The organism is Gemmatirosa kalamazoonensis, assembly GCF_000522985.1.
Lineage (GTDB): Bacteria > Gemmatimonadota > Gemmatimonadetes > Gemmatimonadales > Gemmatimonadaceae > Gemmatirosa > Gemmatirosa kalamazoonensis.
In genome coordinates this window covers 3,959,739-4,016,884 of the sequence record NZ_CP007128.1, presented here as the reverse complement: position 1 = coordinate 4,016,884, position 57,146 = coordinate 3,959,739, and the positions used below count along the sequence as shown (strand labels likewise).

54 protein-coding genes and 4 tRNA genes (2 of these 58 cut by a window edge) are annotated in these 57,146 nt (G+C 72.7%); 50 read left to right on the top strand and 8 right to left on the bottom strand.

The features are described 5' to 3' along the window. A protein-coding gene (locus J421_RS17530) for a hypothetical protein (protein ID WP_025412476.1) crosses the window boundary here: on the top strand, nt 1-881 show its 3' portion. 754 nt of this gene lie to the left of the window's left edge; 881 of the gene's 1,635 nt are visible here — the last part of the coding sequence; its start codon lies off the left edge, out of view; it ends in the stop codon at nt 879-881. 12 nt (nt 882-893) lie between these two features. Here J421_RS17530 and J421_RS17525 read toward each other — a convergent pair whose 3' ends face one another. The 4 genes from J421_RS17525 to J421_RS17510 form a co-directional block, all read right to left on the bottom strand. Continuing rightward, on the bottom strand, nt 894-3,500 hold the full coding sequence (locus tag J421_RS17525; protein WP_025412475.1) for an SLBB domain-containing protein: 2,607 nt from the start codon (nt 3,498-3,500) through the stop codon (nt 894-896). Between the two features lie 41 nt (nt 3,501-3,541). After that, a tRNA-Val gene (locus tag J421_RS17520) sits at nt 3,542-3,615 on the bottom strand. A gap of 80 nt (nt 3,616-3,695) precedes the next feature. Beyond that, a tRNA-Ile gene (locus tag J421_RS17515) sits at nt 3,696-3,767 on the bottom strand. A gap of 4 nt (nt 3,768-3,771) precedes the next feature. Next, nucleotides 3,772-4,782: a bifunctional heptose 7-phosphate kinase/heptose 1-phosphate adenyltransferase gene (locus tag J421_RS17510; protein ID WP_104022755.1), complete on the bottom strand. Its 1,011-nt coding sequence runs from the start codon at nt 4,780-4,782 to the stop codon at nt 3,772-3,774. 168 nt (nt 4,783-4,950) lie between these two features. On the opposite strand from J421_RS17510, the gene J421_RS17505 reads away from it, so the two are divergent. From J421_RS17505 to rsmA, 26 genes are all read left to right on the top strand, one after another. After that, nucleotides 4,951-5,742 carry an MlaE family ABC transporter permease gene (locus J421_RS17505; protein WP_104022754.1) on the top strand — a complete coding sequence of 264 codons (792 nt, stop codon included), beginning with the start codon at nt 4,951-4,953 and terminating at the stop codon, nt 5,740-5,742. Beyond that, a complete protein-coding gene (locus J421_RS17500) occupies nt 5,739-6,671 on the top strand; it encodes an ABC transporter ATP-binding protein (RefSeq protein WP_104022753.1) in 933 nt (310 codons plus the stop codon). The genes J421_RS17505 and J421_RS17500 overlap by 4 nt, the downstream gene beginning before the upstream one ends. A 21-nt stretch (nt 6,672-6,692) precedes the next feature. Then, nucleotides 6,693-7,670 carry an MlaD family protein gene (locus tag J421_RS17495; RefSeq protein WP_104022752.1) on the top strand — a complete coding sequence of 326 codons (978 nt, stop codon included), beginning with the start codon at nt 6,693-6,695 and terminating at the stop codon, nt 7,668-7,670. 86 nt (nt 7,671-7,756) lie between these two features. Beyond that, the gene (locus J421_RS17490; protein ID WP_025412470.1) at nt 7,757-8,743 is read left to right on the top strand and encodes an asparaginase; all 987 of its coding nucleotides are present in this window, start codon (nt 7,757-7,759) and stop codon (nt 8,741-8,743) included. Next, nucleotides 8,740-9,465, top strand: a complete 726-nt coding sequence (locus J421_RS17485) for a carboxymuconolactone decarboxylase family protein (RefSeq protein ID WP_025412469.1) — start codon at nt 8,740-8,742, stop codon at nt 9,463-9,465. The genes J421_RS17490 and J421_RS17485 overlap by 4 nt, the downstream gene beginning before the upstream one ends. A 6-nt stretch (nt 9,466-9,471) precedes the next feature. After that, the gene (gene obgE, locus J421_RS17480) at nt 9,472-10,491 is read left to right on the top strand and encodes a GTPase ObgE (RefSeq protein ID WP_025412468.1); all 1,020 of its coding nucleotides are present in this window, start codon (nt 9,472-9,474) and stop codon (nt 10,489-10,491) included. 5 nt (nt 10,492-10,496) lie between these two features. Further along, nucleotides 10,497-11,633 (top strand): DNA-processing protein DprA, encoded by a 1,137-nt coding sequence (gene dprA, locus J421_RS17475; RefSeq protein ID WP_025412467.1) that lies wholly within the window; start codon nt 10,497-10,499, stop codon nt 11,631-11,633. Nucleotides 11,634-11,667: 34 nt separating this feature from the next. Then, the gene (gene hemW / locus J421_RS17470) at nt 11,668-12,816 is read left to right on the top strand and encodes a radical SAM family heme chaperone HemW (RefSeq protein ID WP_025412466.1); all 1,149 of its coding nucleotides are present in this window, start codon (nt 11,668-11,670) and stop codon (nt 12,814-12,816) included. A 13-nt stretch (nt 12,817-12,829) separates the two neighbouring features. After that, nucleotides 12,830-13,888, top strand: a complete 1,059-nt coding sequence (gene hrcA / locus J421_RS17465) for a heat-inducible transcriptional repressor HrcA (RefSeq protein ID WP_025412465.1) — start codon at nt 12,830-12,832, stop codon at nt 13,886-13,888. Between the two features lie 156 nt (nt 13,889-14,044). Further along, nucleotides 14,045-15,199, top strand: a complete 1,155-nt coding sequence (gene dnaJ / locus J421_RS17460) for a molecular chaperone DnaJ (protein WP_025412464.1) — start codon at nt 14,045-14,047, stop codon at nt 15,197-15,199. Then, the gene (locus J421_RS17455) at nt 15,196-16,035 is read left to right on the top strand and encodes a 50S ribosomal protein L11 methyltransferase (protein WP_025412463.1); all 840 of its coding nucleotides are present in this window, start codon (nt 15,196-15,198) and stop codon (nt 16,033-16,035) included. Before dnaJ ends, J421_RS17455 begins: the two co-directional genes overlap by 4 nt. Continuing rightward, nucleotides 16,032-16,817 (top strand): RsmE family RNA methyltransferase, encoded by a 786-nt coding sequence (locus J421_RS17450; protein WP_148306372.1) that lies wholly within the window; start codon nt 16,032-16,034, stop codon nt 16,815-16,817. The genes J421_RS17455 and J421_RS17450 overlap by 4 nt, the downstream gene beginning before the upstream one ends. Then, on the top strand, nt 16,814-17,155 hold the full coding sequence (locus tag J421_RS17445; protein WP_025412461.1) for a histidine triad nucleotide-binding protein: 342 nt from the start codon (nt 16,814-16,816) through the stop codon (nt 17,153-17,155). The genes J421_RS17450 and J421_RS17445 overlap by 4 nt, the downstream gene beginning before the upstream one ends. A gap of 16 nt (nt 17,156-17,171) precedes the next feature. Beyond that, a complete protein-coding gene (locus J421_RS17440) occupies nt 17,172-17,621 on the top strand; it encodes a GatB/YqeY domain-containing protein (protein ID WP_025412460.1) in 450 nt (149 codons plus the stop codon). Between the two features lie 84 nt (nt 17,622-17,705). After that, nucleotides 17,706-20,120 (top strand): endonuclease MutS2, encoded by a 2,415-nt coding sequence (locus J421_RS17435; protein WP_025412459.1) that lies wholly within the window; start codon nt 17,706-17,708, stop codon nt 20,118-20,120. Next, on the top strand, nt 20,117-22,063 hold the full coding sequence (dnaG, locus tag J421_RS17430) for a DNA primase (protein WP_025412458.1): 1,947 nt from the start codon (nt 20,117-20,119) through the stop codon (nt 22,061-22,063). The genes J421_RS17435 and dnaG overlap by 4 nt, the downstream gene beginning before the upstream one ends. A gap of 37 nt (nt 22,064-22,100) precedes the next feature. Beyond that, complete coding sequence (locus J421_RS17425; protein ID WP_025412457.1) at nt 22,101-22,805, top strand: zinc ribbon domain-containing protein; 705 nt, start codon at nt 22,101-22,103, stop codon at nt 22,803-22,805. A 99-nt stretch (nt 22,806-22,904) separates the two neighbouring features. Beyond that, nucleotides 22,905-24,437 (top strand): single-stranded-DNA-specific exonuclease RecJ, encoded by a 1,533-nt coding sequence (gene recJ, locus J421_RS17420; protein ID WP_158508825.1) that lies wholly within the window; start codon nt 22,905-22,907, stop codon nt 24,435-24,437. Further along, entirely contained in the window at nt 24,323-24,664 is a 342-nt protein-coding gene (locus tag J421_RS33460; RefSeq protein WP_236646321.1) for a hypothetical protein, read from the top strand. The genes recJ and J421_RS33460 overlap by 115 nt, the downstream gene beginning before the upstream one ends. A gap of 4 nt (nt 24,665-24,668) precedes the next feature. After that, nucleotides 24,669-25,190 (top strand): 16S rRNA (guanine(966)-N(2))-methyltransferase RsmD, encoded by a 522-nt coding sequence (gene rsmD / locus J421_RS17410; protein ID WP_025412456.1) that lies wholly within the window; start codon nt 24,669-24,671, stop codon nt 25,188-25,190. Continuing rightward, nucleotides 25,190-25,666 carry a pantetheine-phosphate adenylyltransferase gene (coaD, locus tag J421_RS17405; RefSeq protein ID WP_025412455.1) on the top strand — a complete coding sequence of 159 codons (477 nt, stop codon included), beginning with the start codon at nt 25,190-25,192 and terminating at the stop codon, nt 25,664-25,666. The genes rsmD and coaD overlap by 1 nt, the downstream gene beginning before the upstream one ends. Continuing rightward, a complete protein-coding gene (locus J421_RS17400; RefSeq protein WP_025412454.1) occupies nt 25,663-26,679 on the top strand; it encodes a phosphate acyltransferase in 1,017 nt (338 codons plus the stop codon). The genes coaD and J421_RS17400 overlap by 4 nt, the downstream gene beginning before the upstream one ends. 34 nt (nt 26,680-26,713) lie before the next feature. Continuing rightward, nucleotides 26,714-27,046, top strand: coding sequence for an STAS domain-containing protein (locus J421_RS17395; protein ID WP_025412453.1), 333 nt, complete (start codon nt 26,714-26,716; stop codon nt 27,044-27,046). Between the two features lie 38 nt (nt 27,047-27,084). Next, nucleotides 27,085-27,576: an ATP-binding protein gene (locus J421_RS17390; protein WP_025412452.1), complete on the top strand. Its 492-nt coding sequence runs from the start codon at nt 27,085-27,087 to the stop codon at nt 27,574-27,576. Between the two features lie 2 nt (nt 27,577-27,578). Then, nucleotides 27,579-29,198 (top strand): PP2C family protein-serine/threonine phosphatase, encoded by a 1,620-nt coding sequence (locus tag J421_RS17385; RefSeq protein WP_025412451.1) that lies wholly within the window; start codon nt 27,579-27,581, stop codon nt 29,196-29,198. Continuing rightward, nucleotides 29,195-30,016, top strand: coding sequence for a 16S rRNA (adenine(1518)-N(6)/adenine(1519)-N(6))-dimethyltransferase RsmA (rsmA, locus tag J421_RS17380; RefSeq protein ID WP_025412450.1), 822 nt, complete (start codon nt 29,195-29,197; stop codon nt 30,014-30,016). The genes J421_RS17385 and rsmA overlap by 4 nt, the downstream gene beginning before the upstream one ends. Here the strand turns inward: rsmA and J421_RS17375 are convergent. Further along, nucleotides 30,013-30,639 (bottom strand): redox-sensing transcriptional repressor Rex, encoded by a 627-nt coding sequence (locus J421_RS17375; RefSeq protein ID WP_025412449.1) that lies wholly within the window; start codon nt 30,637-30,639, stop codon nt 30,013-30,015. The genes rsmA and J421_RS17375 overlap by 4 nt on opposite strands. Before the next feature lie 268 nt (nt 30,640-30,907). Between J421_RS17375 and J421_RS17370 the strand changes: the two genes are divergently transcribed. The 17 genes from J421_RS17370 to recN all read left to right on the top strand — a co-directional run bounded on the left by J421_RS17370 (nt 30,908) and on the right by recN (nt 48,358). After that, complete coding sequence (locus J421_RS17370; RefSeq protein WP_025412448.1) at nt 30,908-32,002, top strand: 3'-5' exonuclease; 1,095 nt, start codon at nt 30,908-30,910, stop codon at nt 32,000-32,002. Beyond that, nucleotides 31,999-32,943, top strand: coding sequence for an MBL fold metallo-hydrolase (locus J421_RS17365; RefSeq protein ID WP_025412447.1), 945 nt, complete (start codon nt 31,999-32,001; stop codon nt 32,941-32,943). Before J421_RS17370 ends, J421_RS17365 begins: the two co-directional genes overlap by 4 nt. A gap of 228 nt (nt 32,944-33,171) precedes the next feature. Continuing rightward, a complete protein-coding gene (gene infC, locus J421_RS17360) occupies nt 33,172-33,717 on the top strand; it encodes a translation initiation factor IF-3 (RefSeq protein WP_201773033.1) in 546 nt (181 codons plus the stop codon). A 16-nt stretch (nt 33,718-33,733) separates the two neighbouring features. Beyond that, nucleotides 33,734-33,931 carry a 50S ribosomal protein L35 gene (gene rpmI / locus J421_RS17355; protein WP_025412445.1) on the top strand — a complete coding sequence of 66 codons (198 nt, stop codon included), beginning with the start codon at nt 33,734-33,736 and terminating at the stop codon, nt 33,929-33,931. Nucleotides 33,932-33,947: 16 nt separating this feature from the next. Continuing rightward, on the top strand, nt 33,948-34,322 hold the full coding sequence (gene rplT / locus J421_RS17350; RefSeq protein ID WP_025412444.1) for a 50S ribosomal protein L20: 375 nt from the start codon (nt 33,948-33,950) through the stop codon (nt 34,320-34,322). A gap of 85 nt (nt 34,323-34,407) precedes the next feature. Next, nucleotides 34,408-35,436, top strand: coding sequence for a phenylalanine--tRNA ligase subunit alpha (gene pheS / locus J421_RS17345; RefSeq protein ID WP_025412443.1), 1,029 nt, complete (start codon nt 34,408-34,410; stop codon nt 35,434-35,436). Continuing rightward, nucleotides 35,436-37,889 (top strand): phenylalanine--tRNA ligase subunit beta, encoded by a 2,454-nt coding sequence (pheT, locus tag J421_RS17340; protein ID WP_025412442.1) that lies wholly within the window; start codon nt 35,436-35,438, stop codon nt 37,887-37,889. The genes pheS and pheT overlap by 1 nt, the downstream gene beginning before the upstream one ends. A 1-nt stretch (nt 37,890) precedes the next feature. After that, nucleotides 37,891-38,178, top strand: coding sequence for a hypothetical protein (locus J421_RS17335; protein WP_025412441.1), 288 nt, complete (start codon nt 37,891-37,893; stop codon nt 38,176-38,178). Next, nucleotides 38,168-38,500 (top strand): cell division protein ZapA, encoded by a 333-nt coding sequence (locus tag J421_RS17330; RefSeq protein ID WP_025412440.1) that lies wholly within the window; start codon nt 38,168-38,170, stop codon nt 38,498-38,500. Before J421_RS17335 ends, J421_RS17330 begins: the two co-directional genes overlap by 11 nt. A gap of 229 nt (nt 38,501-38,729) precedes the next feature. After that, complete coding sequence (gene rny, locus J421_RS17325) at nt 38,730-40,331, top strand: ribonuclease Y (RefSeq protein ID WP_104022746.1); 1,602 nt, start codon at nt 38,730-38,732, stop codon at nt 40,329-40,331. A gap of 7 nt (nt 40,332-40,338) precedes the next feature. Then, entirely contained in the window at nt 40,339-41,220 is an 882-nt protein-coding gene (folD, locus tag J421_RS17320) for a bifunctional methylenetetrahydrofolate dehydrogenase/methenyltetrahydrofolate cyclohydrolase FolD (RefSeq protein WP_025412438.1), read from the top strand. Next, nucleotides 41,217-42,557, top strand: a complete 1,341-nt coding sequence (gene xseA / locus J421_RS17315) for an exodeoxyribonuclease VII large subunit (protein ID WP_025412437.1) — start codon at nt 41,217-41,219, stop codon at nt 42,555-42,557. The genes folD and xseA overlap by 4 nt, the downstream gene beginning before the upstream one ends. After that, nucleotides 42,554-42,766, top strand: coding sequence for an exodeoxyribonuclease VII small subunit (gene xseB / locus J421_RS17310; protein ID WP_025412436.1), 213 nt, complete (start codon nt 42,554-42,556; stop codon nt 42,764-42,766). Before xseA ends, xseB begins: the two co-directional genes overlap by 4 nt. Then, nucleotides 42,767-43,687, top strand: coding sequence for a polyprenyl synthetase family protein (locus tag J421_RS17305; protein ID WP_025412435.1), 921 nt, complete (start codon nt 42,767-42,769; stop codon nt 43,685-43,687). Nucleotides 43,688-43,736: 49 nt separating this feature from the next. Then, complete coding sequence (gene dxs, locus J421_RS17300; protein WP_025412434.1) at nt 43,737-45,614, top strand: 1-deoxy-D-xylulose-5-phosphate synthase; 1,878 nt, start codon at nt 43,737-43,739, stop codon at nt 45,612-45,614. Between the two features lie 22 nt (nt 45,615-45,636). Beyond that, a complete protein-coding gene (locus tag J421_RS17295; RefSeq protein WP_025412433.1) occupies nt 45,637-46,530 on the top strand; it encodes an NAD(+)/NADH kinase in 894 nt (297 codons plus the stop codon). An 88-nt stretch (nt 46,531-46,618) separates the two neighbouring features. Further along, the gene (gene recN / locus J421_RS17290; protein WP_025412432.1) at nt 46,619-48,358 is read left to right on the top strand and encodes a DNA repair protein RecN; all 1,740 of its coding nucleotides are present in this window, start codon (nt 46,619-46,621) and stop codon (nt 48,356-48,358) included. A gap of 3 nt (nt 48,359-48,361) precedes the next feature. On the opposite strand, the gene J421_RS17285 is transcribed toward recN, so the two are convergent. After that, a complete protein-coding gene (locus J421_RS17285; protein WP_025412431.1) occupies nt 48,362-50,152 on the bottom strand; it encodes a hypothetical protein in 1,791 nt (596 codons plus the stop codon). Between the two features lie 168 nt (nt 50,153-50,320). On the opposite strand from J421_RS17285, the gene J421_RS17280 reads away from it, so the two are divergent. The 3 genes from J421_RS17280 to J421_RS17270 all read left to right on the top strand — a co-directional run bounded on the left by J421_RS17280 (nt 50,321) and on the right by J421_RS17270 (nt 52,581). Next, complete coding sequence (locus J421_RS17280) at nt 50,321-52,105, top strand: hypothetical protein (protein WP_148306371.1); 1,785 nt, start codon at nt 50,321-50,323, stop codon at nt 52,103-52,105. Nucleotides 52,106-52,165: 60 nt separating this feature from the next. Beyond that, a tRNA-Gly gene (locus tag J421_RS17275) sits at nt 52,166-52,238 on the top strand. A 262-nt stretch (nt 52,239-52,500) separates the two neighbouring features. Beyond that, a tRNA-Leu gene (locus J421_RS17270) sits at nt 52,501-52,581 on the top strand. A 98-nt stretch (nt 52,582-52,679) separates the two neighbouring features. Here the strand turns inward: J421_RS17270 and J421_RS17265 are convergent. Then, nucleotides 52,680-53,549, bottom strand: coding sequence for a Rad52/Rad22 family DNA repair protein (locus tag J421_RS17265; protein ID WP_104022745.1), 870 nt, complete (start codon nt 53,547-53,549; stop codon nt 52,680-52,682). A 62-nt stretch (nt 53,550-53,611) separates the two neighbouring features. Beyond that, nucleotides 53,612-54,298 (bottom strand): hypothetical protein, encoded by a 687-nt coding sequence (locus tag J421_RS17260; RefSeq protein ID WP_148306370.1) that lies wholly within the window; start codon nt 54,296-54,298, stop codon nt 53,612-53,614. A 303-nt stretch (nt 54,299-54,601) separates the two neighbouring features. Between J421_RS17260 and J421_RS17255 the strand changes: the two genes are divergently transcribed. The 3 genes from J421_RS17255 to asd form a co-directional block, all read left to right on the top strand. Then, nucleotides 54,602-55,117, top strand: a complete 516-nt coding sequence (locus J421_RS17255; RefSeq protein ID WP_025412427.1) for a hypothetical protein — start codon at nt 54,602-54,604, stop codon at nt 55,115-55,117. Nucleotides 55,118-55,203: 86 nt separating this feature from the next. Further along, nucleotides 55,204-56,196, top strand: a complete 993-nt coding sequence (locus tag J421_RS17250; protein ID WP_025412426.1) for a M20/M25/M40 family metallo-hydrolase — start codon at nt 55,204-55,206, stop codon at nt 56,194-56,196. A gap of 53 nt (nt 56,197-56,249) precedes the next feature. After that, a protein-coding gene (gene asd / locus J421_RS17245; RefSeq protein WP_025412425.1) for an aspartate-semialdehyde dehydrogenase crosses the window boundary here: on the top strand, nt 56,250-57,146 show its 5' portion. Its footprint extends 246 nt past the window's final position; 897 of the gene's 1,143 nt are visible here — the first part of the coding sequence; its start codon is at nt 56,250-56,252; its stop codon lies beyond the right edge, outside the window.

Genomic DNA, 57,146 nt, shown 5'->3' with positions numbered 1-57,146 from the left:
TCGGCCGCGTGCAGGCGCGGCTGCTGATCGGGCGGCCATCGCATTCCATCGTGCCGACCGACAGCGCGCGCGCGCGAAAGGTCGCCGGCGGCGTCGTGAGCTTCACGCCGCGCGGCGTGCCGGCGCTCGAGGTCGGGCTCGCGCGCTTCTTCCACGCGTGGCTGCAGCCCGAGGGACTCGGCCCCGCCGACTTCCTCGTGCCGCTCAGCGGGCTGTTCGCGACGAGCCGCGCGCCGAAGCGCTTCGACGATCCCACCGCGCCCGACTTCCGGCCGAAGAACGAGATCGCGAGCGTGTTCGCGCGGTGGGTGAGCGTCGCGGGGCACGCGGAGCTGTGGGGCGAGTACGTGAAGAACGATCACCCGCTCGACCGCCGCGACCTCGTCGTCGAGCCGGATCACGACGCCGCGTGGTCGTTAGGCGCGCGCAAGGTGGTGCGCGCGACGCCGCGCCGCACGACGGCGCTGAGCGCCGAGTACGTGTCCGCCGGCGTGTCGCACCTCAACCGCGTGCGCACGCAGACGCCGATGTACATCCACTTCCCGATCACCGAGGGGCACACGCAGCTCGGCCAGCTGCTCGCGTCGACCGCGGCGACCGGCGGCGGCGGGTTCTTCCTGCGGCTGGACACGTACACGCAGGGCGGGGCACGCTCCGTCGGCCTGGAGCGCTTCATCCGCCAGACCCCCGCGTTCGCCGAGGGGCCGCCCGAGTCGGGCTACGACGTCGTGTACCGGCTGCGCGCCGACGCCACGCTGTTCCGCGCGCGCGCGGACGTCGTCGTCGGCGCGCTCGCCGAGTACGAGCTCAATCGCGACTTCCGCCGCGACGTGCCGAACTTCCAGATCCGGCTTGGTCTCCGACCGCGGCGGACGCGCTGACCCGTTAGGCGGTCAGCGCTTCAGCGTCACGATCGCGGCCACGAGCGCGGCGATCGTGCCGCCGACCTGCGCGAACAGCGTCAGCGCCTGGACGATGTTCTGTCCGTCGTTCGGCGCCTTCTCCGGCACCACGACGTGCGCGCCGGGCCGCGGCGACGGCAGCCCGTCGGGGAAGAAGCGGCGTCGCTGCACCGCCTCCAGCTTCCCGCTCGGCTGGATGACGTACGCGCGCGACACGTCGGCCGTGCGGCTGCCGCCGCCCGCCGCCCGGATGTAGTAGTCGATGCTCTGGCCGCGGACGTACGGCAGCGCCGAAGGCTGGTTCACCGCGCCGGTGACCGTGACGATCACGTTGAACGGCGGGATCAGGATCGAGTCGCCGTCGACGAGCAGCAGGTTGTCGCGGTGGCGCGGGTCGCGCAGCGCCGCCGGCAGATCCACACCGACACGTCCCGTGCGGCTGCGCGTGCGGTAGAACTCCACGCCCTCGGGGTTCGACTCCGACGTGAGCCCGCCCGCGCGCGCGATGAGATCCGTTAGGCGCTCGGACTTCGTGCGCAGCGCGTAGCGACCGGGGTACCGCACCTCGCCGCCGAGGAACACGTTGCGCTGCAAGGCGAAGTCCGGCTGACGCAGGATCAGCACGTTGTCGTACGGCTGCAGCACGACCTCGGGCGTCGGCCCGCTCGGCGCCGGCAGCCCCGGTGGGCCGACGAAGCGGCCGTTCGCGCCGCGCTCGAACAGGTAGCTCGAGTCGAGCGGCACGCGGAACGTGCGCGCGGTGACGCCGTTCGCGCGGTTCTCCGGCAGCCGCGCGATCTCGGCCTCGTTCAGCAGCGCGCCTTCCTCGAGCCCGCCGGCCAGCAGCACCAGGTCGCGCGCCGTGATCCCCTCGCGGTACTTGAAGCGGCCGCCGTTTCGCACCGCGCCGCTGATCGCGACGTAGCGCTCCGGGCGGAACTCGGTCACCGAGAAGACGTGGATCTCGTCGTCCTCCTGCAGCGGGACGTCGTTCACCACCGCGCCCGTCGTGTCGCGCAGCGTGGCGCGGAGCTGCACGCGCGTCGAGTCCGGACGCAGCCGGCCGATCAGCACCTCGCCGAGGTACGTGTCCGGCTTCAGGCCGCCGGCGGCGCGGATCGCGTCCGAGAGGCGCGCGCCGGGCGCGAAGCCCTGCGATCCCGGCGACCACACGTTCCCCTCGACCGTGACGCGGTTGCGCACCCGCTTCGCGATCGCGGACACGCGCACCACGTCGCCCGGCTGCATCGCGTACGCCGGCAGTGTCCCCGACGCGCCGAACGGGACCGTGATCACGACGCGGTCGCGCCCGGCCTCGCCGCGCTCTCCGGGCGGCAGCACGCGCTCGACCTGGACCGATCGCTGCGCCGCGGTCGGCCGCAGCCCGCCCGCCGCGGACACGAGCTGAGCGAGCGTCTCGCCCGGCTTCAGCTCGTACGTCGCCGGCCGCAGCACCTCGCCCACGACGCGAACCTGCGGACCGTGCGGCGGCACGAAGATCACGTCGCCCGTCTCGAGCCGCGGGTCGTGGCTCGCGTCGCCGCGGAGCAGGTAGTCGTACACGTCGAGCGTGTCGACCACGCGCGCGCCGCGGCGGATGAGGATGCGGCGCAGGCTCCCCGTCTCCGTGGGTCCGCCGGCGGCGTACAGCGCGCTGAGCGCCGTTCCGGCGCTCGACACGCGGTAGCTCCCGGGGCGCACGACGTCGCCCACGACCGACACCTGATTCGTGCGCAGCCGCGCCACGCTCACCGAGAACCGCGTCCTGGCCGACGCGTCGCGTCCGATGCCGGAGTACGCGCGTCGCAGTCGCGACAGCAGCAGGTCGTCGAGCTGGCCGAGCGTGAGGTTCGCGACGTACAGCTGTCCGACGCGCGGCACGACGACGAACCCCTCGCGCGTGACGTCGAGCGTGTACGCGCCCTCGACGTCGCCGGTGAGGATGAGCACCAGCCGGTCGCCGGGTCCGAGGCGGTAGTTCGCGTCGACGGGCCCCGCGAGGTTGGCCTCGAACTGCGACGTGCGGCCCGCGAACAGGTCGAGCCCGAAGATCACCAGCCCGCTGTCGCGCTTCGCCGCGCGGGCGATGCTGTCGGCGCGGTCGCGGCGGCGGTCTCGGAGCATGAACGTGGAGTCGCCGCCGCGCGTCGTGTCCTCGTCGAGCCGCAGCCGCTCCAGGTCACGCCGCGAGCGCACGCGATCCGAGTCCGCGGGCACCGTGTCCGCCGCGAGCCCGAGCGCCTCGCGGATCTGCACGTCGTCGGTGGAGTCGGTCACGCCGAGCGCCCGCATGGCGTCGAGCAGCGTGCCGGTCGTCGCCGTGTCCGCGGTGCCGCCGGACCGTCCGCCCGGCAGATACGCGTCGAGCAGCGTCTCCGGGTACCCCTCGGCGCGGAGCCGGGCCCGGATCTGATCGGGCGTCAGGCCGCTCGCGCGCAGCCGCTGCTGCAGCTGCTGCAGGAGGTCGGGGCGCGTGCGGAGCAGCTCCTGCGCCTGTTCCGGGGTCGGCCGAACCGGGACCTGGGCCGCGGTGGCGCGAGCACAGAAAAAAGAAAGGGCCGCGGCAGTAAGCAGCGGCCACGAGGCACGAAGTTGCATCGACTCTGTGGAGCGGAACTGCTGGGTACCGACTCGTGCAGTGGGCGTGCAGGGACTCGAACCCCGGACCTCTGCTGTGTGAAAGCAGCGCTCTAACCAGCTGAGCTACACGCCCGTCCCGTCGCGACTTAGCTCACGACGAGGGACCGAACAATAACCATCGACGCGGGGCGATGGAAGGGCTCGGCGCCCGAGTGGGCCCTGTGGGATTCGAACCCACGCACTACGGATTATGAGTCCGTTGCTCTACCGCTGAGCTAAAGGCCCGCGCTCAGGAATGTACGCCGTGTTGCGTGGAGAGATAGTGGTCGTACGCCTCCACGACTTCCTCGGGGCTCACGGTCGCCGCGCCGAGCTTCGCCACCTCCACGCCGGCCGCGAAGTTCGCCACGATCGCCGCCTCGCGCGCCGTCGCGCCGGCGCCGAGCATGACCGCGAGATACGCCGTGACCGTGTCGCCCGCGCCCACCACGTCGTACACCTCGCGCGCCGTCGTCGGCACGCGCACCGTCGTGCCGTCGGCCGAGATGAGCGCCATCCCCTGCTCGCCGAGCGTGAGCAGCAGGTGCTCGACGCCGAGCCGCGCGAGCGTCGCGGGCAGCGCCTCGGGGTGGGCGAGATCGACCGCCGCACCGAGCGCCGCCTCGAGCTCGCGGCGGTTCGGCTTGAACACCGTCGCGCCCCGGTACACGAAGAAGTTGCGGTACTTCGGGTCGACGACGACCGGCAGCCCGCGCTCGCCCGCCATGCGGATCGTCTCGGTGATCACGCGCGGCACGAGGACCCCCTTGTTGTAGTCCTCGAGGACCACCGCCGTCGCGCCCTCCATCGCGCGCCCGATCGCCGCCAGCACACGGTCCACGTCCGACGCGGGCAGATCGCTGTCGTCCTCCTCGTCGAAGCGCACCACCTGCTGCGACCGGGCGAGCACGCGCGTCTTCGTCGTCGTCGGCCGCGCGACGGGAACGACCGCGTCCGGGTCGGCGCCGATCGCCCGCAGCATCTCGCGCAGCCGGTCGCCGGCCACGTCGCCGCCGACCGCCGCGACGAGCGCGCACCCGGCGCCGAGCGCGGCGACGTTCTGCGCCACGTTGGCCGCGCCGCCGAGGGCGTCCTTGCGCTCGCGCACGCGCACGACCGGGACCGGCGCCTCCGGCGAGATGCGGTCCACGTCGCCGCGCAGATACACGTCGAGCATGGCGTCGCCGACGATCGCGACGCGCTGGGTGGCGGCGGCGGAGAGCAGCGCGAGGAGTCGCTCGCGGGGCAGGGAGCTCGGCATGGGCGGAAAGGCTAGCCGGCCCGCGGAGGCGGGTCAACTCGTGGCGCGACAAGCAGTTCGGCACCAAACGCCTCGGCCCGGCAGACGGCACGGCGCTTGCCACCCTGGCGGCCGAGCAGCACCGCCTCCGCCCTCACAACGGATCGATTGCCCGCGTTCGCCGCCCGCTTGAACGCCGCCGCCAAGGCCAAGGTCGCCGGCGTCCAGAGCTATCTCGCGCTCGTCTTCAACGCGCTGCGCTTCATCTTCGCCCGCCCGTTCTACGCCGGCGATCTGGTGCAGCAGATGGACGCGATGGGGGTCCAGTCGCTCGGCATCGTGCTGCTCACCGGGTTCTTCACCGGGATGGTGCTCGCGCTCCAGTCGTCCGTGCAGCTCCGCACGTTCGGCGCGACGCAGTACATCGGCAGCCTCGTCTCGGCGTCGATGGTGCGCGAGCTGGGTCCCGTGCTCGCGGGGCTCATGGTCGCCGGGCGCGTCGGCTCCGGCGTCGCCGCGCAGATCGGCTCCATGCGCGTCACCGAGCAGATCGACGCGCTGAACACCCTCGGCACCGATCCGATCAAGAAGCTCGTCACGCCGCGGGTGCTCGCGGGGGTCATCATGCTGCCCGTGCTGACGGTCATCAACGACCTCGTGGGCATCCTCGGCGGGAACCTCATCGCGCGGCTCTACGTCGGACTGCCGACGTCGTTCTACTGGCAGACGGTGTGGGAGCAGCTGCGCGGCAACGGGTTCACGTTCGGCATCGTCCCGAACGACTTCATCCAGGGACTCGTGAAGCCGATCGTGTTCGGCGGGATCATCGCCACGACGGCCTGCTACCAGGGGCTCGCGACGAGCGGCGGCACGGAGGGCGTCGGCGTCGCGACCACGCGCACCGTGGTGACGTCGAGCATCGCGATCCTGGTGTCGGACTACTTCCTCACGCAGATCCTGCTCTCGCTCCTCGGCACGTGACCGGACCCCGCGACTCCGACCCGACGACGACCGAGCGCCCCACCGACGAGGCGTTGCCCGAGACCGGCGACCGCCGCGCCGCCGACCGCCGCACCCCTGCCGACGTCCGCGCGCGCCGGGCCATCCGCGACGAGCTCGCGAGCGGCGCCGCCGCCGAGGAGCGGCCGCGCGCGGAGGACCCGGGCCCCGCGCCGGGCGCGGTGATCGAGCTGGAGCGCGTGCACCTCGCGTTCGACGATCGCGTGATCCTCGAGGACGTGTCGTTCCTCGCGAAGAAGGGCGAGACGATCGTCGTCGTCGGCGAGTCGGGCACCGGAAAGTCCACCACGCTGAAGCTCATCCTGCGGCTCCTCGTCCCCGACTCCGGGCGCGTCTACGTCGGCGGCGAGGACATCACGCAGCTGTCGTTCGGCGACGCGCTCCGGGTGCGCCAGAAGATGGGAATGGTGTTCCAGGGCGCCGCGCTGTTCGACTCCATGAGCATCTTCGAGAACGTCGCGTACCCGCTGCGCGAGCACACCGATTACGACGAGGACGAGATCGAGCGGCGGGTCAGGCAGAAGCTCCAGTTCGTCGACCTGAACCCGGACGAGATCATGGAGCTGCTGCCGTCGTCGCTCTCCGGCGGCATGCGCAAGCGCGTCGGCATCGCGCGCGCGATCGCGAACGACCCGGAGCTGATGCTCTACGACGAGCCGACGTCGGGGCTCGACCCGCTCACGACGGCCACCATCACTCGGCTCATCATCAAGCTGCAGCGCGAGCTGGGCGTCACCAGCATCGTCGTGTCGCACGACATCCGCTCGGCGTTTCGCATGGCGACGTTCGTCGCGCTGCTCGCCGAGCGGCACATCCGCTTCTTCGGGTCGCCCGAGGAGATGGCGGCGAGCGACGACAAGTACATCCAGGACTTCCTTGGCGGCTTCTAGGTTCACCAGCGAGCGCGCGACATGAAACGCGGCACCTTCATCACCTGGGAGCATGTGCGAGTCGTGGCGGTGGTCTTCGTCGCGCTCGCGGTGCTGCTGTTCGGCGGCTACAAGCTCGCGAAGGCGGCGAACCTGCTCGGCAAGAAGTACGAGCTGATCGCGTTCGTGCCGAGCGCGAACGGCCTCCGCGTCGGCGGCGCGGTGACCGTCGCCGGGCAGCTCGTCGGCTCGGTGTCGTCGATCGACTTCCTGCCGATCGACAACGACACGACGCGCAACCTCCGCATCGTCGTGCAGCTCGACCAGAAGGTGCAGCAGCAGGTGCGCGCCGACTCGCGCGCGCGGCTGCGCACGCAGGGTCTGCTCGGCGACCGCGTGTTCGACATCTCGCCGGGCACCATGCGCGCGAGCGCGCTGCGCAATCGCGACACGATCGTCGTCGCGCCGACGGTGGAGTACGAGACGATCATCCAGCAGGCGTCCGGCGCGGTGGGCGACGTGGTGGGCCTCACGCACGACCTGCGCGGCATCACCGGCGGCATCGTGAAGGGCGAGGGCACCGTCGGCCAGCTCGTCACGAACCGCGGGCTGTACGACCAGCTCGTGGGCACGCTTGAGCGCACGAACCGGCTGCTCGTCGGGATGCAGAACCCGAACGGCACGATCGGCCGTCTCATGACCGACCCCGCGCTCTACAACACGCTCACGCGCACCACCGCGTCGCTCGACACGCTCGTCGGCCAGGTGTCGCGCTCGGAGGGCACGGTCGGCAAGCTGCTGCACGACGACTCGCTGTACGTGCGCCTCGTGAGCATCACCGCGACCGCCGATTCCGTCGCGAAGCTGATGACGCGTGGCAACGGCCTCGTTCCACGCCTGCTGAACGACCAGGCGACGTACGACAACCTCAACAAGGCCCTCTCCGACCTGAACGCGATCCTCGAGGACGTGCGCCGCAATCCGCAGAAGTACACGAAGGGTCTGATCAAGGTCTTCTAGGGCAGGAGGGCAGGAGGGCAGGAGCGGGGAAGGGAAAGCTCCTGCCCTCCTGCCCTCTTGCCCTCCTGCCCTTTTAGGTTTCCCCCATGCGCACCTTCCACCTCGACGTCGTCGCCACGCGCGGTGGCGCGGTCGAGTCCAGGCACCGCGTGCACGCCGCGGTGGTCGGCGACGATCGGCTCGTCGGCGTCGCCGGCGATCCGTCGCTCGTCACGTTCTGGCGGTCGTGCGCGAAGCCGTTCCAGGTCATGCCGCTCGTCGCGAGCGGCGGCTTCGACCGCGCGGGGTGGGGCGACGACCAGCTCGCGGTCGCGTGCGGCTCGCACGGCGGGGAGCCGGAGCACGTCGCCATCGTGCACGCGATGCTGCGCGATCTCGATCTCGAGGAAGGCGACCTCGCCTGCGGGCCGCACGACCCGCTCGCGCCGCGCGGCGCGCGGCTGCTCCGCGAGTCCGGCATCCGCGCCACCCGGCTGCACAACAACTGCTCGGGCAAGCACGCCGCGATGCTCGCGCGCGCGCGCACCGAGGGGTGGTCGACCGAGGGCTACGAGCGCGACGAGCATCCCGTGCAGCGCGCCTGCACCGAGGAGGTCGCGCGGTGGACCGGCGTTGCGCCGTCGTCGCTGCTGCGCGCGGTCGACGGCTGCGGCGTCGTCGTCTACGGGATGTCGCTCGAGGCGATGGCGCGTGCGTACTCGCGCCTCGCCGGCGCCGTGCTGCGCGGCGACGACGTGCCGTCGCGCGTCGCGCACGCCATGCGCACGCGCCCGTTCCTCGTCGGCGGCACCGACCGCTTCGACACGGTGCTGATGGAGGAGACCGACGGCGGCGTGGTCGCGAAGATCGGCGCCGAGGGCGTGCACTCCGTCGCGCTGCTCGACCGCGGCATCGGCGTCGCCCTGAAGGTGGAGGACGGCTCCCCGCGCGCGCAGTTCCCGGCGGTGCTGCGGCTGCTGCAGTGCCTCGGCGCGCTGCCGCACGCGCTGCCGCCGCGGCTCGCGGAGTTCTTCGATCGGCCCGTGCGCAACACGCGGGGCGAGATCGTCGGCGACGTCACGCTCGCGTCGTGAGCGACGACTCGGCGACGCCGCAATGGCAGGACACCACGCGCGATGAATCGGCACCGGAGCCCGGCACCGCGTCGCGCATCGTGGCCGCGCTCGACGACGACACGCGCCGCCTGGTGCGGCTCAGCGCCGTGATCTGCACGGCCGACGAGCCCGAGCTCCGCACGGAGCTGCTGTCGGCGACGCGCGTCTCCGATCCCGAGACGGTGGAGGAGCTGATCCTGCAATCGTACCTGTTCGCCGGCCTGCCGCGCGCGCTGAACGCGATGCGCGAGTGGCGCCGAGCGTCCGGCCGCAAGGCGCCGCCGCGCGACGAGGATGCGGCACGCGACGACACCGCGGCGTGGCGCGCGCGCGGCGAGGTCACCTGCGCCACGGTGTATGGCCGCTTCTACGAGCGCCTGCGGCACAACATCGCCGAGCTGCATCCCGCGCTCGACGAGTGGATGATCGTGGAGGGGTACGGCAAGGTGCTCGCGCGGAGCGCGCTCGACCTGAAGCGTCGCGAGCTGTGCATCGTCGCCGCGTGCGCGGCGCTGCGGCAGGAGCGTCAGTTGCACTCGCACCTGCACGGCGCGCTGAACGCCGGCGCCACGCGTGGGGAGCTGGATGCGACGCTCGCCGCGCTGCGCGACGTGCTCCCGGGGCGCGACGTCGAACGCGCGGAGCGGCTGTGGAGGCGCGTCGGCGGCCACCTGAGCGCGCGCGCACAAGAAACCGACTAGGACCTCATGTTCATCGATCGTGTCGTCGTGCGCGTGGAAGCGGGGACCGGCGGGTCGGGCGCGAGCTCGTTCCGGCGCGAGAAGTTCGTCCCCATGGGTGGTCCGGACGGCGGCGACGGTGGGCGCGGCGGCGACGTGATCGTGCGCGCCGACCGCAACCTCGGCACGCTGCTCGACTACACCTACCGCGACTCGTGGAAGGCGGAGCGCGGCGACCACGGCTCGGGCTCCAACAAGAGCGGCCGCTCGGGCGCCGACGTCGTGCTGCCCGTGCCGCCCGGTACGGTCCTGCGCGACGCGGAGACGAACGAGTTCCTCGGCGAGGTCGTCGAGCACGGCCAGGAGATCATCGTCGCGAAGGGCGGCCGCGGAGGACGCGGCAACGCGAAGTTCGCGACCGCGACGCACCAGGCGCCGCGGGAGTGGGAGCCGGGCGACGAGGGCGAGGTGCGGTCGCTGGAGCTCGAGCTCAAGCTCATCGCCGACGTCGGTCTCGTCGGGCAGCCTAACGCGGGCAAGTCGACGCTGCTGTCGGTGATCTCCGCCGCGCGGCCGAAGATCGCCGACTATCCATTCACGACGATCGAGCCGAACCTCGGCGTCGTGCAGCTCAGCGGGCATCGCACGTTCGTCGTCGCCGACATCCCGGGGATCATCGAGGGCGCGCACGAGGGGAAGGGGCTCGGCCTCCAGTTCCTGCGGCACATCGAGCGCACGCGCGTGCTCGCGTTCCTCATCCCGATCGACGCGATGGACTGGCAGGCGGAGTACGACCAGCTCCGCGCCGAGATCGGCGCGTACTCCGAGGAGCTCGCGACGAAGCCGCACTGCGTGGTGTTCACGAAGCTCGACCTGCTCGGCGAGGAGTACGTGCCGCCGATCGAGGCGCCCGACGCGTTCGCGACGGTGGCCGTGAGCGCCGCCGGCCGCACCGGGCTCGACGCGATGCTCGCCGCGTGGTGGACCGAGCTGCTCGCGCTGCGCCGATCGGTGGAGCGCCCGACGGAGGACGCGGAGCTGCCGTAGGCGCGATGCGTTCCGCCGAGTCGCCGGCCGCCCCTCCGCAGGCCTCCGCGCTCCCGACCGACGCGGGCGAGCAGCGCGTCCCGCCGAGCGCGGACCGGCGCGCCGCGCTCGCGCTGTCGCTCGTCGACCGCGTCGGGCCGGTCACGTACCGCCGTTGGGCGCTCGCCGACGGCGGTGCGGATGCGAGCCTGGCGCGCCGCGTGGGTGTCGCGCAGCGCGAGCGCGCGCTCGATGCGGCCGACGTCGCGCTCGCGAACGCGCACCGAGCCGGCATCGCGCTGCTGCTGCTCGGCGACGCGGACTACCCGACGTCGCTCACGCAGCTCCCCGACCCGCCGCCGGCGCTCTGGGCGCTCGGCGACGTCGCGCTGCTCGCGCCCGAGCGCGTGCGCGTCGGCATCGTCGGCACGCGCTCGGCCACGACGTACGGGCTGCGGGTCGCCGAGGCGCTCGGCCGCGCCGCCTCGAGCGCCGGGGTGATCGTCGTGAGCGGGATGGCCCGCGGCATCGACGCGGCGACGCACGAGGGCGCGCTGCGCGAGCGCGGCGGGACCATCGCCGTGCTGGGCAGCGGCGCCGACGTTCCGTACCCGCGCACCGAGCGCGGCCTGCACGCGCGCATCGTCCGCGACGGGCTCGTGCTCTCCGAGCTGCCGCCGGGAACGGCGCCGTCGGCGGGCGCGTTTCCGCGCCGCAACCGCATCGTCGCCGCGATCTCGCGCGCGACGGTCGTGGTCGAAGCGGGCCCGAAGAGCGGCGCGCTGATCACCGCCGGCGTCGCGCTAGACCTCGGCCGCGACGTCGGCGCAGTGCCGGGCGCGGTGGACGTCGCGCAGGCCGCCGGCTCCAACGCGCTGCTTCGCGACGGCGCCGCCGTGATCGCCGAGCCGCGCGACCTGCTGGCGCTCGTCGGCGTCGAGGCGGGCTACGTGGGCCGTGGACCTGGTCTGGCCGACGAGCCGCCGGGCATGGACGACGCTGGCCGCCGCATCTGGGCCGCGCTCGCCGAGCCGGCCCGCGACCTCGACGAGCTCTCGGCACGCGCGCACCTCGACGTCCGGGCCTGCGCTGCCGCGGTCGGCGCGCTCGAGGCGCTCGGCCGGCTGCGCACGGCGTTCGACGGGTCGATCGCCCGCGGCTGAGTCGAAAGCCGTTCGCCGGGGTAGACTGAGCGTCATGGCCCTGGTCGTCCCGCCGCGCGTGCCCGCCCGCCACGTCTACGTCCACGTCCCGTTCTGCGCTCGCCGCTGCTCGTACTGCGACTTCGCCATCGCCGTCCGTCGCGTCGTGCCGGTGAACGAGTACGTCGACGCCCTGCGGAAGGAGCTCGCGGTGAGGTTCGGGGAGCCCGCCCACGCCGGGCTCGAGCCGCTCGACACGCTCTACCTCGGTGGAGGAACGCCGTCGCGGCTGGGTGGCGCGGGCGTGGCCGCGGCGCTCGACGCGGTGCGCGACTGGTTCCCGCTCGCGCCCGACGCCGAAGTCACGATCGAGGCGAACCCCGACGACGTCTCGGCCGACGCGGCGCGGGCCTGGCGCGACGCTGGCGTGAACCGAGTGTCGCTCGGCAGCCAGTCGTTCGACCGCGACGTGCTGCGCTGGATGCACCGCACGCACGACGTCGAGCAGGTGGGCCGCGCGGTCGACGCGCTCCGCGGCGCGGGCATCGGGAACCTGTCGCTCGACTTGATCTTCGCCGTGCCCACGGCGCTCGAGCGCGACTGGGACCGCGACCTCGCGCACGCCCTCGCCCTCGCGCCCGACCACCTGTCGTTGTACGGCCTGACCATCGAGCCGGGCACGCCGCTCGGCCGGTGGCACGAGCGCGGGACGGTGGCCGAGGCCGACGAGGACCGGTACGCCGACGAGTTCCTCCGCGCCCACGAGACGATGGGCGCCGCCGGCTTCGAGCACTACGAGGTGTCGAACTTCGGCCGTCCCGGGCGGCGCTCGCGCCACAACTCGAGCTACTGGCGCGGCGTACCCTACGTGGGGCTCGGTCCCGCGGCGCACGGCTTCGACGGCGGCGTTCGGCGGTGGAACGCGGCCGCCTACGCCGAGTGGGTGCGCCAGCTCGAGACGGGGTGCGACCCGGTGGCCGGGCAGGAGCAGCTGCAGCCGGCGGACCGGGCGGCCGAATCGGTCTACCTCGGCCTCCGAACCACCGATGGGCTGGTGCTGGAGCCGGGCGAGGCGGCGCGGGTCGCGCCCTGGATCGACCAGGGTTGGGCCACGCTGGATGGCGCCCGGCTGCGGCTCACGGCCGCCGGCTGGCTGCGGCTGGACGCCCTCGCGGCAGACTTGACAGTACTCCGAAGTCGCTGATATTCCGTAACTTATGTCGTCTCAGGAGCTCACGGACCGCGAGCGCCGCGTCCTCGCGGCGGTCATCCAGAGCTACGTCGCCACGGCGGAGCCTGCGGGCTCGCGCACCATCTCGCGGCGGTTCGGGCTCGGCGTGTCGCCGGCCACGATCCGCAACACGATGAGCGACCTGGAGGACAAGGGCTTCCTGTCGCACCCGCACACGTCGGCCGGCCGCGTGCCCACCCACAAGGCGTACCGGCTGTACGTCGACCATCTCATCGCCGAGTCGATGGGTCGGCGCGCGCTCGTGGCGGGGGCGGAGGGCGCGCGGCTGGCCGAGGAGATCGTGGCCGGGGGGTCGACGATCGAGGCGATCCTGCGCCGCGCCGCGCAGAGCCTCGGGGTCCTCACCCAGGAGCTGGGCGTGGCCGTCGGGCCGCGGTTCGAGGAGGCGGTGCTCCGGCGCCTCGACCTCGTGCGACTGTCGAGCGACCGGCTGCTGATGGTGCTCACGCTCGACAGCGGCGGCATCCGGACGATCTTCGTCGAGGTTCCCGGTGAGATCGCCGACGACGCCGTCTTCGAGGTCGCCCGGGTGCTGAACGAGCGGCTGGCGGGTGTCCGCCTGTCGGACGTGCGCGACTCGCTGTCCGAGCGGCTGCGCGACGCCGCGGCGGCCGGCGGGGACGAGCTCCTGAACATCTTCGTCGCCGGCGGCGCCCGGCTGTTCGACGCCGCGGCCGCGGATGCGCGCGACGTCGTCCTCGGCCAGGCGTCGCTGCTCGCCGATCAGCCGGAGTTCGCGAGCGGCGACCGCATGCGCCGTCTGCTCGAGCTGACCGAGACGCCGGAGGAGCTCGGTGCGCTGCTGCGCCGCCGGGGTGCGGGCTCCCACACGGGCCTCTCGATCACCATCGGCGCCGAGCACGGGGATCCGCGCCTCGAGCCGTTCACCGTCGTGACCGCGGAGTACCGCGCCGGCGCGCTCACCGGCGTCATCGGCGTCATCGGGCCCACCCGGATGCCGTACGAGAAGGTCATCTCGCTCGTGAGCCACACCTCGCGCCTCATCTCCGACCTGCTACACTGATCTCTGGTGCGGCGGCGCTGATCCGTCGGCACTGATGGGACGGCTCCGATACGGCGGCACTGATAACGCGTGGTATCAGCGCCGCCGGATCAGAGCCGCCGCTCCAGCGCCGCCTCACCAGCGCCGCCGCTTCAGGATCGCTCCTCCCTCGGTACCATGGCCGATTTTTACAGCACGTTAGGCGTTGCGCGTGATGCGAGCGACGACGACATCAAGAAGGCGTATCGCAAGCTCGCGATGCAGTACCATCCCGACCGCAATGGGGGCGCGAAGGAAGCCGAGGAGAAGTTCAAGCTGATCACCGAGGCGTACGACGTGCTGCGCGATCCGCAGAAGCGCGCCGCGTACGACCGTTACGGCGAGGCCGGGCTGCGCGGCGGCGGCGGGCCCGCGGGCGGGTTCCACCACGTGGACCTGTCCGAGGCGCTGAACATCTTCATGCGCGACTTCGGCGGCATGGGCGGGCTCGGCGACCTGTTCGGCGCCGCGGCCGGCGGACGCCAGTCGAACGGGCCGCGCACCGGCTCGGACGTGAAGTTCTCGCTGCCGCTGACCCTCTCCGAGGTCGCGACCGGCGTCGAGAAGACCGTCACGCTGAAGCTCCTCGATCCGTGCGACCGCTGCGAGGGGCAGGGCGCGGAGCCGGGGTCCAAGGCCACGACGTGCACCACGTGCGCGGGCACCGGCGAGGTGCGTCGCGCGCAGCGCTCGTTCTTCGGCCAGTTCGTCAGCGTCGCGCCCTGTCCGACGTGCGCCGGCGAGGGGCAGGTCATCGCGTCGCCGTGCAAGAAGTGCCGGGGCGAGGGGCGCGTGCGCGCCGATCGCACGGTGAAGATCTCCGTGCCCGCCGGCGTCGCGACCGGGCAGTACATGACGCTCCGCGGCCAGGGGAACGTCGGGTCGCGCGGTGGCCCGCGCGGCGACGTGCTCGTGCTGTTCGAGGTCGACGACGACCCGCGCTTCGAGCGCGACGGCGAGGACCTGTACTGCGAGGTGCTCGTCTCGTACCCGCAGCTCGTGCTCGGCGCCGACGTCACCGTGCCCGGCATCACCGGCGAGCTGTCGCTGCGCGTGCCGGCGGGGACGCACAGCGGCCAGGTCTTCCATCTCAAGGGACGCGGGCTGCCGCGCGTGAACGCGACCGGCGTGGGCGACCTGCACGTGCGCGTCCAGCTGTGGACGCCCGAGCGGCTGTCGCCGCGCGAGGAGGAGCTGATCCGCGAGCTCGCGGAGCTGCAGCGCGGGCTGCCGCAGCAGCAGAACCGCTCCAAGGGCTTCTGGTCCAAGATGAAGGAAGCGCTCGGCGCGTGAGCGACGCGCCGTGGTTCGCGGTCCGCGTGCGGCCGCGCGGCGGCGACGAGGCCCGTGAGGCCGTCGTCGCCGCGCTGTTCGCGGCCGGCTCGCAGGCGCTGCACGAGGACGGCGAGACGCTCGTCACGCAGTTCCCGCCCGACTGCGACGTTGCGGCCGTGCGCGACGCCGTGCTCGCCGCCGATGCGTCGGCGGACGTCAGCATCGCCGCGGCCGAGCCGGTCGACTGGACCGAGAACTGGAAGACGCTGCTGAAGCCGCACGAGCTGGGCGCGCTCGCCGTCGTGCCGACGTGGCTCGCCGATGGACGCGACCCCGCGCGCACGATCGTCATCGACCCCGGCATGGCGTTCGGCACCGGCGATCATCCGACGACGCGCGGCGTGCTGCGGCTCATGCAGTCGGAGATTCGCGCGGGCGACTTCGTGGCGGACCTCGGCGCCGGCAGCGCCGTGCTCTCCATCGCCGCGGCGAAGCTCGGCGCGGCACGCGTCATCGCGATCGAGTTCGACCCCGAGGCGATCGGCAACGCCGAGGAGAACGTTAGGCGCAACGGCGTCGCCGACGTCGTGCGCGTGACGCAGGGCGACGCGCATCTGCTGCTGCCGCTCGTCGCGCCGGTGCGCGTGATCCTCGCGAACATCATCTCGAGCGTGCTCGTGTCGCTGCTGCCCGCGATGAGCGCCGCACTGCCAGCGGACGGCGTCGCGATCCTCGCCGGCATCCTGCGCGAGGAGCGCGAGAAGATGATCGCCGCCGTGCGCGGGTACGGCCTCGCGGTGTCGCACGAGGACGTGGAGGACGCGTGGTGGTCGGCGACGGTGCGCCGCGCGTGAGCGACGACGCCGCGTCCGCGGGCCGCGCCGGCGCCCACACGGTCGCCACGTTCTTCGCGCCCGATCCGCTCGTCGCGGGTGCGCTCGTGACGCTCGGCGAGGACGCGGCGCATCACATGCGCGTCCGGCGGCTCGACGTCGGCGACGCGCTCGCGCTGCGCGACGGCGCCGGGGGCTCGGCCGGCGGTCGCCTCGTGCGGCTCGCGAAGTCGCACGCCGTCGTGGAGCTCGGCGAGGTGTCGCACGTCGCGCCGCCGCCCGCCGTGCACCTCCTCACGCCCGTCGCCGACCGCGATCGCATGCTCTGGCTCGCCGAGAAGGCCGCGGAGCTCGGCGTCGCGAGCTGGCGTCCAGTGCTCTGGCGGCGCTCGCGCTCCGTGGGGCCGCGCGGGGAGGGGACGGGGTTCCAGGCGAAGGTGCGCGCCCGCATGATCGCCGCGCTCGTGCAGAGCGAGGGGGCGTGGCTGCCGGAGCTCTACCCCGACGCGCCGCTCGACCGCGCCATCCGCGCGCTTCCGGAGGCGTCGCGGCTCGTGCTCGACCCCGACGGTGCGCCGCTGGACGAGATCGCGCCGGGCGCGCCGGTGTGCGTCGCGGTGGGCCCCGAGGGCGGCATCGAGCCGCGCGAGCTCGACGAGCTGGAGGCGGCGGGCTTCCATCGTGCGCGCCTGCCGGGCAACATCCTCCGCTTCGAGACCGCCGCCATCGTCGGTGTCGCGCTCGCGCGCGCGTCGGCCGACCGGAGCGTCCGACGCGCGACCACCGAGAGCCACTCCGCATGAGCGCCGACTGTCTGTTCTGCCGCATCGTGCGCGGCGAGATCCCGGCCAAGCTCGTCGCCGAGAGCGACGACTGCGTCGCGTTCCGCGACATCGACCCGAAGGCGCCGACGCACCTGCTGGTGATCCCGCGCGCCCACGTCGCGTCGCTGAACGAGGCGACCGACGAGGCGCTGCTCGGGAAGGTCATGCGCTTTGCCGCGGACGTCGCCCGTCAGGAAGGCATCGCCGATTCGGGGTGGCGCACCGTCGTCAACACCGGGCCCGACGCCCAACAGTCGGTGTTCCACCTGCACGTGCACGTCATGGGCGGCCGCAAGTTCCACTGGCCGCCGGGCTGACACCACTCTCACGACCATGGCCGCGCTCCTCGATCGACTCCAGGGCGACCTCACCGCCGCCCGCAAGGCGCAGGACAAGTCGCTCACCCTCGTCCTCGGCACGACGATCGCCGAGGCGCGCAACCGCGAGATCGAGCTGCGCCGCGAGCTCGTGGACGACGACGTCGTGGACGTCGTGCGCAAGGCGATCAAGCGCCGCCGCGAGGCCGTCGAGATGTACGACAAGGCCGGCCGCGCGGACCTCGCTGAGAAGGAGCGGGCCGAGGGGACGATGCTCGAGCGCTACCTGCCGGCGCAGGTGGACGACGCGGAGTTGCGCGCCGCCGTGCGCGCCGCGATCCAGGGCGGCGCGACGAACATCGGCGCGGTGATGGGGAAGGTCATGCCGCAGTTCAAGGGGCGCGCGGAAGGCGGGACGATCAACGCGATCGCGCGCGAGGAGCTGGCCCGCCAGAGCACCGGGTGAGGGGGACGAGGCGGGAGCCCACGCGTCATGAACACCATTCGTTCCGGCACCGCCGCCATGAGTTTCGGGTAGAATGAAGGACGTATGAACTCGCACGCGCTGTCCGTCCTCGAGTATCCCCGCGTTCTCGCCGTCGTCGCCGAGCGTGCCACCTCGTCACTCGGCGCGCGCCGCCTCCGCGCGCTGCAGCCGCAGACCGATCTCACCGCGCTCGCGGCCGAGCACCGGCGCGTCGCCGCCACGCGGGCGCTCGTCGAGTCGGAGCTGGGCTGGGGCCCCGAGCCCGCCCCCGACCTGGTCGACGCGCTCGCGAAGCTCCGCGTCGCCGGCACGTCGTGGAGCGCCGCGGAGCTGCTCGGCGGCGCGGTGCTGCTTCGGTCGTCGCGGCGCACGCGCGAGTCGCTGACCGATCCGAAGCGGCCGGCGGTGATCACGGCGGTGCTCTCGCACCTGCTGCAGCGCCTCGTGAGCGCGAAGCGCAGCGAGGAGGCGATCGAGCGCGCGATCGCGGAGGACGGCGCCGTGCGCGACGACGCGAGCCCGCGGCTGCGGCAGATCCGGCGCGAGCTGCGCTCCTCGCAGGGCGAGCTCGTCGCGCTGCTCGAGCGGCTCATGTCGCGACTCGAGCCGCACCAGCAGGTGAATGACATGTCGGTCACCGTGCGCAACGGACGCTACGTCATCCCCGTGCGCGCGCACGCGCGGACCACCGTCGGCGGCATCGTGCACGACACGTCGAGCACCGGCGCCACGCTGTTCGTCGAGCCGCCCGCGGCGGTGGAGTTCGGGAACCGCATCCGCGAGCTGGAGGCCGAGGAGCTGCGCGAGATCGACCGCATCCTGCGCGAGCTCACCGAGGAGATCCGCCCGCTGCGCGAGCCGATGCTCGACGCGCTCGACGCGCTCGTCGAGCTGGACACGCTCTACGCGCGCGCGCGGTTCGCGAAGGACTACGAGTGCTCGCCGTTCGACCTCGTCGACGCGCAGGACGGCTTCACGATTCGCGACGGGCGCCACCCGCTGCTGCTCGCGCAGGGCGTCGACGTCGTGCCGTTCGATCTCGCGATGGCGCCCGACGAGCGCACGCTGCTCGTCTCCGGCCCGAACACCGGCGGCAAGACGGTGCTGCTGAAGGCGCTCGCGCTCATCTCGCTGCTCGCCCAGAGCGGCATCCCCGCGCCGGTGGCCGAGGAGAGCCGCGTCGCCGTGTTCGACGACTTCTTCGCCGACGTGGGCGACGAGCAGTCGATCCAGGCGAGCCTCTCGACGTTCAGCGCGCATCTGAAGAACCTCACCGAGATCGTCGGGTCGGCCACGCACGCGTCGCTCGTGCTGATCGACGAGCTGGGGTCGGGCACCGATCCGCTCGAGGGCGCGGCGTTAGGCGGCGCGGTCCTCGAGGAGCTCACGCGCCGCGGCACCACGACCGTCGCCACGACGCACCTCGGCGCGCTGAAGGAGCTCGCCGCGGAGGTGCCTGGCGTCGTGAACGCGTCGCTGCAGTTCGACTCCGCCGCGCTCGCGCCGACGTACCGGCTGCTGAAGGGTGTGCCCGGACGCTCGTACGGCATCGCCATCGCGCGGCGTCTCAAGATGCCGGAGCACATCGTGGAGCGCGCCATCGAGCGCGTACCGCAGGGCGAGCGCGACGTCGACCGGCTGCTCGCCGATCTCGAGGCGCGCGAGAAGGCGCTCGCCGATCGCGAGCGGCTCGCCGAGGAGCTCGTGGACAGCGGCCGCGCGCGCGCGCAGCGGCTCGCCGAGCGCGAGAAGGCGGTGCGCGACCGCGAGCGGCAGGTGGAGAAGGAGGCGCGCCAGGAGGCGCGCCGGTTCCTGCTCGACGCGCGGAAGGAGATCGACCGCACGTTGAAGGAGCTGCGCACGACGGCGGAAGACGTGGTCGAGGAGAAGGCGCGCGAGTCGCGTCGCAAGATCGAGGAGCTCGCGGCGCGGCAGAACGAGCAGCTCGAGCGGCTGGACCGGGAGGAGCGGAACGTCGAGCGCCGCGCGCGCAGCGCCAACGGCGACAAGCCGCGCCGCGCGGTGCACGAGCCGCCGCAGGTCGGCGACGCGGTGGAGGTGGGCACGCTCGGCGGCAAGGTCGGCACGCTGCTCGAGGTGCGCGGCAAGGAGGGCGTCGTCGCCGTCGGTGTCATGAAGCTCACTGTGCCGCTCCGCACGCTCGTGCGCACGTCGCAGCAGCGCGCGAAGCCGGAGATCGTCGTGCCGATGATGGGCGACGCGCCCGAGGTGCACGCGAACACCGAGATCGATCTGCGCGGCATGCGCGTCGACGAGGTGGACGACTATCTGCTCGCGGAGCTGGACCAGGCCGTGCGCGCGGATCTGCGGTCGGTGCGGATCATTCACGGCAAGGGCACGGGCGCGCTCCGCGAGCGGGTCGCCGAGCTGCTGCGCAAGGACACGCGCGTGAAGGGCTTCCGGCTCGGCCTGTGGAACGAGGGCGGCTCCGGCGTCAGCGTCGTGGATCTCGAATGATCTCCGCCGAGACGATCGACCGCGTTCGCGAGTCCGCCGACATCGTCGAGATCATCGGCGAGCACGTGAAGCTGCGTCGCGCCGGCGCGGACTTCCGCGGTCCGTGCCCGTTCCACGGCGGCAAGAACCCGAACTTCTCCGTCTCGCCGCGCCGCGGCCAGTATCACTGCTTCAAGTGCGGCGTGAGCGGCGACGCGATCAGCTTCGTGCGCGAGCGCCTCGGCCTCGACTTCGCGGAAGCGGTGCGGTACGTCGCCGCGCGCTCGGGCATCGAGGTGAAGGAGGAGCGCCGCGGCGAGCAGGCGGCCGATCCGCGCGAGCCGCTGTGGGAGGCGAACGCCGCCGCCGCGTCGTACTTCCGCGACGTGCTGTGGACGGAGGACGAGGCGAAGCCCGCGCGCGACTATCTCGCGTCGCGCGACATCGACAAGCCCGCGGCCGACCGCTTCGAGCTCGGGTACGCGCCGCGCGACGGCGCGCGCCTGCGGACACACCTCAACGCGATGGGCTACGACGACGCGCGCCTGCTCGCCGCGGGGCTGCTCGTGCAGCGCGAGGGGCAGGACGAGCCGCGCTCGCGGTTCTGGGGACGGCTCATGATCCCCATCCACGATGCCTCGGGGCGCCACGTCGGCTTCGGCGGCCGCGTGCTCGGCGACGGAGAGCCGAAGTACCTGAACTCCGCGGAGTCCGAGATCTTCATCAAGGGACGGCTGCTGTACGGCATGTCGTCGGCGCGCCACGCCGTGCGCAAGGCCGACCGCGCGCTCGTCGTCGAGGGATACTTCGACGCGATCCGTCTCGTTCTCGCCGGCGTCGAGGAGACCATCGCGCCGTTAGGCACCGCGCTCACGGAGCAGCAGGCCGCGCTGCTCGCGAAGCTCACGAAGAACGTGTTCCTGCTCTACGACAGCGACGAGGCCGGGCTGAAGGCGACGTTCCGCGCCGGGCTGCAGCTGCTCGAGCAGGGCGTCTCGGCGCGCGTCGCGTCGCTGCCCGAGGGCGAGGACCCGGACACGTTCGTGCGCGCGCACGGCGCGAAGGGGCTCGAGGCGCAGCTGGCGCACGCGATCGACATCTTCGATCGACAGATCCTCGAGCTGCAGCGGCGCGGGTGGTTCGACGAGCTGCACAAGAAGCGGCGCGCCATCGACCGCCTGCTCCCGACGCTCCGCGCGACGGCCGACGCCGTCACGCGCGACATCTACATCGCGCGCCTCGCCGAGGTCTCCGGCGTCGACCGCGACGTGCTCGTGCGCGAGCTCGCGGCGCCGGATCCGCGCGCCCGCGGCCGCGGGGCGAGCGTCGCGGCGCCGGGTGCGGCACGCAACGAGCGGGTGGACCGCGCGCCGATGCGCGAGGACGGCCCGCCGGACGGGGTCGTGTTCGTCGAGCCGCGCCGGCCGCCCGAGGCGTTCGACCGTGAGCGCTTCCGCGGCCGCGACCGTGGCGGCGAGCGGCGCCGCGGCTTCCGTCGCACCGACGACTGGGCGAGCTCGCACGCCGTCGCGCGCGTGTCGCCGTCGGCGCGCGTGACCGCGGCGGAGAAGGGGCTCGTGCAGGCCATGCTTCAGGACCACGGCCAGGTGGAGATCGTCGTCGAGCGATGGGGCCCGGAGCACTTCCACCATCCGGTGTACCGTCGGATCTTCGAGAGGCTGCTGCTGACCGCGGACGCGTCGCTCGAGGCGCTCGCCGACGGGCTCACGTCGAGCGAGATCGACATCGTGAACCAGCTCGTCGCCGAGCCGCTGCCGAACCCGGGCACGCAGGTGCGCGCGTGGCTCCGCCGGCTGCAGCTGCGCGCGATCGACGAGGAGCGCGACCGCGTGAACGCGATGCTGATGGATCCCGAGCACCCGCTGTCCGACGCGGAGAAGGACGCGCTGGTGGCCCGAAAGCAGCAGCTCAACGCGGACCGCGCGGCGCTCATGCAGAGCTGACCGACATCCGAACCTCAACCGTTCAGGAGCAAGACGTGTGAAGCCGCACCTCCAGGCGCTGCTCACCCTGCAGGACCGCGACGACGAGCTCTCGCAGCTCGAGACGCGCATGGACGCGCTGAAGCCGCGCTTCGCCGCGCTCGACGCCGAGCGCGTCGCGGCCGAGCGACAGCGATCGACCACGCGCGCGGCGATCGAGCGCGAGGAGCAGCGACAGCGCGAGCTGTCGTCGCGGGCCGACGACTTCCGGCGGCTGAACGCGCGCGCGATCGCCGCGATGGACCACGTGCACAAGGTCCGCGAGGCGAACGCCGCGTCCGCGCAGGTCGACATCTCGCGGCGCGCGCTCGCCGACGTCGAGAACGAGCTCTCCGCGGTGAACCACCGGCTCTCGACGCTGCGCGACTCCGACACCGCCGCGGAGCTCAACCTCGCGGAGCTCGACGAGCGTCAGGCCGCGGTGCGGCAGGAGCTCGAGGCGGCGCGCGGCAAGCTCGAGGCGGAGATCGGCGAGGCACGCGGCCGGCGGCAGGAGGCGGCCCGCCACGTGGATCCACGCACGCTCCAGCGCTACGACCGCGTGCGGTCGCGACGGCGCCAGCGGTCGGTGTTCGCGCTGCGCGGCACGTCGTGCTCCAACTGCGACACGGCCGTGCCGACGCAGCGTCGCGCGGCGCTCGCGTCGGGCGACCTCGTGGACGTGTGCGAGTCGTGCGGCGTGCTGCTCTACGCCGAGTCCTGAGCGCGGCGGTGCGTGCGTACGGGGCGATGGGTGCGCGTTCGCGCGCGCTTGTTCGCCCCTCTGGCGAGGTCTAGATTGCGCAGCGTGACGAGCCTCGCCGTGCCAACCGTCGCCCCTCGGCTGCGCATCCGGCCGCAGCCTCGCTGGGTCTACGCGACGGCGCCCGACGCCGCGATCGTCGATCGCATCGAGGCCGAGCTGCGGCTGCCGCACACCATCGCGCGCCTCATCGCCGCGCGCGGCCACGCGCTCCCCGACGACGCGCGCCGCTTCCTCCGCCCGCGGCTCGAGCAGCTCCACCAGCCCGACCGTCTCGCCGGCGTCGAGGTCGCGGCCGAGCGCCTCGCGCGCGCCTGCCGCGTCGGCGAGACAGTGCTCGTGCACGGCGACTACGACGTCGACGGCATGTGCTCCACGGCGCTGCTCACGCGCGTGCTGCGCGCGCACGGTGCCCGTGTCGTGCCGTTCATCCCGCACCGCGTGAGCGACGGCTACGACCTCACCGACGCCGGCGTGCGCGCCGCGATCGAGGCGCGCGCGACGGTGGTCGTCACGTGCGACTGCGGCACGAGCGCGCTCCGCCCGGTCTCGGATCTATGCGCGGCGGGCATCGACGTCATCATCAGCGACCACCACCTGCCCGGTCGGAGTCACGGGCTGCCGTCGTGTCTCGCGGTCCTGAACCCGAACCTGCCGGACAGCACGTACCCCGACGCCGATCGCGGGCTCGCGGCGGTCGGCGTCGCGTACAAGCTCGCGCTCGCGGTCACGCGCGTGCTCGGCGGCAACGAGAACGCCGTGCTGCGGCTGCTCGATCTCGTGGCGCTCGCGACCATCGCGGACATCGCGCCGCTGCGCGGCGAGAATCGCGTGCTCGCGCGCTACGGCCTGCGCATGCTCGCCGAGTCCACGCTGCCCGGCCTGCGCGCGCTCGTGCGCGCCACGGGGCTCGACGCGAAACCGCTCACCGCGGGGCGGGTCGGCTTCATCCTCGCGCCGCGGCTGAACGCGGTGGGGCGGCTCGCGCACGCGCTGCGCGGGGTGGAGCTGCTCACCACCGACGACGAGCACGAGGCGAACACGATCGCCCGCGAGCTGGAGGAGCTGAACCGCCGTCGGCAGGACATCGACCGCGCGACGCTCGTCGACGCGCGCCGACAGATCGATGCGCTCGATCTCGATTCGACGTACGGCATCGTGCTCCACGCCGAAGGATGGCACCCCGGCGTCATCGGCATCGTCGCGTCGCGCGTCGTCGAGGACACCGCGCGCCCCGCGGTGCTCGTCGCCGTCGAGGGCGGCGTGGGCAAGGGAAGCGGCCGCTCCATTCCCGCGTTCGACCTGCACGCGGCGCTCTCCGAGTGCGACGCCGCGGGGCTGTTCCAGCGCTTCGGCGGGCACCGCGCCGCGGCCGGCGTCACGCTCGACGCGGCGAAGCTGCCCGCGTTCGCCGAGCGATTCAACGACGTCGCGCGCGCGCGCGGCTCACGCCCGACGATCTCGTTCCCGAGCTGCGCATCGATCTCGAGCTGCCGATCGACGAGGCGAACGCGGAGCTGGAGTCGCTGCTGCGGCACTTCGAGCCGTTCGGCGTCGGCAACGCCGCGCCCGTGCTCGCGTCGCGCGGTGTGAAGCTCGCCGCACGCCCGCGCTTCGTCGGCGAGGACGGGCTGCGCCTGCGCTTCGACACGACGACCGGCCCGGCCGACGCGATCGGATGGGGGCTCGCGTCGCGGGCTCCGCTGCTCGAGGGCGTGGAGCGGGTCGACGTCGCGTACCGCCTGGAGCGCGACGAGTACCGCGGCGAGAGCCGCCTGCAGGCGCGGCTCCTCGACGTGGCGCCCGCGGCGAAGGCCTAACGGCGTGCGCATCGTCGCGGGCCGCTGGCGCGGCCGTCAGATCGAGACGCCCGACGACGATCGGGTGCGCCCGACGACCGACAAGATCCGCGAGGCGTGGATGAGCATCGTCGCGCGCGACCTGCCCGGCGCGCGCGTGCTCGACCTGTTCGCCGGCTCCGGCGCGCTCGGGCTCGAGGCGCTGTCGCGCGGCGCGGAGAGCGTCGACTTCGTCGACTCCGCCCCGACGTCGCTGCGCCTCATCACCCGCAACGTCGAGGGGCTCGGCGCCGGCGCCGCGGCGCGCGTGCATCGCGCGGACGGGCTGCGGTTCGTCGCGGACCTGCCGGCGCGCGCGTACGACGTCGCGTTCGCCGACCCGCCGTACGCGCTCGACGCCGCGGTGCGCCTCGCCGAGCGCTGGCTCGAGGTGCCGTTCGCCGACGTGCTCGGTGTCGAGCACGCGTCGTCGACGCGTCTGCCGGAAGGAGGGGAGCGGCGCCGTTACGGTCTCACGTCGATCACGTTCTACCGCCGCCGCGACTGATGCGCGTCGGACTCTACGCCGGCAGCTTCGATCCCGTGACGCTCGGTCATGAGGACATCGTCACGCGCGCGCTGCGTGTCGTCGATCGCCTCGTCGTCGCCGTCGCGGTGAACTCCGGCAAGTCGCCGCTGTTCTCGCTCGACGAGCGGGCCGAGATGCTGCGCGCCGTCGTCGGCAGCGACCGCGTCGAGGTGCGCGCGTTCGACGGGCTGCTCGCCGACCTCGCGCGCGACGTGGGCGCGAGCGTTCTCGTGCGCGGCGTGCGCGGCGTCGTCGACTTCGACTACGAGACCGTGATGGCGCGGCACAATCGACTGCTCGTGCCCGAGGCGGAGACGGTGTTCCTCGTGCCGGGCGGCGAGGTCGCGCACGTGAGCTCCACGTTCGTGCGCGAGATCGCGCGCAACGGTGGCGACGTGAGCGCGCTCGTCCGCCCGATGGTCGCCGCGGCGCTGCGCGCGCGGTTCGCGCGGTGAGCGGCGGCTCCGACTTTCTCTCGACGGCGCGCGTCCGCGCGCGCCTGCTGCGCAAGCGCGTGGCGTTCGCCGAGATGGGCGACGCGCGCACCACCGATGCCGTGCGCACGCTGCTCGAGCAGGAGGTCGTGCGCCCGGTGCTGGTGCTCGGCCACGCCGACGACGAGCGACCGGCAGAGCACGTGCTCCGCGAGCTGGAGCGCGCCGGCGCCGAGACCGTCGACGCCAGGGATCCCATGGTCCGCGGCGCGGTCGTGGAGCGCCTGCTCGAGCGTCGGGCCGCGAAGGGGCTCACGCGCGACGCCGCCGAGCCGCTCGCTGGCCGGGCGCTCTACGTCGCCGACACGCTCGTCGCGCGCGGGGACGTCGACGGCTGCGTCGCCGGGGCCGCGCACACGACGGCGGACGTGCTCCGCGCCGCGCTCTGGCTCGTCGGCCCCGGCGCCGGCGTGCGCACGGTGTCGAGCGCGTTCTACATGGTCGTGGCCGACTTCCGCGGCAAGGGCCCCGAAGTCCTCACGTTCACCGACTGCGCCGTCGTGCCGTACCCGAGCGCCGAGCAGCTCGCCGACATCGCGGTGGCGGCGGCGCGCGACCGGCGGCGCATCGTCGGCGACGAGCCGCGCGTCGCGTTGCTCTCGTTCGGCACGCGCGGCAGCGGGAGCGGGCCGAGCATCGATCTGGTGCGCGCAGCGCTCGCCCGCGTGCGCGAGCTGGAGCCGACGCTCGCAGTGGACGGAGAATTGCAAGGCGATGCCGCGCTCGTCCGCACGGTGGGCGAGCGGAAGGCGCCCGGAAGCCCGGTGGCGGGGCAGGCGAACGTGCTGGTCTTTCCCTCGCTCGACGCCGGCAACATCGGGTACAAGCTGGTGCAGCGGATCGCCGGCGCGGCCGCGGTGGGACCCATCATTCAGGGCCTCGCACGACCGTGCAGCGATCTCTCGCGCGGCGCCGTCGCCGAGGACATTATCAACGTCGCCGCGATCACCGCACTGCAGGCCGCGGCCAACTGACCGTATTTCTCGCGATCGATTCGGAGACCGACCCATGAGCTTCTCGATGCATCGGCAAGGCGACGTTCTCGTGGTGGACGTGGAGGGACAGCTCATCGTCGGCAACAGGCAGGAGCTGAAGCAGAAGGTGCTCGACGAGCTGGAGCGCGGCGAGCGCAAGTTCCTGATCGACTTCAGCCGCACGGGCTACATCGACAGCTCGGGGCTCGGCGTGCTCGTCTCGCTCTCCAAGAAGATCCGCGAGCAGGGCGGCGAGCTGCGGCTGGCCAACCTGAACGACGACCTGAAGACGCTGTTCGAGCTCACGAAGCTCGACACGCTGTTCCAGATCGCGGATTCCCGCGAGCGCGGCCTCGCGAGCTTCTGATCGACCGCCCCGGGGCCCGCGGCGCGCACCTCCGCACGATGATCGGTACGAGCGACCGCGACGCGAACGGGTCCGATCCTTCAGCACCCACGCCCGACGCGATGCGGCTGACGTTCGACATCGACTTTCCGAGCGACGTCCGCTACATCGAGCGCATCGTGGATCTCGTCGCGCGGCAGTGCGCGGAGTTCCACTATCCGCGCCGCGTGTGCGCGCTGAACGTGCCCGTCGCGCTCACCGAGGCGTTGTCGAACGCGATCCTGCGCGGCAACAACGACGACGCCGACAAGCACGTGCGCGTGCGTGCCGCGATGGACGCGCAGGCGATCGTCCTCGAGGTGCAGGACGAGGGGAAGGGCTTCGACATCGAGGCGTACGAGCCCGACCCGAGCTCCGCGGAGTGGCTCGACCGCGAGGACGGGCGCGGGCTGTTCCTGATGCGCAAGCTGATGGACCGTGTCGAACGCGTCGATGCCGGCGCGCCCGGCACGGTCGTACGTCTGACGCTCCAGCGCCCGAGGAGCGGCTGACGATGGCGGCGGCGGGCGGGCGGGCGGCAGGGCTCGACGCCCTCCTGCGCGCGTTCCACGCGGCGACCGGCTGTCACGTCAGCGTGTGGCGCACCCCCGCCGGTCCCGCCGACCCGCCGGAGCTGCGCGCGGCATCGTTCGCCGGGCCCGCGCCCCCGGCCGCGTTCCCGACCACGACGGAGCCGCTCGCGACCGAGTCGGCCGACGGGCCGCTCATCGTGGCACCCATCGCCGGCATCGCGCGCACCTACGTCGTCGCCGGCCCGTGCGCCGACGACCGCACACCGCTCGAGGTCCACGCCGATCTGCTCACGCACGTCGTCGGACGGCATCTCGCGTCGAGCACCGAGGTGGAGCAGGCGGCGATCGAGCTCGCCGAGCGCTACGAGGAGATCAACCTCCTCTACACGATCAGCGAGATCCTCGGCCGCGCCGTCACGTTGGAGGAGACCGCGTCGACGATCCTCACCGAGGTGTCGGAGACGGTCGGCGCGTCGCGCGGCTCGATCCTGCTGCTCGATCGCGTCACCGGCACCCTGCAGGCCGTCGCCGTGCTCGGCACCGCCCCCGAGACGGTGCCGCCGATCGCCGTCGGCGACGAGGCGAGCGTGTCCGCCACGGTCTTCCGCACGCTGCACCCGATCATCGCCGAGCGCACCGCCACTCCGAGCGCCGGCGAGGCCGCGTACCGGCACGGCGAGATGCTGTCCGTGCCGATTCTCTGGAGCACTCCCGAGGGCGGCGAGCCGCTCGGCGTCGTGAACCTCTCCGGGCGCCGCGGGCGGCACGCGTTCACGGCGGGAGACCTCAAGCTCGTCGCGGCCATCGCGTCGCAGATCGCCGCCGCGATCCAGAACGCGCGGCTGGTGCGTGCGTCGCTGCAGCAGCAGCGGCTGTCGCACGAGATGGCGCTCGCGCACGACCTGCAGATGAAGCTCCTGCCGTCCGTGAACGCGGTCGCGCCGGCGGCGCGCGTCGCCGCGCGCGTGGTGCCCGCGGAGAGCGTCGCCGGCGACTTCTATCATCTCTTCCGCGTCGGCGACCGCGGCACGGGCGTGATGATCGGCGACGTGTCGGGGCACGGTTACCGCGCGGCGCTCATCATGGCGCTCGCCATGAGCGCGTCGGCCATCCACGCGCAGTCGTCGGAGGATCCCGGCGAGACGCTCGGCGCCGTGCTGCACTCGCTGCGCGAGGAGCTCACGAGCACCGAGATGTTCATCTCCACGCTCTACGCGGTGGTCGACCCCGAGCGCGGTGAGCTGCGCTACGCGAATGCCGGTCACCCGCACGCGTTCGTGCTGCGCCCGGGCGGCGAGGTGGAGCGGCTCGTCGCCACCGCGCCGCCGTTAGGCATGGTGGACGAGCCGCCGGCGACGCGCGCGGTGCCGTGGCGTCGCGGCTCCGACGTGCTGCTGCTGTTCACCGACGGTGTGAGCGACGCACGCGACCGCGACGGCGCGCGACTCGGCGAGGACGCCGTCGTCGACGCGGCGCGTGCGTCGGTGCGCGAGGAGCCCGACGAGGTGCTGCGCCGCATCCTCGACCGGCTCGACGCGCACGTCGGCGACGCGCCGCAGCGCGACGATCTCACCGTCGTCGTGGTGCAGAGCGCGACGTGAGCCGCGCCCGGCCGACGCGCGACGGCGGCTATCCGCGCGCGCGCAAGCGCTTCGGCCAGCACTTCCTGCGCGACCGCTCGGCGCTGGAGCGCATCGCCGGCGCGCTCGATCTCGGCGGCACCGAGACGGTGCTCGAGATCGGACCCGGACGCGGCGCGCTGACGGATCTGCTGGTCGACCGCGCGCGGCGCCTCGTCGCCATCGAGCTCGATCGCGATCTCGCCGCGCTACTGCGCGAGCGCTACGCCACGCGACCGAACGTGCGCATCGTCGAGGCGGACGTGCTGGAGACGGACCTCGGTGCGCTCGCCGACGGGCCGTACGCTCTCGTCGGCAACGTGCCGTACTACATCACGACGCCGATCCTCTTCCACGCGCTGCGGCCGCCGCGTCCGTCGCGCGCCGTGTACCTCGTGCAGCTCGAGGTCGCGCAGCGTGTCGTCGCCGCGCCCGGGAGCAAGGAGTACGGCGCGCTGTCGGTGAACGTGCAGGGCTTCGCGCGCGCCGAGGTGCTGTTCCGCGTCCCCCCGGGCGCGTTCTCGCCGCCGCCGCAGGTCGATTCCGCCGTCATCCGCCTCGTGCCGCGCGACGATCCCGTCGTGCCGGCCGACGTCGAGGAGCGCTACCGCGCGTTCGTCATCGCCGCGTTCGGCCTGCGGCGGAAGCAGATGCGGCGCGTGCTGCGCACCGTGGCGAGTCTGTCCGTCGAGGAGGCCGACGCCGTGCTCGCGGCATCGCGCGTCGATCCGGAAGCGCGCCCCGAGACGCTGTCACCCGAGGACTTCGCGCGCGTCGTCGCCGCGCTGCGCGCGCGTTAGGCGTCGCGGTTCGTGAGGGCGAACGAGAGCCCCTCGAGCTCCATCGCCATGTTCACGGTCTTCAGCGTCACACCCGCGGGCACCTGCAGCCGGCCGGGCGCGAAGTTCAGGATCGCCTTGATCCCCGCGCGCACGATGCGGTCGACCTCCGACTGCACGTTCTCGGCGGGGATCGCGAGCACCGCGATGTCCGGCCGCAGCTCCGCGGCGTCCGACTCGAACACGGTGACGTCGCGCACGAGGTGCCCGTCCCACCGGCGGCCGATCTTCTGCGGGTCCTTGTCGTACACGCCGACGACGCAGAAGCCGCGCGTCGTGAAGCCGCGATAGGTGCTCAGCGCGCTCCCGATCTTCCCGGCGCCGATGATGACGACCTTCCACTCGCGGCCGAGCCCGAGGATGCGCCGGATGCGGTCGAGCAGCTCGTGGACGGAGTAGCCGAGGCCCCGCTTCCCGAACGAGCCGAAGAACGAGAGGTCCTTCCGGACTTGAGCCGGCGTGGTGCCGCTGTGCTCCGCCAGCTCGTCGCTCGAAGTGGTGGCGATTCCCCGTGCGGTCAGCTCCTCCAGGTACCGCATGTAGACGGAGAGGCGTCGGACGGTCGACTCGGCGATGCGCTTCACGGGAGGCGATGACCTTGTGAATTCGTTCACAAGATAGCCCACGGACTCGGCGGAGGGGTAGGGTCCTTCGGCACCGAACGATTCTTGCGCATGCGGGGCCCCAACCGCCGCGCGACGCGCAGCGTTATCTTCGGGCGTGCGGCGTGACGATGGATGGTCGCGGCGCGGCGGTCGGCCCGTTCTTCCCCGACGCGGGTATGACGCTCCCTTCGCATCCTGTCGGCCCTTCGCAGTCCCGTCGTCGTTCATGCCGCACTCTCCCTCGCCCGTGACGCGAGGCGTCTCCAGCCGACCGGTCGATACGCTGCTCGTCGAGCGGGCCCGCGACTTCCTCGCCGGTGGCCCGGCGACGTCGTCGGTGCTCGTCTCCTCCGTCTGCCAGATCCCGGGCCTGCCCGAGCCGCTCGCCGAGCGCGTGGCGCTCGAGCTGCTCGGACCGTTCGCCGAGTTCCAGCAGCTCCCGGACGGCCGCTGGACCATCGCCGCACGTGGACAGCAGCCGCGCGAGGCCGGGGGCCCGCTGCGCGACGCCGCCCCCCCGGCGCCGAGCTTCGAGGAGTGGCGCGCCGCGCGCGAGGCGCGACGCCAGGAGGAGCCCGTCGCCGCGCCGCCCGCGCGTCCGTCCCGACGGGTGCTGGATCGCGTGTCCGACACGCTGCTCCGCGCATCCCCCGGCGACGACGAGCGACTGCTCGACCTGTCGTACGTGGTTGTCGACGTCGAGACGACCGGCGGCGCTCCGACGCGCGGGCACCGCATCACCGAGATCGCGGCCGTGGTGGTGGAGGGCGGCGAGGTGCGCGACGTCTACGAGACGCTCGTGAACCCCGAGCGGTCGATCCCGCCGGCGATCATGCGGCTCACCGGCATCACACACGAGATGGTGCGCGACAAGCCGCGCTTCGGCGAGGTGTGCGAGGACGTCATGTCCGCGCTCACCGGCCACGTGTTCGTCGCCCACAACGTGACGTTCGACTGGCGGTTCGTGACGCACGAGATCGAGCGCGCCAGCGGTCGCCGGCTCGAGGGCCGTCGGCTGTGCACCGTCCGCCTGGCGCGGAAGCTCCTGCCGCAGCTCCGCAGTCGGTCGCTCGGCCACGTGGCGGACTTCTACGGCGCCGACCGGTTCGCCGAGTCGTACTTCGAGGAACGCCACGGGCGCGACCGGCCGTGGCGGCACTCCGCAGCGGGCGACGCCGTGGCCACCGCCCACTGTCTCGTGCGCCTGCTCCACGACGCGCGCGACCGCGGCATCACGACCTGGGGCGAGCTCGATCGGTGGCTGTCCGGCGGCACCGGAGCCGCCCGACGTCGCCGCCGCGCCGCCATGCCCACCCCCGTCGACAAGGACACGACCGCATGACCGCTCCGACGCCGCTGGTCGAGACGCGCCGGTTGGGCCGCCTCACCATCCACGCGATCCAGGCCGGCGGCCAGCGCCTGGACGGCGGCGCGATGTTCGGCGTCGTCCCGAAGCCGCTCTGGGAGCGGCGCATCGCGCCGGACGAGCGCAACCGCATCCAGCTCGGCATGCGGTGCCTGGTCATCGAGCACCCGCAGGGGCTCGTCCTCATCGATACCGGCGCGGGGAACAAGGAGGACGCCAAGTTCCACGAGATCTACGGCGTCGAGAACGCCGGCGCGAACGGCCGCACGCTGCTCGAGGACGGGCTCACCCAGCTCGGCATGCGCCCGGAGGACGTGGGGCTCGTGGTGAACACGCACCTCCACTTCGACCACGCCGGCGGCAACACGTACCGCGACGAGAGCGGCGCCGTCCGGCCGTCGTTCCCGAGCGCGCGCTACGTGGTCCAGAATGGGGAGCTGCACTACGCGACGAAGACCAACGAGCGGACGGCGGCCAGCTACCTCGCGCCGAACTTCCAGCCGCTCGTCGACGCCGGCGTGATCGACGAGGTGGTCGGCGAGGTGGAGCTGCTCCCGGGCATCGTGACGCTCCCGACGCCCGGCCATACGCCGTTCCACCAGAGCGTCCTGATCGAGAGCGACGGCGAGGTGGCCTGCTTCCTCGGCGACGTGTGCCCGACCGCGGCCCACCTGCCGCTCCCGTGGATCATGGGCTACGACGTCGAGCCGCTGGTCACGCTGGAGAGCAAGCGGTGGCTCCTAAGACGCGCCAGGGAAGAGGGTTGGCTGCTCGTGTTCGAGCACGACGCGAACGTCGCGTGGGACCGCGTCGCCCACGACGGCAAGGCCTACGGCCTGGTCTCCGTCCTCGGCGACAAGGTGAAGCATCCGAGCGGCGCCGGGCCGGAGACCGGGCGGGTGCAGCCGGTCATCTGACGGCGCGACGCACTCGGCGGTTGACCTATGCTCTTGCCCTGACTAGGTTTCCGCCTCACAACCAGCGAAGCGGGGCGCCTGTCGTGCCCCCACCCTCTGGCCCTCGCCCGACGCAACGGGTGCAGGTGCTGCAGGAGTCCCGAAGTTCGACGCGTGTCAGCCGGTGGCCGGAGGCCTCGGCGCGGCGCGCGTGCGCCGCGCGGGCTCCCAAGGGAGGCCGCGCTTTTCTTGTCACCTTCTCGAGGAACTCCAGCCATTCAGGACTCGACCAAGCGCGTCCGCGTCAATCGGCAGATCCGGATCAGCCCGATCCGGGTCATCGGTTCCGACGGTAGCCAGCTCGGCATTCTCGAAGTCGAGCGGGCCCTCGCCATCGCCGAAGAGCAGGGACTCGACCTCGTGGAGGTCGCCCCCATGGCTCGCCCGCCCGTCGCCCGCATCATGGACTACGGGAAGTTCAAGTTCGAGCAGGCGAAGCAGGCGCGGCAGGCCAAGAAGAAGCAGCACGTCATCCAGCTCAAGGAAGTGAAGTTCCGACCTGGCATCGACGAGCACGACTTCGAGACCAAGACGCGTCACGCTCGGCGGTTCCTCGAGGAAGGCAACAAGGTCAAGGTCACCCTGATGTTCCGCGGCCGTCAGATCTCGCACCCCGAGCTCGGGAAGCAGGTCGTCGATCGCGTCGCGCAGGAGCTGCAGGACCTCGCCAAGATCGAGGCCGATGCCCGGCTCGAAGGCAAGGCCATGACCATGATTCTCACCCCGAAGTCTTAAGGGAGCGGGTGCACGTATGCCGAAGATGAAGACCCACAAGGGCGCCGCGAAGCGCTTCTCGGTGACTGGTACCGGGAAGGTGAAGCGTGCGAAGGCCTACAAGAGCCACATCCTGACCAAGATGTCGCCGAAGCGGAAGCGCAATCTCCGCCGCAACACGACGGTGGGGACGAACGGCGAGGCCAAGGTTCTCAAGCGCCTGATCCAGGCATAACCGGGAGGAATCGACTATGCCTCGCGCTCGCTCGAACGTCACGCGCCTGAAGCGCAAGAAGCAGGTGATGGAAGCCGCCAAGGGTGCGTACGGCGGCCGGTCCAAGCTCTGGAAGGCGGCCAAGGAGACGGTGGAGCGCGGCTGGCGCTACGCCTACCGCGACCGCAAGAACAAGAAGCGTGAGTTCCGCCGCCTCTGGATCATCCGCATCAACGCCGCGGCGAACCAGCACGGCATGAACTACAGCACGTTCATCGACGGGCTGAAGAAGGCCGGCATCGAGATCGACCGGAAGGTGCTCGCGGACATCGCCGTGCGCGATCCGCAGGCGTTCGGCGCGATCGCCGACCAGGTGCGCACCGCGCGCGACAACGACGTCTCGGCGGCCTGATCGCTCGGTCTACCATCTGCGCGGCGGCAGTGCGACCTTACCCGGTCCGCTGCCGCCGCGCGGCGTTTCTGCCATCCCTGTTCGTATGACGCTCGACGAATTCACGACGGAAGCACGACGGATCGGAGAGGAAGCCCGCGACATCCTTGGCGCCGCCGATCCGGGAGAGCGTCTCGACGCCGTCAAAGGCCGCTTGAACGCCGCGATCGCCGATCGCCTCACGGCGCTGCAGCGTGCGCTCGGCAAGCTCCCGCACGACAACCGGCGCGACGCCGGCCAGGCGTTCAATCACCTCAAGACCGCGGTCATCGATCCCGCGCTCGCCGAGTTCCAGCAGCGGCAGGCGGCGGCGAAGGGCGCCGGCGAGCGCGTCGACCTCTCGCTCCCGGCGCGCGAGGCGTGGCGCGGCGCGCGACATCCCGTCACCCAGGTCGTCGACGAGATCGTCGGCATCTTCCGCGAGCTCGGGTTCACCGTCGCGGCGGGGCCGGAGGCGGAGACGCCGTGGTACAACTTCGGGTCGCTCAACTTCCCGGCCGACCATCCGGCCATGGAGCTGCACGACACGCTCTACCTCGGCCAGGACGCGCTGCTGCGCACGCACACGTCGCCGGTGCAGACGCGCACGCTGCAGCGCTTCGAGCCCCCGGTGCGCGTGCTCATTCCCGGCAACGTGTACCGGCGCGACTTCTTCGATCCGTCGCACGCGCCGGCGTTCATGCAGATCGAGGGGCTCGCCGTCGACGAGGGGATCTCGTTCGTCGACCTCAAGTCGACGCTCTCCGAGTTCGCACGCCGCTTCTTCGGCAGCGCGGTGACGCGCTTCCGCCCGAGCTTCTTTCCGTTCACCGAGCCGTCGGCGGAGATGGACGTGCAGTGTCTGCTGTGCGGCGGCAGCGGCTGCGCGGGCTGCAAGGGTACCGGCTGGATGGAGATCCTCGGCTCGGGCATGGTGCACCCCGCGGTGCTCGAGGCGGCCGGCGTCGACAGCGAGCGCTACACCGGCTGGGCGTTCGGCATGGGGCCCGGACGCATCGCCATGCTGCGCTTCGGGCTTCCCGACATTCGACTGCTGTACGATTCCGACGTCCGCTTCCTGGAGCAGTTCGCCTGATGAACGTCTCGTACGACTGGGTTCGCGCCTTCGTCCCGCACACGCTCACGCCGAAGCAGCTCGGCGAGCTGCTGAGCGCACACGTGGCCACGCTCGACGGCCTCGAGTCGCTGCGCTCGGATCTCGCCCCGTTCGTCGTCGGTCAGGTGGTGCACAGCGAGCGGATCCCGGAGACGCGACTGTCGTTCAATCGGGTGGACGACGGCAGCGGTCAGCTGCTGGAGGTCGTGTGCGGCGCGCCTAACGTGGCGGTCGGTGCGAAGTACCCGCTCGCGCGCGTCGGCACGGTGATCCCGGGCAAGGGCGGCATCACGATCGAGCGGCGGAAGATCCGCGGCTTCACGTCGGCCGGCATGCTGTGCTCCGCGATGGAGCTCGGGCTCGGCGAGGACCACGAGGGCATCCTCGAGCTGGCGACCGAGGCGGCGCCCGGGACGCCGCTCGTCGACGTGCTGCCCACGGGCGACACGCGCCTCGACCTCGACGTGCTGCCTAACAGGCCGGACCTGCTGTCGCAGCGAGGCGTCGCGCGCGAGGTCGCGGCGCTCACCGGCGTCGCGATCGTCGACCCGCCGGAGCTCGGGCGCCACGCCGACGTAGCGAGCGCCGCGCGCGACCCGAAGGAGGCGTCGGCCGCTGGCGTCACGGTGCGCATCGATGACACCGAGGGGTGCCCGCGTTACTGCGCGGCGGTGATTCGCGGCGTGCGCGTCGGCCCGAGCCCGGAGTGGCTCGTCCAGCGCCTCGCGGCCGTCGGCGCGCGCTCGATCAACAACGTGGTCGACGCGACGAACTACTGCCTCCACGGCCTCGGCCAGCCGATGCACGCGTTCGACCTCGCGAAGCTCGGCGACCGCGTCGTCGTGCGGCGCGCGCGCGCCGGCGAGAAGCTCGTCACGCTCGACGGCGTCGAGCGGGCGCTGTCGCCGGACGTGCTCGCGATCGCCGGCGCCGAGCGCGCGGAGGCGATCGCCGGCGTCATCGGCGGGCAGGGCTCCGAGGTCTCCGAGGGCACGACCGACGTGCTGCTGGAGGTCGCGTACTTCGATCCGCGGCGCGTGCGCCGCGGACGCATGCTCGCGAACGTCTCGACCGACGCGAGCTATCGCTTCGAGCGCGGCGTCGACCGCGCCGCGACGCTGGAGCTGCTCGCGGCGGGCGCCGGGCTGATCGTGTCGCTCGCCGGCGGGGCGGTGGAGGGAGTCATCGACGTCGGGCGCGCACCCGGTGCGCTGCCGGCGGTGCCGCTGCGTGCCGCGCGCCTCGCGCGCGTGCTCGGCGCCCCGGTCGCCGACGCCGACGTGGAGCGGTTGCTGCGCGCGATCGGCTTCGACGTCGCGCGCAGCGGAGAGGGCGCGTGGACGGTGTCGCCGCCCACGTGGCGACAGGACGTGGAGCGCGAGGCGGATCTGATCGAGGAGGTCGCGCGCCTCGTCGGCTTCGACGCGCTGCCGACCGAGATCCGGCCGTTCCGTCCGGGGCGCGTGCCCGACGATCCGATGTTCCTGCTCGCCGACCGCGTGCGCGCGGAGCTCGTCGGCGCGGGTCTGCTCGAGGCGCGTCCGCTGCCGTTCGTGGCGGGCGACGACGCCCACGTGCGCGTGCAGAACCCGCTCGCCGAGGACGAGCCGCACCTGCGGCGCGAGGTGCTCGAGACGCTCGCGCGGCGTGCCGAGCACAATCTCGCGCGCATGCACGGCGACGTGCGGCTGTTCGAGATCGGCCATGTCTTCCGCCCGCACGGCGAGCGGCCCGACGAAAGCGTGCACCCGTCCCTCCCCGACGAGCGGATGCACGTCGGGGTCCTGATCATGGGCGCGCGGCGGCCGGTGCACTTCTCCGAGCCGCACCCGCCGGCGTTCGACGAGTGGGACGCGAAGGCGATCGCGGAGCGCGTCGCCGCGGCGGGCCATCCGGGACACCGTGTGGACCTCGTGCCGGTCGGCGAGGACGACGTGCTGTGGCGCATCGACGTCGACGGCGAGTCGCGCGGCACGGTGCGGCGCGTGCGCCTCGACCTGCCGCCCTGGGCGGCGCAGCCGTTCGGTGTGGAGCTCGAATTGATGCGCGTGCAGTCGGCCGTCGTGGCCGAGCCGGGATCGAACGCCTGGGGCTCGGTGCCGCCGATCGCGCGCGTGTCGCACGTCCAGTATCGCGAGCTGCCGACGACGCCCGCGGTGGTGTTCGACCTCGCGCTGCTGGTACCGGACGCGACGCCGGCGAGCCGCGTGGAGGAGGTCATCCGCGTCGCGGTCGGCGAGCTGCTCGAGCAGCTCGTGCTGTTCGACGTGTTCCGGGGCGGGGACGTCCCGGCGGGGACCCGAAGCCTCGCGTGGCGGCTGACGCTGCGCGACCCGCAGCGCACGCTGCGCGACAAGGAAGTCGAGGGGCGGCGCACGAAGCTGCTCCGCGCACTCGAGGGGGAGCTCGGTGTCCGGCAACGCGCGTCCTGAGATGGCCTTCTCGGAGCTGGAACGCCTCGTCCGCAGCCTGGGCGAGGAGCTGGCGTTCTTCCGTCGGCGGGCGCTCGAGGCCGAGCGACGGTGGCGGGACGCGATGGAGCACACCGGCCACGGCGACACCGCGCCGACGCGCGAGTCGCTGGCCTCGCGGCTGGCCGAGCTGGAGCGGGAGAACGGCGAGCTGCGCGCCCGCCTCGACGATGCGGCCGAGCGGACCAGGCAGATGGCCGAGCGACTGCGGTTCCTGCGGCAGCAGGAGGGAGGAGCGGGTGAGCGCTGACGGTGAAGCCGGCGCGGCCGGCGGCGAGCGGCGCAACTCGGTGCGCGTCTCGATCCTCGGGGACGACTACATGATCCGAACCGAGGCGAGCGCCGCGCACACTCGCGAGGTCGCGGCGCACGTGGACGGCATCATCCGGCGGGTGCTCGCCACGGGTTCGGTGGTGGAGACGCACAAGGCGGCGATCCTGGCGGCGCTGCAGATCACGGACGAGCTGTTCCGGGCGCGCGCTGACGCCGAGCGGATGACGCAGTCGATGCAGGAGCTGAGCGCCGAGGTGAAGCGCTGGCTGCCGCCAGTGAAGCGGACCGACGCGGTCTAGGACCGGCGGCCTCGGCCGGCCGCCGTTGCGCGCCGACACACTGCGCGGTAGCTTTGCCGGCGGTGCTCGCTGTCCCGTAGGTGCAAGCGCGGATTGCAGTTAGGCGCTCCGACCGGGAATCGCGCGTGGCCAGCACCGAGCCCCGCGGTCCTTGTCGGATCCGTCCGTCGGGAGCCCGTCCTTCCTCGGTCCGCGCGCTGCGTGCGTCGCGGTGGAGCATAGATCCGACATGAGTTCACAACTGATCCCGGCTCTGCTGGGACTTCTCGCTTGTGTCGTCGTCGGGGTGGCGGCGTTTGCGGTGGGCCGGGGCTCCGGGGTGAAGGTGGGTCGGACGGAGGAGCTCGAGCGGCAGCGCGCCGCGAAGGCCTCCGCCGAGGAGTCCGCCCAGCGCATCCGGTCCGAGGCCGAGCGCGACGCCGAGGGACTCCGCAAGAGCGCCGTCGTCAGCGGCAAGGAAGAGCTGCTCCGCCTGCGCGAGACGCAGGAAGGGGAGGTGCGCCGCCGCCGCGAGGAGGTCGAGCGCGAGGAGCGCCGCCTGCAGGAGCGCGAGACGCAGCTCGATCGCAAGAGCGAGACGCTCGATCAGCGCGACCGCGAGCTCGGCCGTCGGGCGAGCGAGCTCGGTCGACGCGAGAAGACCGTCGAGGAGCGCCAGGGCGAGGTCGATCGCCTCGAGGGCGAGGCGACGCGACGGCTCGAGGAGCTCGCGGGGCTCTCCGCGCAGGAGGCGAAGAACGAGCTGATGCGCCGCATCGAGGAGGCCGCGCAGGCCGACGCGGCGAGCCGCATCCGCGAGATCCGGGAGTCGGCGCGCCGCAACGCCGAGCGCGAGGCGAAGAAGATCGTCGCGCTCGCCGTGCAGCGCATCGCCGCCGAGCACACGGCCGAGACGACGGTGTCCGCCGTGTCGCTGCCGAACGACGAGATGAAGGGCCGCATCATCGGCCGCGAGGGGCGCAACATCCGCGCGTTCGAGCTCGCGACGGGTGTCGACGTCATCATCGACGACACGCCGGACACCGTCGTCGTGTCGTGCTTCGACCCGGTGCGCCGCGAGGTGGCGCGGCTCGCGCTGGAGAAGCTCGTCGCCGACGGGCGCATCCATCCCGGGCGCATCGAGGAGGTCGTCAACAAGGCGAAGAAGGAAGTCGACCAGAACATCCTCGAGGTCGGCGAGCAGGCGGCGTACGAGACCGGCGTCAACGGACTGCACCCGGAGCTGATCCGCCTCATCGGGCGCATGAAGTGGCGCACGAGCTACGGGCAGAACATCCTGCAGCACTCGAAGGAGGTCGCGTGGCTCGCCGGCATCATGGCCGCGGAGCTCGGCCTCGACGTGCCGATGGCGAAGCGCGGCGCGCTGCTGCACGACGTCGGCAAGGTGCTCACGCACGAGCACGAGGGCACGCACGTGCAGCTCGGCGTAGAGGTGGCGACGAAGTACGGCGAGCACCCGCTCGTCGTGAACGCGATCGCCGCGCACCACGACGACGTGCCGCACGAGAGCGAGATCTCCGTGCTCGTGCAGGCGGCCGACGCGATCAGCGGCTCGCGGCCCGGCGCGCGGCGCGAGGCGTTCGAGACGTACGTGAAGCGCCTCGAGGGGCTGGAGCGGATCGCATCGAGCTATCGCGGTGTAGATCGCGTCTTCGCGATCCAGGCCGGTCGCGAGGTGCGCGTCGTCGTCACGCCCGAGGAGGTGGACGACGTGCGCATGACGGCGCTGAGCGAGGAGATCGCCCGCCGCATCGAGGCCGAGCTGCAGTATCCGGGGCAGATCAAGGTCGTGGTGATCCGAGAGACGCGGGCGGTGGACTTTGCACGCTGAGATGGCGATGGAGGCGCGCCTGCTCGACGGCGCGGCGCTCGCGCGGCGCGTGCGCGAGCGGGTCGCCGGCGAGGTAGCCGAGCTGAAGGCGCGCGGCGTCACGCCCGGCCTCTCGGTCGTGCTCGTCGGCGACGATCCGGCGAGCGCGGTCTACGTGCACCACAAGACGAAGGACTGCCAGGAAGTCGGCATGCGCGGCGAGCAGATCCGCATGCCCGCCTCGACGTCGCAGGATGAGCTGCTCGCGGTGGTCGACCGGCTGAACGGAGATCCCGCGGTGCACGGCATCCTCGTGCAGATGCCGGTGCCGAAGCAGATCGATCCAGCCGCGGTCATCGCGCGCATCGCGCCCGAGAAGGACGTCGACGGCTTCCATCCGGTGAACGTCGGCAAGACGTACATCGGCGAGGACAGCGGCTTCGCGCCGTGCACACCTGCCGGCGTGATGGTGATGCTGCGCGAGGCGGGCGTGGATCTGCGCGGCGCCGAGGTGGTCATCATCGGGCGCAGCAACATCGTCGGCAAGCCGATGGCGGCGCTGCTCGTGCAGCCCGGCGTGGATGCCACCGTGACGGTGTGCCACAGCCGCACGCGCGACCTCGCCGCGCACACGCGCCGCGCCGACGTGATCGTCGCGGCGATCGGCCGCGCGCGGTTCGTGACGGGCGACATGGTGAAGCCCGGCGCCGTCGTGATCGACGTCGGCATGAACCGCATCGACGACCCCACGACGAAGAGCGGCACGCGTCTCGTCGGCGACGTCGACTTCGAGGCCGTGCGCCAGGTCGCGTCGGCGATCACGCCGGTACCCGGCGGCGTGGGCCCGATGACGCGCGCGATGCTGCTCGAGAACACGGTGCGCGCGGCGCGCCGGGCGGCCGGCGCGTGAGCCCGCGCAAGCCAGCGCCGGCGCCGGACACGCTCGACCTGTTCGCGGTGGACCCGGTGCTCGAGCCGCCGCGTCGCGCCGGGTCGACCAGCCGTCGCGCGACCGCGGCTCGGCAGATCGAGCCCACGACGCCGGTCGAGGCGATGGCGCCGGTCGATCCGTACGCCCGCGTCGACGCGGACCCGTACGACGGGGTGATCCCCGGCGCGTCGCCCGCATCGGCCGTCGCGGTGTCGACGCTGACGCTCACCGCGAAGGAGGTGCTCGAGGGCGCGTTCATGCCGCTCTGGGTGCGCGGCGAGGTCAGCGACTTCAAGGCGCACCGCAACGGGCACTGGTACTTCTGCCTGCGCGACGAGACCGCGCAGATCCGCTGTGTGATCTGGGGACGCGACGCGCGCCGTCTGCCGGCTCCGCCCGACGACGGCATGCAGGTCGTGGCGTTAGGCCAGCCGAGCGTCTACGCGGCGCGTGGCGATCTGCAGTTCGTCGTGCGCACGCTCGACGCCCAGGGCGATGGCCTGTGGCGCAAGGCGCTCGATCGCACGCGCGCGCGCCTCGAGGCGGACGGCCTGCTCGATCCGGCGCGCAAGCGCGCGCTCCCGCGCCTGCCGCGCCGCGTCGCGGTGATCACGAGCCCCGACGGCGCGGCGCTGCACGACATCGTCGCCGTCGTTCGGCGCCGCTGCCCGAGCGTGGAGGTCGTCCTCGTGCCCGCGAAGGTGCAGGGTGAGGGCGCCGCCGAGGAGCTGTGCGACGCCGTGGAGCGTGTCGCGCGGTGGGGCGGTGCGGACGTCGTCATCATCGGACGTGGCGGCGGCGCGCGCGAGGATCTCTGGGCGTTCAACGACGAGGACCTCGCGCGCGCGATCGCGGCGTGTCCGGTGCCGGTGATCTCCGCCGTGGGCCACGAGGTGGACGTCACGATCTGCGATCTCGTCGCCGACGTGCGCGCCGCCACGCCGTCGGTCGCCGCGGAGACCGCGGTGCCGGTGCGGAGCCATCTCGCCGCGGAGTTCGTCGCGCTGCGCGACGCGCTCTCCGCCGCGGCGCAGCGCGCGGCATCCGACGCGCGAGAGCGGCTGCAACGGGTGCGCGCGGAGCTGGTGCAGGTGAGCGAGCGCGCGACCGAGCGTCGTCGCGCTCGCATCGAGACCGCGGCGGGCCGGCTGCACGCCCTCAGCCCGCTCGCGACGCTCGCGCGCGGCTACGCCGTCGCGCGCGCGAGCGACGGGCGCACGCTGAGCCGGGTGAGCGACCTCTCCGCGGCCGGCGAGTTCGAGCTGCGCGTCTCCGACGGCGCGGTGCGCGCCACGACGCTGCCGAGGGACTCGTGACGTTCGAGGAGAACCTCGAGCGACTCGAGGAGATCGTCGACGAGCTGGGAGGCGACGCGCTGGAGCTCGATCGCGCGCTGCGGTTGTTCGAGGAGGGGATCGAGCGGCTCCGCGAGGCGAGCGGCGAGCTGGCGCGGGTGGAGCAGCAGGTGAAGCTCCTCGTCGAGCGCTCCGACGGCACGTTCGAGCTCCCCCCGCTGGAGCGCTGAGTGGCGCGCGCCGCGACCGCGTCGCGCTCCGACACGACGGCGGAGCACCTCGCCGCCTGGCGCCGCCGAGTGGACGACGCGCTCGCGGCGTGCTGCGCGCGCTACCTCGACGGCGTGGAGCCGACGACGGCCGACGCGATCCGTTACAGCCTGCTCGGCGAGGGCAAGCGCCTCCGGCCGATCCTCGCGCTCGCGGCGTACGAGGCGGCCGGCGGCGACGGCGACGCGAGCGCGCTCGCCGCGGCGGTGGAGGTGGTGCACGCGTACTCGCTCGTGCACGACGACCTGCCGTGCATGGACGACGACGACGTCCGTCGCGGTCGGCCGACGGTGCACCGCGTGTACGGCGTACGCGCGGCAACCGCGGCGGGGCTGGCGATGGTGCCGCTCGCCGCCCGCGCCGCCAGCGACGCCGCGACGGCGCTCGGGATCGCGCGAGCGGCCGTGGGTGAGATCGTCCGCGCGCTCATGCGCGCGTCCGGCGCCGGCGGGATGATCGGTGGGCAGCTCCTCGACCTCGAGGCCGAGGGGCGCGCACTGTCGCTCCTGGAGCTGGAGCGCATCCACGCGGCGAAGACCGGCGCGCTCATCACCGCCGCCGTGATCGTGGGAGGCATCGCCGCGGGCGCGTCGCGGGCGGTGCTGGACGCGCTGGAGGGCTACGGCCAGCGCGTGGGCCTCGCGTTCCAGATCGTCGACGACGTGCTGGACGTGACGGCGACGACGGACGAGCTGGGAAAGACCGCCGGCCGCGACGTGGCGCTCGGCAAGAGCACGTATCCCGCGCTGCTCGGCGTGCACGGCGCGCGGGCGAGGGCCGAGGCGCTCGTCGACGAGGCGTGCAAGGCGCTGGCCGGCGAAGGGCTGCTGACCGTGACGCTCGAGCACCTCGCCCGGTTCAGCATCAGCCGGCGATCGTGACCCGCGGCGGGCGCTGCTGTCGTCGCGCCGGCTCCTGTAGATTCCAGCCATGTCCCTACTCGATCGGATCGACTCTCCGGCGGACCTCCGGCGCCTGACGCGGGAGGAGCTCCGCGCGCTCCCGGCGGAGATGCGTGAGCGCCTCATCGCGGTGTGCTCCCAGACGGGAGGCCACATCGGCGCCGGGCTCGGTGTCGTGGAGCTGACGATCGCCCTCCACGCCGCGTTCGACACGCCGCGCGATCAGCTCGTGTGGGACGTCGGCCACCAGGGGTACCCGCACAAGCTGCTCACCGGCCGCAACACGCGCATGGAGACGCTGCGGCAGGAGAGCGGCATCTCCGGCTTCCTGAAGCGGTCCGAGAGCGAGTACGACACGTTCGGCGCAGGTCACGCCGCGACGTCGATCTCCGCGGCGCTCGGCATCGCGGCGGCGCGTGACCTGAACGGCGAGTCGTTCAAGGTCGCCGCGATCATCGGCGACGGCGCGCTGTCCTGCGGCCTCGCGTACGAGGGGCTGAACAACGCGGGCCACTCGGAGCGCGACGTCGTCGTCGTGCTGAACGACAACGAGATGTCGATCGCGCCTAACGTGGGCGCGATGCACAAGTACCTCACGTCGATCCAGCGCAACCCCCTGTACAACCGCGTGCGCCGGAAGCTCGGCGAGATCGCCGACAACGCCGGCGTCGCGGGCACGCTGCTGCGCCGGTGGGAGGAGAGCGCGAAGGCGTTCTTCACGCCGGGCGTGCTGTTCGAGGAGCTCGGCTTCCGCTACTTCGGCCCGATCGACGGCCACGACGTCGACCTGCTCGTCGACACGTTCACGGCGGTGCGCGAGATGACCGGTCCGCGCCTCGTGCACGTCGTCACGCAGAAGGGAAAGGGCTTCCCGGCCGGCGAGCACGGCGAGAAGTGGCACGCGCTGCCGGCGGGCCACGATCCGGCGACGGGCAAGCAGATCGCGGTGTCGTCGGCCGGCCCGACGTACACGAAGGTGTTCGGCCGCGGCCTCACGGAGCTCGGCGCGATCGACCCGCGCGTCGTCGCGATCACGGCGGCGATGCCGAGCGGCACGGGCACCGAGGAGTTCGCGAAGGCGCACCCGCAGCGCTTCTTCGACGTCGGCATAGCGGAGGGGCACGCGGTGACCTTCGCGGCGGGGCTCGCGACGCGCGGCGTCAGGCCGGTCGTCGCGATCTACTCCACGTTCCTGCAGCGCGCGTACGACAACGTGATCCACGACGTCGCGATCCAGAAGCTGCCGGTGGTGCTCGCGATGGACCGCGCGGGGCTCGTCGGCGAGGACGGCGAGACGCACATGGGACTGTACGACATCGCGTACATGCTCGCCGTTCCCGGCATGACGGTGACGGCGCCGTGCGACGGCCGTGAGCTGCTGGCGCTGCTGCGCTCCGCCACGCTGCACGACGGCCCGTTCTGCGTGCGCTACCCGCGCGCCACCGTGCCCGACGCGGTGCCGCCGACGGCGCAAATCGATGCGACGCCGTACGGCACGTGGGACGTGCTGCGCCGCGGCAAGGAGGTCGCCGTGCTCGCGGTGGGCACCATGGTGCAGCCCGCCCTCGCCGCGGCCGACACGCTCGCGTCCGAGGGGCTCGACGTCACCGTCGTGAACTGCCGCTTCCTGAAGCCGTACGACGAGGTCACGCTCGCGGCGCTGCTCGCCGAGCACCGTCAGCTCCTCGTCGTCGAGGAAGGCACGGTCGTGAACGGCTTCGGCGCGTACATGGCGAACGTCGTCGCGCAGCTCGAGCCGACGGTGCGCGTGGTCGCGCACGGAGTGCCCGACCGCATCATCGTCGCGGCGCCGCGCGCGCGCCAGCTGGCACGCTGCGGGCTCGATGCGGCGGGGATCGCGGAGCGCGTGCGCGCGCTGCACGAGAGCGAAGCGGTCGCCGGCTGACGGGTGAGCGCGCGTGACCCCGGTGGGTGAAGAGCGGAAGGCCGCGCTGCGCCTGGGCGTCGTGGGGCATCGCGGCTACGCGGACCTCCCGGCGATCATGCGCACGCTGCTCGACCTGTCGCCGCAGCTCGGCTTCGAGCTCGCGTTCGAGCCGGAGCTCGCCGACTTCGCGCCCGACGCGGTCGCGCGCCTAACGGACGACACGCCGCTCGACGCGCTGCTCACGCTCGGCGGTGACGGGACGCTGTTGCGCGGCGCGCGTCTCGTCGGCGAGCGGCAGGTGCCGATCCTCGGCGTGAACCTGGGGCGGCTCGGCTTCCTCACAAGCTGCGGGCCGAATGAGCTCGACGACGCGCTGCGCCGACTCGCCGCCGGCGACTACTACGCCGAGCCGCGCATGGCGCTGCACGCGAGCGCGGTGGATCCCGGTGGCACGGAGCGGCTGCACTGGCGGTCGCTGAACGACGTCGTGCTGCACAAGGGCGGCTTCGCGCGCGTCGTGCGTTTCGACGTGTGGATCGACGGGGAGCCGATCGGCGCCTACGGTGCGGACGGCGTCGTCATCTCCACGCCGACGGGGTCGACGGCGTACTCGCTCTCGGCGGGCGGTCCCGTCGTCGTGCCGACGGTCGAGTCCATCGTCGTCACGCCGGTCTCGCCGCACACCCTCGCCATCCGTCCCCTCGTGCTCCCCGCGTCGGCGGAGGTGCGCGTGCGCGGACGCGACGGGCCGGAGGAGCTGCTCGTGACGGTCGACGGCCAGGTGGGAACGAACTTCGCCTCGGCCGAGTCGCTCGTCGTGCGCCGCGCGCAGCGTCCGGTGCTCGTCGTCCGCTTTCCCGGGACGACGTTCTTCGCGCGCCTGCGCCACAAGCTGGGCTGGGGCGGACTCGCCGACCGCGACGAAGTCGCCTGACGCGCCCTCGACGGCGACTGCGTCCGCGCGGAGCCCCACCGCGTCGACGGGGTATTGCCATGGATTCCCGCGAACGTACTCTCGCTGCATGCTGACCGAGCTCCGGATCAAGAACTTCGCCATCATCGAGTCGCTCACGCTGCCGCTGGCGCGTGGGTTCAACGTGCTGTCCGGCGAGACCGGTGCGGGCAAGTCGATCATCGTCGGCGCGCTCGGCCTGCTGCTCGGCGAGCGCGCGAGCGCGGACCTGATCCGCACCGGCACCGACCGGGCATCGGTCGAGGGTGTGTTCGACACCACGGACCGGCCGGATCTCGCGCGGCTGCTCGACGAGCGTGGCGTGGAGGTCGAGGAGCAGACGGTCGTGCTGAAGCGCGAGATCGCCGCCGGCGGACGCGCGCGCGCGTGGATCAACGGCACCACCGTCACGGCGGGCGTGCTCGCCGAGGTCGGGCGGCTGCTCGTGAACCTGCACGGCCAGCACGAGGCGCAGACGCTGCTCGACGGCGACTCGCAGCGGCGTATCCTCGACGCGTTCGGCGGCGCCACCGCGCAGGCGGAGCGCGTGCGCACCGCCGCCGACACGCTGCACACGCTGCGCGACGAGATGCGCACGCTCGCCCGCCGACGCGCCGAGGCGGAGCGGCGCGCCGACTACCTGCGCCACGTCGTGCAGGAGATCGAGGGCGCCCGCCTAACGATCGGCGAGGACGACCGGCTCGAGGAGGAGGCACGGCGGCTGGAGCACGCCGAGGAGCTGCGGTCGCTCGCCGGCGGTGCGCACGAGCTGCTCGAGGGCAGCGAGGACGCGGTGCTCGCCGCGCTCGCGCAGCTCCACAAGGCGCTCGGCTCGCTGCAGCGCATCGACCCGTCGTTAGGCCGCCTGCAGGAGCTGTACGACGGCGCGTTCTACTCGCTCGAGGAGCTGTCGCGCGAGCTCGAGGAGTACGAGGGACGCGTGGAGCTCGATCCCGATCGGCTCGAGGAAGTGCAGCGCCGCCGCGACCTGCTGTTCCGGCTGTGCAAGAAGTACGGCCCCGGGCTGGGTGAGGTGATCGAGACCGGCCGGACGGCGCGCGAGGAGCTCGACCTCGTCGACTCCGCGGGCTTCGACCTCAAGTCGCTGGAGCAGCGCGAGGCCGCCGCGCGCGAGGAGCTCGTCGCCGAGGCGGCAACGCTCTCGGAGATGCGGCGCGCCGCCGCGGAGCGGCTGTCGGCCGCGGTGGAGGCGGTGCTGCCGGACCTCGGCATGGCGGACGGCCGTCTACGCGTGGAGCTGCCGCCGCGCGGCGAGCCGGCGGCGACCGGCGCCGAGGACGTGGAGTTCCGCGTCGCGCTGAACCTCGGGCACGACGCGCGGCCGCTCGCGCGCGTCGCGTCGGGCGGCGAGCTGTCGCGCGTGATGCTCGCGCTGAAGACGATCCTCGCGCGGCTCGACGGCGTGCCGACGCTCGTCTTCGACGAGGTGGACGCGGGGATCGGCGGCCGCGTCGGGCTCATGGTCGGCGAGACCATGCGGCGCGTCGCGCAGCACCATCAGGTGTTCGCGATCTCGCACCTGCCGCAGCTCGCCGCACGCGCGCATCACCACATCCTCGTCGCGAAGGGCGCGAAGGGCGGCGTCACGACGGCCGACGTCCGCGTGCTCGCCGGCGACGAGCGGGTCGTCGAGGTGGCGCGCATGCTCGGCGGCGATCCGGAGAGCCAGGTGAGCCGCGCCCACGCCCGCGAGCTGCTCGACACTGCCGCGGTGGACACGGCGAAGCTGCAGAAGCCCGCAGCGCCAGAGCCGTCGCTCGCCGCTGCCGCGCCGCGGCGACGCCGCTAGCGCCTAACGGCGGGGCGCGCGGGCCGGCGCCGGCCGCCGCGGGCTGGTGCCGAAGATCTGAGCGTACACGCGGATCACGAGCTGATCGTAGCGCGTGCGCGGCACGACGCCGCCGCTGCCGCCGAACGTGGAGGTATGCAGGTAGCTCACCTCCGCCGGCAGCCAGGAATGACCGCGGGCGAACGCGCCGAGCGTGGAGTACGTGATCCCGAAGCCGGCGAGCTGCGCGCGCGCGCCCGTGCCGACGCCGAGCAGCGACGCGTCGACGAGCTCGTCGGCGCCGGTCGCGTCGGTCGTGCTCAGCGTGCCCACGTACTTGTCGTCGCTGCGCGAGCGCAGCGCGTACTGTGCGGCGAGCGAGAACGCGTCGTTGGGCGCCCACCGCGGCGTGATCTCCACCGACACCGTGCGACCGCTCGTGCGCTGCGCGGTCAGTGCGCGCTCGCCGGGCGCGAACAGCTCACCAGGGAACAGCGGCACGCGCACCTCGACGTCGTGCGCGAGCGGCGACTCCACGCGCGCCACGGCGCTGACCCACGCGCGACGGCCGATCGACACGTCGGTGGCGGAGCGGAAGAGCAGGGCGGGTCCGCTGCCCGTCGGCACGAAGAAGACGAACGACGGGAACGCCTCGCTCCCCGTCGCGAGGCGGTACCCGGCGCCGATCGTGCTGCGCACGCGGACGCCAGAGCGCACCGGGTCGCGCGGCCCGCCGAACGTGTCGAGCCACATCACGTGCGCGGCGAGCTCCACGTCGCCGGTGCCCTGCACGGTGACGCCCTTCACCGAGTCGGACGCGACGCCGAAGCGGTCCTCGGTGAGGACCCGCTGGAGCCCCGCGGCGGCGATGCGCGCCGTCGCCGCGGCGGGGAGCGCGGGCGTGGCGAGGTCGTTGACGTCGAACGCGGCGAACGCGGTGCCTAACGATCGGATGCGGGCCTCGACCGCGCGCTGCGGCGCCGTGCCCTGGATCGGCACGAACGGCCCGCCCGGCTGCGCGGTGGTGCCCGCGCCGTACACCTGCGCGAGCCCGCTCGCGACCGCGCGTGCCGAGCGCGCGAGCTGTGTCGCGCCGGCGCGGTTCGCGATGACCGCCGCACACTGGGGCGTCGTCGTGGGGCCGGCGACGGCGGGACACGTCGCGAGGGCCGACTCGAGCGCGCTCGCCGCGGCGCCGAGCTGCTTCTGCACGAGCGCGTTCTGCTGCGCGGCGGCCGAGCTCCCGCTCGGCGCCGTCGCGCCGTTGGCCGGGTTGAACCCGAGGTTCCCGGTCGTGCCGCCCGGGTTCACGACGAGGTTCACCGACGACTCCGTGCGCACGACGGGCAGCATCGCACTGATCGCGAGCCGCCGCGTTAGGCCGACGTCGAGCTGGAACGGGATGCGCGTGACGAGCGTGCGCAGGCCGGTGTTCGCCACGCCGAGCGTGAGCCCGCTGGTCACGCCGACGCTGTCGCGCAGCGCGCGCTCGGCCACGCCGACGAGCGCGAAGTGCGACGCGCCGAACGCCGCCGAGTCGAACGAGAAGCGCGCGCCGAGCGGGACGCGCGTGCTGCCGTCCGCGCCGGAGACGCCGCCGAACTGCTCCGACGTCGCCTCGAACAGGACGCCGAACCGGAGGCGCGCCTCGCCGCGCACCGGCAGCGACGCGTCGTCGAATCCGCCGGCGACCGAGCGCTGGGCCGCGAGCGGCGCGGCGACCGCGAGCTGCGCGGCAAGCGCGAGCTGCGCGGCGAGCACCCCGCCGGCGACCGCCCCGGCCGCGGGTGCCGCGCCTCCACGCCGTCGCGCCATGTGTCGTACCTCTGAGTCCGTAAGTCCTTGTGGCGCAACGCCGTGCGCACTGCCCGGCGGGGCCGGGCGGTAGCCCGCTAGATTAGCGGCGTGGTCGGAGCACGTCAACCGACGGGACCCGCCACGCGCACGCATCGTCGGCCCTGCACGCACGCACCGCACGCACACGTGAACACCACTCCGCCCCCGCAGATCCCCTGGCAGGTGACCGGCAACCACTGGCTCGCACTGCCGTGCATCCATCCCGCCGACGGTGCGATCTGGGCCGCCGGCGTGCTGCACCGCGGCGCGCGCGCCGCGATCGAGTTCGCCGGCGGCGCGGAGTTCGTGGAGGGGCGCGGCGAGCCGCTGCTGCGGCCGTCGCTGCGCGTCGACGGCACGCTGCGCGAGCTCGCGGCGGAGGGGATCGCGTGGGAGCGCGCGGTGCAGTGGCTGCCGACGTTCACCTGCACGAGCGGATCGCTCGTCGTGCGCGGCTCGGTGTTCGCGCCGCACGGCCGCGACACGGATCTGTCGGGGGCCGTGTACACGATCTCGGTGGAGAACCGCGGGGCCGAGACGGTGAGCATCGACATCGCGCTCGAGGGCACGCTGGGACATCGCCAGATGCGCGTCCGCTCCGCGCGTCCGTTCCCCGACACGCACCGCGCGTCCGTCGGCGCGAACGAGGTGGTCGTGCTCGAGGGCACCGCGCTTCCCGGCGTCGTCGCGTTCGCGTTAGGCGCGGACGGCCCGGCCGCCGTCGACGTGCACGACGGCGAGGCGCCGCGCTTCTCGGTGCGCCGGACGCTGTCGGTGGAGCGCGGCACGACGCGGCAGGTCGCGTTCTATCTCGCGGCGGGCCCCGAGCGCGACGGCGCGGAAGCGACGGTGGCGGCGATGCGCCGCCGCGGCTGGCGCGACCTGCTCGCCGCGACGCGCGAGGCGCTCCGCGCGCTCGAGCAGGTGACCGGCAACGACGCGATCGACCGCATCGTGAACCGGAACCTCATCTTCGCGTACTTCTACGGCTGCGCGCGCGCGCTCGACGACGCGCACTACTACCCAGTGCGCACGCGCGTGCCGTGGCACGCGCGCGGGATCACGGTGCGCGACTGGGAGGCGCTCATGTGGACGCTCCCGGCCGTGCAGCTCGGCGACGCGCCGCTCGCGCGCGAGCTGCTGCTGCGCACGTGCGAGCTGCACGGCTACGCGCCGGGGCAGGGCGTGCACTACGTCGACGGCACGCTGTTCGAGCCGGGCTTCTCGCTCGAGGGGGCGGCGGCATACGCGCTCGCCACGGACCGCTACATTCGCGAGACCGGCGACGATCAGATCGTCGACGAGCCGGCGGTCGCCGACACGCTCTATCTCTCGAGCGACGACATCGCGGCGCGGCGCGACGAGAACGTGCCGCTCTACTCGACGGAAGTGACGCTTTCCGGCGCCGCCGTCACGCACCCGTTCACGCTGCACGGCAACGCGGTGGTCGCGCAGGCGCTCGAGGTCTTCCGCCGCACGCTCGACGAGGAGACCGCGCGCGAGGTGCAGGACCCCGAGGCGGTGCGCGCGGCGCTGCTGCGGCACTTCGCGTCGGAGCGGGACGGGAAGACGGGGCTCGCGTCGGCGGTGGACCTCAAGGGCGCCCGCGCGATGGAGGACGACCCGCTCGCGTCGTCGCTCTGGCTGCCGCTGTACGAGGCCGTCGATCGCACCGACTCGACGTACCGGCGCACCGCGCGGGGCCTCGGCGCCACGCCGACGTCGCTCGCCCAGCAGTGCGCGCGGCTGCTCGGTCCGGACGCGCCGCAGGTGCTGCAGTGGCTGCGCCGCGCGCCGCTCGACAACGGGGTGGCGGCGGAGATCGTCGGTCCCGAGGGCAAGGCCGTCGCGAACGGCGGCGACGCGTCGCTGTCGGGGCTCGTCGCGTACATGGTCTGGTACGCGGTGCATGTCCTCGGCGTCGCCCCCTGACGGACCGGCTCGGCGGCTTGAACCGATCGCGTGGGGCGGCTATACTCCGGGGTACGTCGCGCGGGAATAGCTCAGTTGGTAGAGCACAACCTTGCCAAGGTTGGGGTCGCGGGTTCGAGTCCCGTTTCCCGCTCTTGATGCGAACGCGAACGCGGGGCCGGCAACTGCTGCCGGCCCCGCGTCGTTTCATTCGGACCCTCGGACCCATGGTCGGACGAGCGCCGGCTCCTCGCTTGGCGTGCCGCAGTGCCCGTCGATGGGCCTCGATCACATCGACGACGGCGCCGCGGGCGTGGTCTCGAGAACTTGCGCCCGCTCCGTCCGCACTGTCATAGTCAGAAGCCGGCGCATCGCGTTAGGAAGATGCATGCGCGAGCACTGCATGTGCGCGAACCGCCCGGGTGGTGGAATGGCATACACGGGGGTCTTAAAAACCTCTCCCGAAAGGGTTGCGGGTTCGAATCCCGCCCCGGGCATCGTTGGGCGTTAGGCACTGGTTAGCCACGAAGCGGCCCGGCAACCAAGTTGCCGGGCCGCTTCGCCTGACGCCTAACGGCTGCCTAACGCGTCAGGCTCAGAACGGGATCTCGTCGTCCGCCGTCGCGCCGAGCGGCGAGCTGTCGAACGCGATCTCGTCCGGCTCGTCGGCCGGCACCGTCGCCGGCGCGCCGCCCTTGGCCTTGCCGTCACGCGGCGGCCACACGACGCCGTCGCAGCTCCGGTCGCGGCACTTGAAGTCCGGCGCCTTCGGGTTGCGCTTGCTGAGCCGGTTGTCCCACATCCGGCCGCCGCACTTCGGGCAGCTCACCGCGTCCGGGTCCGTCGCCATCGCCGTGGCGGGGCGGTTGCCGTTCGCCGCCGGCTCCGCGCGGGGCTCGTGCTCCTCCACCGACACCGCCGAGGCGACCGGCACGTCGCTCGGACGTCCCTCGCTCGGACGCCCATTGCCGTTGCGGCGCGTGGTGCGGCGATCGTACGCCGCCTGCGGATCCTCGACCGGCTTCGCGTACCGCCCATCGCCGTCGACCTCCACCCAGTTCGGCTCCAGCGCGTAGAGCTCGTGGCCGATGCCGAAGCGCACCGCGGCGCGCTTGAACGCGTCCGTGGCCGCCGACTTGTAGTCGCGCCCCGTGCCCACGTCCTCGCGGATCACGCCGAGGATCTGCAGCCGCGCCTTGAACGAGCAGACGTGCCCGTCTTCGTCCTGCGCCGCCAGCGGCGGGAGCAGGTCGAGCGTGAGGTCCCACTCGCCGGGCACCACCGCGTCGAGCCGCTCGCGCACCGTGTTCGCGTCGATGTACGCGACGAAGCGCGCGTACCACCGCCCGTCCCGCTGCACCGAGCGCCCGTCCTGCCGCCAGGAGACCACCCCCGCCGGCAGCGAGGCCGCCAGCGCCGACCAGATGTTCGTCTTGTCCAATTGTGTCTCGTGTCTCGCGATCATCTCTCGTCCGTCCGGTTTCGTCCAGTGAATTGGTTGGCGCCTGGTCGGTTACGGCGGCACGCCTAGCGCCCTCCGGCGCGCGCCCCGTGCGGTGTGCGGTTGTGCGAGTGCACGTCGGCCACGGCCGCGCAGCGCGGGCCGTGCACGCAGTACCACCCGTGTCGGTCGAGGAAGACGAGGTGGACCGTCATGTGCCCGTTCGCCTCCTCGTCCACCCGGAAGAGCTGCTCGACGGAGGTCGCCGGGCCGCACTTCACGAGCGGGTCGAGCTGCCGGACCTTCACCACCCGGACGATCGGCGGTGCCGGCTTGCTTGGCTTCCCGGCCTTCGCCGGCTTCCGTCGCGCCCCGTTCGTGGCCGTGCGACCGCCGCGGACCGCCGGCTTCGCGGCCCGCTTCGTCGGCGCGGCCTTCTTCACCGGCGCCTTCGCCACCGGGACGACGGCCGCCTTCGTGCGCGGCGGGGGCTTGGGCTGCGTCCGGCTGGCCGTCGGCGCGTGCCCGTTGCCATTCCGGCTCGCCGGCTTCGCCAGTGGGGCCACCTTCGTCGGCGGCGCCGGCTTGGTCGCGGTCGCCTTCGTCGCCGCCGTCTTGGTCGTCGCCGCCTTCGTCGTCGTCGCGGCCTTCGTCCCGCCCGTCTTCGTCACCGGCCGCTCGGCCCCCGTCTTCGGGGCGGCCGACTTCGGGGCGGCCGGCTTCGGGGCCGGTGCTGCCGCCTGGCGCTTCACTCCTCTCTTGGTCCCCGCCACGCGGCTTCCTCTCGCTTTATGGTCGATCGCTCGGGCACTTTGCCGTGCCCGAAAATTACCCGAAGCTCTCGCCGCTGTCAACATCGAAGACGGTCTCGGTGAAGGCTCGTAAGCCGTTTATTTACAATGCGTTACGGATGGCTCTCGGGCCGCGCCGCGGCACCCGGGCCGGCGGCCGGGCGACCTGCTACCCCGACCCGCCGGCGACGTTCGGTCGAGCTCCCCGGCGCGGTGGGTGGCCTGCCTCCTGCACCCTCTGATCCATCCGGTAAGCGGCACGAATCTCTGACGGTGAGGGTGGGCATGGAGAGCGGTCAGGACTTTCTGCGGAGCCAGATCAACAACGCGGTGATGCAGCATCGGACATTCCTCCAGAACCTGGAGGATCACGAGACTCAGGCCGAGGACGCCCGGTATCGCGACCTCTGCAGCCGATTCATCCCGCGGGCGCGCGAGCACCAGCGCATGCTCGAGGACTATCAGCGCTCCATCGGCGCGGAGCTCGGCGCCGGCAAGAAGGCCATCGGCACCGTGCTCGGCGTCGCGCGCGACCTCGCCGACGCGGCACGCGAGAGCGACTTCCTGCGGCTCGTCGGCGACATCGTCACGTCCCGGCAGTCCGAGGACACGTTCAAGACGTTCCGCGAGGCCGGCCGCGCGCTCGGCGACACGCGGCTCGCCGAGATCGGCGAGATGGGCGAGCGGCACCACGACGACTACGCGAAGGAGGCGAACCGTCTCGCGCAGCAGATGTTCGTGGAGCACGTGCGCGGCAGCGGCGGCGCGGAGCTGTCCACGGAGACGCGTCCGTCGGTCTGACGCGCTGATCGTCGCGTCACCGCGGCGACGCGACGGCGGGGCCGCGTGCGTGGCATCGCGCACGCGGCCCCGATTACAATACCGCCATGACCGACGTCGTCGCGCTCGCGGCCGAGCTGCTCGCCATACAATCGTCCTCCGGCGGCGAGGGACACGCCGTCGACTTCGTCTCACGCTGGCTCGTGCGCCGCGGCTGGAGCGTCACCGTGCAGGAAGTCTCGCCCGGGCGCGGCAATGTGTGGGCGACGCGCTCCGGCGGTGGCGTCACGCTCTCGACGCATCTCGACACCGTGCCGCCGTACTATCCGCCGCGCCTCGAGGGCTCGCGCCTGTATGGCCGCGGCGCGTGCGACGCGAAGGGCATCGCCGCCGCGATGCTCTCCGCCGCGGACCGTCTCGTCGCAGCGGGCGAGCAGCGCGTCGATCTGCTGTTCGTCGTCGGCGAGGAGAAGGGATCGGACGGCGCGCGCGCCGCGAACCATCTCCCGGCGACGAGCCGCTTCCTCGTGAACGGCGAGCCGACGGAGAGCAAGCTCGCGAGCGGCGCGAAGGGATCGCTGCGCGTCACGGTGCGCACGCGCGGCCGCGAGGCGCACTCCGCGTACGCGCACCTCGGGCGCTCGGCGATCGAGCCGCTGCTCGATCTGCTGCCGACGCTGCGCTCGCTGCCGTTGCCGAGCGACCCGGTGCTCGGCAACACCACGTACAACATCGGCGTGGTGCGCGGCGGCACGGAGGCGAACATCGTCCCGGCGCATGCGGAAGCGGAGGTCATGTTCCGCCTCGTCGGTCCGGTGGACCCGTTGAAGGAGCAGCTCACCGAGTGGGCACGCGGGACGGCGGAGCTGGAGTGGGGCTCGCACATCCCGGCACAGTACTTCCACACCATCGACGGCTTCGAGATCGCCCCCGTCGCGTACACGAGCGACATCCCGCTGCTCGCCCGCTGGGGCACGCCGCTGCTCTTCGGCCCCGGGTCGATCCATGTGGCGCACACGCCGGACGAGTTCATCGCCGTCGACGAGCTGCGCGCGAGCGTCGACGCGTACGAGCGCATCGTGCGCGCGCTGTTGTCGTGATCGACGTCTCGTGCGCGACGCCTGCGCCGCCTAACACCTTCGAGTCTCCTCCCATGCCCCGACCGACGCCGCACGTCCCGCCGCTCGCTTCGCTCGTTCCGACGGGCGAGTCGTTCTCGCGCTGGCCGGTCGCGATCCTCGGCGCCACCGGCGCGGTCGGCCAGACCTTCGCGCGACTGCTCGCCGACCATCCGTGGTTCGAGGTCGTGGAGCTCGCCGCCTCCGAGCGCTCGGCCGGCAAGCGCTACGCCGAGGTCACGCGCTGGATCGAGGGCGTCATGCCCGACGCGCTGCGCGACCGCGAGGTGTTGCCGTGCGATCCCTCGGCGGTGCGCTCGACGATCGTGTTCTCGGCGCTCGACTCGTCCGCTGCCGGCACCATCGAGCCCGCGTTCGCCGCGGCCGGCAAGCTCGTATTCAGCAACGCGAAGAACTTCCGCATGGCGCCCGACGTGCCGCTGGTCGTGCCCGAGATCAACGGCGATCACCTCGCGATCGTCGAGGCGCAGCGCCGCGCGCGCGGGTGGGACGGCGCCATCGTCACGAACGCGAACTGCTCGGTGACCGTCGCGTCGCTGCCGCTCGCGCCGCTGCACGAGGCGTTCGGTCTGTCGAAGGCGTTCCTCGCCACGATGCAGGCGGTCTCCGGAGCCGGCTATCCCGGCGTGCCGTCGCTCGACATCCTCGGCAACGTCATCCCGTACATCGCCGACGAGGAGCCGAAGGTCGAGACGGAGCTGCAGAAGATCCTCGGCCGCGTCGACGGCGAGCGCATCGCGCACGCGCCGTTCGTCGTCACGGCGCACACGAACCGCGTGCCGGTGGAGCACGGCCACACCGTGTGCATGTCGTTAGGCTTCGAGCGGAGGCCGAGCGTCGACGAGGTGCTCGAGGTGCTGCGTGAGTGGCGCGGCTCGGAGCTCACGCGCGACATGCCGAGCGCGCCCGAG

Excerpts from the sequence above, each read along its gene's own strand:
- J421_RS17250 (WP_025412426.1), top strand. The coding sequence starts at position 55,204 with ATGACCGACGTCGTCGCGCTCGCGGCCGAGCTGCTCGCCATACAATCG.
- J421_RS17525 (WP_025412475.1), bottom strand. The coding sequence starts at position 3,500 with ATGCAACTTCGTGCCTCGTGGCCGCTGCTTACTGCCGCGGCCCTTTCT.
- rpmI (WP_025412445.1), top strand. The coding sequence starts at position 33,734 with ATGCCGAAGATGAAGACCCACAAGGGCGCCGCGAAGCGCTTCTCGGTG.
- obgE (WP_025412468.1), top strand. The coding sequence starts at position 9,472 with ATGTTCATCGATCGTGTCGTCGTGCGCGTGGAAGCGGGGACCGGCGGG.
- J421_RS17435 (WP_025412459.1), top strand. The coding sequence starts at position 17,706 with ATGAACTCGCACGCGCTGTCCGTCCTCGAGTATCCCCGCGTTCTCGCC.
- dnaJ (WP_025412464.1), top strand. The coding sequence starts at position 14,045 with ATGGCCGATTTTTACAGCACGTTAGGCGTTGCGCGTGATGCGAGCGAC.
- folD (WP_025412438.1), top strand. The coding sequence starts at position 40,339 with ATGGAGGCGCGCCTGCTCGACGGCGCGGCGCTCGCGCGGCGCGTGCGC.
- dprA (WP_025412467.1), top strand. The coding sequence starts at position 10,497 with ATGCGTTCCGCCGAGTCGCCGGCCGCCCCTCCGCAGGCCTCCGCGCTC.
- J421_RS17390 (WP_025412452.1), top strand. The coding sequence starts at position 27,085 with ATGATCGGTACGAGCGACCGCGACGCGAACGGGTCCGATCCTTCAGCA.
- hrcA (WP_025412465.1), top strand. The coding sequence starts at position 12,830 with ATGTCGTCTCAGGAGCTCACGGACCGCGAGCGCCGCGTCCTCGCGGCG.
- J421_RS17440 (WP_025412460.1), top strand. The coding sequence starts at position 17,172 with ATGGCCGCGCTCCTCGATCGACTCCAGGGCGACCTCACCGCCGCCCGC.
- J421_RS17335 (WP_025412441.1), top strand. The coding sequence starts at position 37,891 with ATGGCCTTCTCGGAGCTGGAACGCCTCGTCCGCAGCCTGGGCGAGGAG.
- J421_RS17495 (WP_104022752.1), top strand. The coding sequence starts at position 6,693 with ATGAAACGCGGCACCTTCATCACCTGGGAGCATGTGCGAGTCGTGGCG.
- J421_RS17255 (WP_025412427.1), top strand. The coding sequence starts at position 54,602 with ATGGAGAGCGGTCAGGACTTTCTGCGGAGCCAGATCAACAACGCGGTG.
- J421_RS17385 (WP_025412451.1), top strand. The coding sequence starts at position 27,579 with ATGGCGGCGGCGGGCGGGCGGGCGGCAGGGCTCGACGCCCTCCTGCGC.
- J421_RS17490 (WP_025412470.1), top strand. The coding sequence starts at position 7,757 with ATGCGCACCTTCCACCTCGACGTCGTCGCCACGCGCGGTGGCGCGGTC.
- rplT (WP_025412444.1), top strand. The coding sequence starts at position 33,948 with ATGCCTCGCGCTCGCTCGAACGTCACGCGCCTGAAGCGCAAGAAGCAG.
- pheS (WP_025412443.1), top strand. The coding sequence starts at position 34,408 with ATGACGCTCGACGAATTCACGACGGAAGCACGACGGATCGGAGAGGAA.
- pheT (WP_025412442.1), top strand. The coding sequence starts at position 35,436 with ATGAACGTCTCGTACGACTGGGTTCGCGCCTTCGTCCCGCACACGCTC.
- dnaG (WP_025412458.1), top strand. The coding sequence starts at position 20,117 with ATGATCTCCGCCGAGACGATCGACCGCGTTCGCGAGTCCGCCGACATC.
- coaD (WP_025412455.1), top strand. The coding sequence starts at position 25,190 with ATGCGCGTCGGACTCTACGCCGGCAGCTTCGATCCCGTGACGCTCGGT.
- dxs (WP_025412434.1), top strand. The coding sequence starts at position 43,737 with ATGTCCCTACTCGATCGGATCGACTCTCCGGCGGACCTCCGGCGCCTG.
- J421_RS17445 (WP_025412461.1), top strand. The coding sequence starts at position 16,814 with ATGAGCGCCGACTGTCTGTTCTGCCGCATCGTGCGCGGCGAGATCCCG.
- J421_RS17395 (WP_025412453.1), top strand. The coding sequence starts at position 26,714 with ATGAGCTTCTCGATGCATCGGCAAGGCGACGTTCTCGTGGTGGACGTG.
- hemW (WP_025412466.1), top strand. The coding sequence starts at position 11,668 with ATGGCCCTGGTCGTCCCGCCGCGCGTGCCCGCCCGCCACGTCTACGTC.
- rny (WP_104022746.1), top strand. The coding sequence starts at position 38,730 with ATGAGTTCACAACTGATCCCGGCTCTGCTGGGACTTCTCGCTTGTGTC.
- J421_RS17365 (WP_025412447.1), top strand. The coding sequence starts at position 31,999 with ATGACCGCTCCGACGCCGCTGGTCGAGACGCGCCGGTTGGGCCGCCTC.
- J421_RS17510 (WP_104022755.1), bottom strand. The coding sequence starts at position 4,782 with ATGCCGAGCTCCCTGCCCCGCGAGCGACTCCTCGCGCTGCTCTCCGCC.
- J421_RS17265 (WP_104022745.1), bottom strand. The coding sequence starts at position 53,549 with ATGATCGCGAGACACGAGACACAATTGGACAAGACGAACATCTGGTCG.
- J421_RS17285 (WP_025412431.1), bottom strand. The coding sequence starts at position 50,152 with ATGGCGCGACGGCGTGGAGGCGCGGCACCCGCGGCCGGGGCGGTCGCC.
- recN (WP_025412432.1), top strand. The coding sequence starts at position 46,619 with ATGCTGACCGAGCTCCGGATCAAGAACTTCGCCATCATCGAGTCGCTC.